The 56,585-nt window shown below is 69.6% G+C and carries 50 protein-coding genes (2 of these 50 running past the window's edge); 23 read left to right on the forward strand and 27 right to left on the reverse strand.

Annotation, left to right across the window (positions count from 1 at the left end; genetic code table 11):
- Positions 1–186, reverse strand: partial view of a hypothetical protein gene (locus FHT37_RS00505; protein WP_221210937.1) — the start only. 1,242 nt of this gene lie to the left of the window's left edge; the window shows 186 of its 1,428 coding nt (coding positions 1–186); its start codon is at positions 184–186; its stop codon lies off the left edge, out of view.
- A 447-nt stretch (positions 187–633) separates the two neighbouring features.
- Between FHT37_RS00505 and FHT37_RS00510 the strand changes: the two genes are divergently transcribed.
- Both FHT37_RS00510 and FHT37_RS00515 read left to right on the forward strand, forming a co-directional pair.
- Complete coding sequence (locus FHT37_RS00510; protein WP_183478481.1) at positions 634–3,168, forward strand: hypothetical protein; 2,535 nt, start codon at positions 634–636, stop codon at positions 3,166–3,168.
- 121 nt (positions 3,169–3,289) lie between these two features.
- On the forward strand, positions 3,290–3,805 hold the full coding sequence (locus tag FHT37_RS00515; protein ID WP_091722456.1) for a DUF1697 domain-containing protein: 516 nt from the start codon (positions 3,290–3,292) through the stop codon (positions 3,803–3,805).
- A 90-nt stretch (positions 3,806–3,895) separates the two neighbouring features.
- On the opposite strand, the gene FHT37_RS00520 is transcribed toward FHT37_RS00515, so the two are convergent.
- The 4 genes from FHT37_RS00520 to FHT37_RS00535 form a co-directional block, all read right to left on the reverse strand.
- On the reverse strand, positions 3,896–4,486 hold the full coding sequence (locus tag FHT37_RS00520) for a hypothetical protein (RefSeq protein ID WP_183478482.1): 591 nt from the start codon (positions 4,484–4,486) through the stop codon (positions 3,896–3,898).
- Positions 4,487–4,578: 92 nt separating this feature from the next.
- Positions 4,579–6,552 (reverse strand): diguanylate cyclase, encoded by a 1,974-nt coding sequence (locus tag FHT37_RS25220; RefSeq protein WP_255489458.1) that lies wholly within the window; start codon positions 6,550–6,552, stop codon positions 4,579–4,581.
- Between the two features lie 57 nt (positions 6,553–6,609).
- Entirely contained in the window at positions 6,610–8,817 is a 2,208-nt protein-coding gene (locus FHT37_RS00530) for a bifunctional diguanylate cyclase/phosphodiesterase (RefSeq protein WP_091722460.1), read from the reverse strand.
- Entirely contained in the window at positions 8,814–9,197 is a 384-nt protein-coding gene (locus FHT37_RS00535; protein ID WP_254783199.1) for an Hpt domain-containing protein, read from the reverse strand. The genes FHT37_RS00530 and FHT37_RS00535 overlap by 4 nt, the downstream gene beginning before the upstream one ends.
- Before the next feature lie 246 nt (positions 9,198–9,443).
- Between FHT37_RS00535 and FHT37_RS00540 the strand changes: the two genes are divergently transcribed.
- On the forward strand, positions 9,444–11,117 hold the full coding sequence (locus tag FHT37_RS00540; RefSeq protein WP_183478483.1) for an ATP-binding protein: 1,674 nt from the start codon (positions 9,444–9,446) through the stop codon (positions 11,115–11,117).
- 49 nt (positions 11,118–11,166) lie between these two features.
- Here FHT37_RS00540 and FHT37_RS00545 read toward each other — a convergent pair whose 3' ends face one another.
- The 14 genes from FHT37_RS00545 to flgB all read right to left on the reverse strand — a co-directional run bounded on the left by FHT37_RS00545 (position 11,167) and on the right by flgB (position 26,400).
- Positions 11,167–11,784: a response regulator gene (locus FHT37_RS00545; protein ID WP_254783200.1), complete on the reverse strand. Its 618-nt coding sequence runs from the start codon at positions 11,782–11,784 to the stop codon at positions 11,167–11,169.
- A 98-nt stretch (positions 11,785–11,882) separates the two neighbouring features.
- Complete coding sequence (locus FHT37_RS25595) at positions 11,883–14,405, reverse strand: sensor histidine kinase (protein WP_183478484.1); 2,523 nt, start codon at positions 14,403–14,405, stop codon at positions 11,883–11,885.
- 37 nt (positions 14,406–14,442) lie between these two features.
- Positions 14,443–15,588: an EAL and HDOD domain-containing protein gene (locus FHT37_RS00555; protein WP_183478485.1), complete on the reverse strand. Its 1,146-nt coding sequence runs from the start codon at positions 15,586–15,588 to the stop codon at positions 14,443–14,445.
- 13 nt (positions 15,589–15,601) lie between these two features.
- Positions 15,602–16,849, reverse strand: coding sequence for a flagellar hook-associated protein FlgL (gene flgL, locus FHT37_RS00560; protein ID WP_183478486.1), 1,248 nt, complete (start codon positions 16,847–16,849; stop codon positions 15,602–15,604).
- A 35-nt stretch (positions 16,850–16,884) separates the two neighbouring features.
- Positions 16,885–18,861 carry a flagellar hook-associated protein FlgK gene (flgK, locus tag FHT37_RS00565; protein WP_183478487.1) on the reverse strand — a complete coding sequence of 659 codons (1,977 nt, stop codon included), beginning with the start codon at positions 18,859–18,861 and terminating at the stop codon, positions 16,885–16,887.
- A 38-nt stretch (positions 18,862–18,899) separates the two neighbouring features.
- Positions 18,900–19,799, reverse strand: a complete 900-nt coding sequence (gene flgJ, locus FHT37_RS00570) for a flagellar assembly peptidoglycan hydrolase FlgJ (RefSeq protein WP_091722488.1) — start codon at positions 19,797–19,799, stop codon at positions 18,900–18,902.
- Between the two features lies 1 nt (position 19,800).
- A complete protein-coding gene (locus FHT37_RS00575; protein ID WP_091722491.1) occupies positions 19,801–20,949 on the reverse strand; it encodes a flagellar basal body P-ring protein FlgI in 1,149 nt (382 codons plus the stop codon).
- A gap of 46 nt (positions 20,950–20,995) precedes the next feature.
- A complete protein-coding gene (locus FHT37_RS00580; RefSeq protein ID WP_091722496.1) occupies positions 20,996–21,691 on the reverse strand; it encodes a flagellar basal body L-ring protein FlgH in 696 nt (231 codons plus the stop codon).
- 94 nt (positions 21,692–21,785) lie between these two features.
- Positions 21,786–22,568 (reverse strand): flagellar basal-body rod protein FlgG, encoded by a 783-nt coding sequence (gene flgG / locus FHT37_RS00585; protein ID WP_091722501.1) that lies wholly within the window; start codon positions 22,566–22,568, stop codon positions 21,786–21,788.
- A gap of 51 nt (positions 22,569–22,619) precedes the next feature.
- Complete coding sequence (gene flgF / locus FHT37_RS00590) at positions 22,620–23,348, reverse strand: flagellar basal-body rod protein FlgF (RefSeq protein WP_099861114.1); 729 nt, start codon at positions 23,346–23,348, stop codon at positions 22,620–22,622.
- Between the two features lie 43 nt (positions 23,349–23,391).
- A complete protein-coding gene (flgE, locus tag FHT37_RS00595) occupies positions 23,392–24,795 on the reverse strand; it encodes a flagellar hook protein FlgE (protein WP_091722507.1) in 1,404 nt (467 codons plus the stop codon).
- Between the two features lie 70 nt (positions 24,796–24,865).
- Positions 24,866–25,525: a flagellar hook assembly protein FlgD gene (locus tag FHT37_RS00600; RefSeq protein WP_091722510.1), complete on the reverse strand. Its 660-nt coding sequence runs from the start codon at positions 25,523–25,525 to the stop codon at positions 24,866–24,868.
- A 49-nt stretch (positions 25,526–25,574) separates the two neighbouring features.
- Entirely contained in the window at positions 25,575–25,991 is a 417-nt protein-coding gene (flgC, locus tag FHT37_RS00605) for a flagellar basal body rod protein FlgC (RefSeq protein WP_091722515.1), read from the reverse strand.
- 22 nt (positions 25,992–26,013) lie between these two features.
- Positions 26,014–26,400, reverse strand: coding sequence for a flagellar basal body rod protein FlgB (flgB, locus tag FHT37_RS00610; RefSeq protein ID WP_183478488.1), 387 nt, complete (start codon positions 26,398–26,400; stop codon positions 26,014–26,016).
- A 164-nt stretch (positions 26,401–26,564) separates the two neighbouring features.
- On the opposite strand from flgB, the gene flgA reads away from it, so the two are divergent.
- The 3 genes from flgA to FHT37_RS00625 all read left to right on the forward strand — a co-directional run bounded on the left by flgA (position 26,565) and on the right by FHT37_RS00625 (position 28,305).
- Positions 26,565–27,413: a flagellar basal body P-ring formation chaperone FlgA gene (flgA, locus tag FHT37_RS00615; RefSeq protein ID WP_183478489.1), complete on the forward strand. Its 849-nt coding sequence runs from the start codon at positions 26,565–26,567 to the stop codon at positions 27,411–27,413.
- Between the two features lie 120 nt (positions 27,414–27,533).
- The gene (flgM, locus tag FHT37_RS00620) at positions 27,534–27,854 is read left to right on the forward strand and encodes a flagellar biosynthesis anti-sigma factor FlgM (protein ID WP_183478490.1); all 321 of its coding nucleotides are present in this window, start codon (positions 27,534–27,536) and stop codon (positions 27,852–27,854) included.
- 61 nt (positions 27,855–27,915) lie between these two features.
- A complete protein-coding gene (locus FHT37_RS00625) occupies positions 27,916–28,305 on the forward strand; it encodes a hypothetical protein (RefSeq protein ID WP_091722530.1) in 390 nt (129 codons plus the stop codon).
- A 280-nt stretch (positions 28,306–28,585) separates the two neighbouring features.
- Here FHT37_RS00625 and FHT37_RS00630 read toward each other — a convergent pair whose 3' ends face one another.
- Genes FHT37_RS00630 through FHT37_RS00640 form a run of 3 tightly spaced genes read right to left on the reverse strand, consistent with a single transcriptional unit; the run spans position 28,586 to position 31,654 of the window.
- Positions 28,586–29,026 (reverse strand): DUF1841 family protein, encoded by a 441-nt coding sequence (locus FHT37_RS00630; protein ID WP_091722534.1) that lies wholly within the window; start codon positions 29,024–29,026, stop codon positions 28,586–28,588.
- 25 nt (positions 29,027–29,051) lie between these two features.
- The gene (gene kefC / locus FHT37_RS00635) at positions 29,052–31,034 is read right to left on the reverse strand and encodes a glutathione-regulated potassium-efflux system protein KefC (protein ID WP_255489459.1); all 1,983 of its coding nucleotides are present in this window, start codon (positions 31,032–31,034) and stop codon (positions 29,052–29,054) included.
- Complete coding sequence (locus FHT37_RS00640) at positions 31,034–31,654, reverse strand: NAD(P)H-dependent oxidoreductase (protein WP_255489460.1); 621 nt, start codon at positions 31,652–31,654, stop codon at positions 31,034–31,036. Before FHT37_RS00640 ends, kefC begins: the two co-directional genes overlap by 1 nt.
- A gap of 61 nt (positions 31,655–31,715) precedes the next feature.
- On the opposite strand from FHT37_RS00640, the gene FHT37_RS00645 reads away from it, so the two are divergent.
- From FHT37_RS00645 to FHT37_RS00655, 3 genes are all read left to right on the forward strand, one after another.
- On the forward strand, positions 31,716–32,378 hold the full coding sequence (locus tag FHT37_RS00645) for a ParA family protein (protein WP_183478491.1): 663 nt from the start codon (positions 31,716–31,718) through the stop codon (positions 32,376–32,378).
- Between the two features lie 69 nt (positions 32,379–32,447).
- Positions 32,448–32,900: a MaoC family dehydratase gene (locus tag FHT37_RS00650; RefSeq protein WP_091722545.1), complete on the forward strand. Its 453-nt coding sequence runs from the start codon at positions 32,448–32,450 to the stop codon at positions 32,898–32,900.
- Positions 32,901–33,203: 303 nt separating this feature from the next.
- Complete coding sequence (locus tag FHT37_RS00655) at positions 33,204–33,947, forward strand: response regulator transcription factor (protein WP_091722549.1); 744 nt, start codon at positions 33,204–33,206, stop codon at positions 33,945–33,947.
- Between the two features lie 156 nt (positions 33,948–34,103).
- On the opposite strand, the gene FHT37_RS00660 is transcribed toward FHT37_RS00655, so the two are convergent.
- The 4 genes from FHT37_RS00660 to FHT37_RS00675 form a co-directional block, all read right to left on the reverse strand.
- The gene (locus tag FHT37_RS00660) at positions 34,104–34,946 is read right to left on the reverse strand and encodes a ScpA family protein (RefSeq protein WP_091725015.1); all 843 of its coding nucleotides are present in this window, start codon (positions 34,944–34,946) and stop codon (positions 34,104–34,106) included.
- A gap of 74 nt (positions 34,947–35,020) precedes the next feature.
- Positions 35,021–35,224: a DUF3460 family protein gene (locus tag FHT37_RS00665; RefSeq protein ID WP_091722552.1), complete on the reverse strand. Its 204-nt coding sequence runs from the start codon at positions 35,222–35,224 to the stop codon at positions 35,021–35,023.
- 70 nt (positions 35,225–35,294) lie between these two features.
- On the reverse strand, positions 35,295–37,340 hold the full coding sequence (gene metG, locus FHT37_RS00670; RefSeq protein ID WP_183478492.1) for a methionine--tRNA ligase: 2,046 nt from the start codon (positions 37,338–37,340) through the stop codon (positions 35,295–35,297).
- A 79-nt stretch (positions 37,341–37,419) separates the two neighbouring features.
- A complete protein-coding gene (locus FHT37_RS00675; RefSeq protein WP_183478493.1) occupies positions 37,420–38,403 on the reverse strand; it encodes a bile acid:sodium symporter family protein in 984 nt (327 codons plus the stop codon).
- A 924-nt stretch (positions 38,404–39,327) separates the two neighbouring features.
- Between FHT37_RS00675 and minC the strand changes: the two genes are divergently transcribed.
- From minC to minE, 3 genes are all read left to right on the forward strand, one after another.
- Positions 39,328–40,296, forward strand: a complete 969-nt coding sequence (minC, locus tag FHT37_RS00680) for a septum site-determining protein MinC (protein WP_091722561.1) — start codon at positions 39,328–39,330, stop codon at positions 40,294–40,296.
- A 131-nt stretch (positions 40,297–40,427) separates the two neighbouring features.
- Positions 40,428–41,240: a septum site-determining protein MinD gene (minD, locus tag FHT37_RS00685; protein WP_091722564.1), complete on the forward strand. Its 813-nt coding sequence runs from the start codon at positions 40,428–40,430 to the stop codon at positions 41,238–41,240.
- An 18-nt stretch (positions 41,241–41,258) separates the two neighbouring features.
- On the forward strand, positions 41,259–41,522 hold the full coding sequence (minE, locus tag FHT37_RS00690) for a cell division topological specificity factor MinE (protein WP_091722568.1): 264 nt from the start codon (positions 41,259–41,261) through the stop codon (positions 41,520–41,522).
- Positions 41,523–41,539: 17 nt separating this feature from the next.
- On the opposite strand, the gene FHT37_RS25600 is transcribed toward minE, so the two are convergent.
- Complete coding sequence (locus FHT37_RS25600; protein ID WP_221210938.1) at positions 41,540–43,081, reverse strand: methyl-accepting chemotaxis protein; 1,542 nt, start codon at positions 43,079–43,081, stop codon at positions 41,540–41,542.
- Positions 43,082–43,362: 281 nt separating this feature from the next.
- On the opposite strand from FHT37_RS25600, the gene FHT37_RS00700 reads away from it, so the two are divergent.
- The 11 genes from FHT37_RS00700 to FHT37_RS00750 all read left to right on the forward strand — a co-directional run.
- Positions 43,363–45,033, forward strand: coding sequence for a 3-(methylthio)propionyl-CoA ligase (locus tag FHT37_RS00700; protein WP_147239708.1), 1,671 nt, complete (start codon positions 43,363–43,365; stop codon positions 45,031–45,033).
- A gap of 218 nt (positions 45,034–45,251) precedes the next feature.
- Positions 45,252–46,511 carry a branched-chain amino acid ABC transporter substrate-binding protein gene (locus FHT37_RS00705; RefSeq protein WP_091722577.1) on the forward strand — a complete coding sequence of 420 codons (1,260 nt, stop codon included), beginning with the start codon at positions 45,252–45,254 and terminating at the stop codon, positions 46,509–46,511.
- Positions 46,512–46,727: 216 nt separating this feature from the next.
- Complete coding sequence (locus FHT37_RS00710; RefSeq protein WP_221211005.1) at positions 46,728–47,672, forward strand: branched-chain amino acid ABC transporter permease; 945 nt, start codon at positions 46,728–46,730, stop codon at positions 47,670–47,672.
- Between the two features lie 15 nt (positions 47,673–47,687).
- Positions 47,688–49,070, forward strand: coding sequence for a branched-chain amino acid ABC transporter permease (locus FHT37_RS00715; RefSeq protein ID WP_091722583.1), 1,383 nt, complete (start codon positions 47,688–47,690; stop codon positions 49,068–49,070).
- On the forward strand, positions 49,067–49,858 hold the full coding sequence (locus FHT37_RS00720; RefSeq protein WP_255511594.1) for an ABC transporter ATP-binding protein: 792 nt from the start codon (positions 49,067–49,069) through the stop codon (positions 49,856–49,858). The genes FHT37_RS00715 and FHT37_RS00720 overlap by 4 nt, the downstream gene beginning before the upstream one ends.
- Positions 49,859–49,890: 32 nt before the next feature.
- Entirely contained in the window at positions 49,891–50,631 is a 741-nt protein-coding gene (locus FHT37_RS00725; protein WP_091725019.1) for an ABC transporter ATP-binding protein, read from the forward strand.
- A 169-nt stretch (positions 50,632–50,800) separates the two neighbouring features.
- Complete coding sequence (locus FHT37_RS00730) at positions 50,801–51,379, forward strand: hypothetical protein (protein WP_183478494.1); 579 nt, start codon at positions 50,801–50,803, stop codon at positions 51,377–51,379.
- A 138-nt stretch (positions 51,380–51,517) separates the two neighbouring features.
- Entirely contained in the window at positions 51,518–52,045 is a 528-nt protein-coding gene (locus FHT37_RS00735; protein ID WP_091722589.1) for a hypothetical protein, read from the forward strand.
- Between the two features lie 255 nt (positions 52,046–52,300).
- The gene (locus FHT37_RS00740) at positions 52,301–54,397 is read left to right on the forward strand and encodes a 3-hydroxyacyl-CoA dehydrogenase NAD-binding domain-containing protein (RefSeq protein ID WP_183478495.1); all 2,097 of its coding nucleotides are present in this window, start codon (positions 52,301–52,303) and stop codon (positions 54,395–54,397) included.
- A 28-nt stretch (positions 54,398–54,425) separates the two neighbouring features.
- Positions 54,426–55,601: an acetyl-CoA C-acyltransferase gene (locus tag FHT37_RS00745; RefSeq protein WP_183478496.1), complete on the forward strand. Its 1,176-nt coding sequence runs from the start codon at positions 54,426–54,428 to the stop codon at positions 55,599–55,601.
- Between the two features lie 129 nt (positions 55,602–55,730).
- A protein-coding gene (locus tag FHT37_RS00750; protein ID WP_183478497.1) for an acyl-CoA dehydrogenase crosses the window boundary here: on the forward strand, positions 55,731–56,585 show its 5' portion. The gene runs 963 nt beyond the window's last position; only the first 855 of its 1,818 coding nucleotides appear in the window; it begins with the start codon at positions 55,731–55,733; its stop codon lies beyond the right edge, outside the window.

Raw genomic sequence — 56,585 nt, forward strand, 5'->3', positions numbered from 1 at the left:
GGCGCTCATGCGCTTGACGACGCTGTCGAAATCCTCGGTGATGACGACCGGCATGTAGCTGGTCGGCGGGGCGGCGGTTTCGCCCATCGCGGTGTTCGTGGCCAGGGGCACGGAGGCCACCGCGGCGGCGGTGCCGAGCAGGGCCGGCCAATGCCAGCCCCCGCGGCGGGGTGCGCGTGAAGTCATGTCTTCTCCCTTTCCGGTGGACGGGGCGCCCGCGCCGGTCCCGCACGCGGCGGCAAGCGGGGTTCCCGGCCGCGACAGGAACCGCGCGATGGTGCGCCACCGCACACATGGGCAAGGACTGACCCCAAGGAATGTGATCGCGGCCTCTTCGGGCCTTCGCGACACAGCCAGACAAGACCGTAGTCCATCGTGTCGCCCGATCCAAATAGAACCTCGTGATGCGTTCGATAGCCGCCGCCTCGCTGCTGATTGATGTGTGAGCCTCCTCTGTTGGAGCAGCAGGCTCCGCGGGAATTGGCCTTTCTCGACCATCGAACTGGAGGTCCGGGTTCGGGAGACTGACCGCCTCCTCATTCCGATGGTCAGCCAATTCACGTCATGTCTCATCACTTTGTTCCCACGCCTGCCGTCCGACCGCTGGAACGGGCGGCTCCGACTCCCGACCCGGTGACCCGCGCCGCGCCAGGCCGCCGTCGGGACGACGAAGAGGCCGAAGCCACCGCGGAGTCTTCCGCACCGCCGGCCGAGACTGCCGAGACTGGTGCAGCGCCCGCCGACGCGGCCCCGGCCCCGAGCGCAGAGCTTGCAGCGCCAGTCGATGCGCCTGCCACCGCCGACACAGGCACTCCCGCTGACGAGAACGACCCGCTGCGAAGCAGCCGCTCCAGTGCGATGCTCGCGGCGGGCCTGGGCCTGCTGGGCGTTGCCGGCGCGGCAGCGGCGGGCGGGTCGGGCGGCGGGTCCAGCGCGACGACGCCGATCACCATTGATCCGCCGAAGCCGGAGCAGCCGAAGCCGGAAGAAAAACCGGATCCGAAGCCCGAGCCTCAACCCGATCCGAAGCCGGACCCGAAGCCTGAGCCTCAGCCAGACCCGAAGCCGGACCCGAAGCCTGAGCCTCAGCCAGACCCGAAGCCGGATCCGAAGCCTGAGCCTCAGCCAGACCCGAAGCCGGATCCGAAGCCTGAGCCTCAACCCGATCCGAAACCGGACCCGAAACCCGAGCCTCAGCCAGACCCGAAGCCTGACCCGAAGCCCGAGCCCGAGCCCGAGCCCGATCCGAAGCCGGATCCAAAGCCCGAGCCCGAGCCCGATCCGAAGCCGGACCCGAAGCCCGAGCCCGAGCCCGATCCGAAGCCGGACCCGAAGCCCGAGCCCGAGCCCGATCCGAAGCCTGACCCGAAGCCCGAGCCGGACACCGAGCCGCCTGCCGCGCCAGTCCTGGCCCTGATGAACGACACCGGCACCAGCGGATTCGATCGCGTCACCCGCGACGCGACCGTGCTGGTATCCGGCCTGGAGCCGAACGCGAGCTGGCGTTATTCCTTGGACAACGGGCAGACCTGGCGGGACGGCAAGGACGGCGCGATCCCCGCATCGGCGTTCACGCACGACGGCGACTGGAAGGTGCTGGTGCGCCAGGCCGATGCCGCCGGCAATCACAGCGAGGTGCGATCGCTCGAATTCAAGCTGCTGACCTCGGCGGCCACGCCGACGCTGCGGCTCAGCGAGGACACCGGCGCGACCGTCTTCGCGGATCCGGCCGGCATCTCCCTGCATGACGGGGTCACCCGCGACGCCACCGTGCTGGTGGGCAATCTGGACCCCAACGCGAAGTGGCAGTACAGCATGGACGGCCTGTCCTGGTTCGAAGGCAGAGACGGCCGCGTCGAGCCGGGATTCTTCGGCGACCACGACGGCGCCAAGATCGTTCATGTGCGTCAGCTCGACACGGCCGGCAACATCAGCCAGGTCGAGACGCTGCAGTTCGTCCTCGACACGAAGGCGGACGGTCCGACCGAGGTCCGCCTCGTCAACGACAGCGGCGTGAGCAGCACCGACTGGCTGACCAACGACGGGCGGCTCGAGCTGGTCCTGGCCCCGGGCAAGACCTTCAGCTACACCTTCGACACTGGCCACTGGGGCTCCGGTGGCGGCGCGGCCGGCAACACCGTGGCGATGCCCGCCGACCTCCCCGACGGGGCCCGCTGGGTGGAGCTTCGCGTGTACGACGGCGCCGGCAACGGGACGCTGCAGCGCGTCAACTTCCAGCTCGATCGCACGCCGCCGCCCAAGCTCGGCGCGACGCTGATCAATGACACCGGCGCCAGCGCCACCGACGGCATCACGCAGGACGCGACGATCCAGGTCACCGGGCTCACCGCGGGCAACCGCTGGCAGTACCGCATCGCGACCCGGGGCGATCAATGGTTCGATGGCGACGATTCGATGCGGATCGAGAACTCGGCCTATGGCGGCGACGGCTACAACTGGGTCGACATCGCGCAGGTCGACGCCGCCGGCAACCGCAGCGAGCTCACCCGCGTGCACTTCGAGCTCGACCGCGTCGTCCAGGCGCCGACGCTGTGGTTAAAGAACGATAGCGGCGCCAGCGCCTCCGACTTCATCACCGCCGACGGCACGGTGGTCATCGGCGGCCTGGAGAACGGCGCGACCTGGTTGGCGAGCTTCAATGGCCAGCAATACACCGGCACGGCCGTCGGCGGCATCCATCCCACCGTGACGCCGCCGTCCAGCGATCACTTCATCTTCCGCGCCCGTCAGACGGACCTGGCCGGCAACGAGAGCGCGCTGTCGACGCCGCTGCGCGCTTTCGTGACCACGAAGGAGGACGCCGACGCGCGTCAGCCGGCGCTGCGATCGGGTGAGGGAGCGCTGCTGAGCGGCACCGATCGCCAGGACGATTTCCTGGTCGAGATCGGCGCCAACATCCGGCTGCTCACCGTCACCAACTTCTCGAGCGAGCAGCACGATGTCCTCGACCTGAGCCAGATCCTGACGCTGGGCGCCGGCGAGAAGATCGGGGACGCCGTGAGCAAGTGGAACCGGGGCGACGGGTGGCTGGGCGTCGAGCTGGCCATCACGGCCAACGGTGGCGAGCGGTACATGGTCGACCTGTGGAACCTTCCCGCCGCAGATCGCATCTTCATCCGCACCGGCGACGGGCTGCACGTCCTCTGAGCCCGGGACGGGCATGACCCCCGCGGCGAGCGCCGGCGTCCTCTAGACTCCGGCGCTCGTTCCGTTCCGGTCCGTTCCCTCGGTCCGGTTGGCCGCGTCCCCCGTCCTCGTGGAGTCCCTCATGCCCCGATACGTTGCCTTCCTCCGTGGCGTCAGCCCGATGAACGCGAAGATGCCGGACCTGATCCGCGCCTTCGAGGCCGCCGGCTTCACGCGCGTGAAGACGGTGATCTCCAGCGGCAACGTGGTGTTCGACCACGACGGCGCGCCGGTCGACGAGCTCGAGCGCCGTGCCGAGCAGGCGATGACGGACACGCTGGGCAAGACCTTCGGCACGACGGTCCGCCCGGTCGAGCACTTGCGCCGGATCGTCGACGCCGACCACCATGCACCGTTCCAGCCGCCGTCCGCGGCCAAGCAGCTGATCACCTTCCTGAAGCGCCCGCACGAGTTGCCCGTCTCGCTGCCGCTCGAAGGCGAGGGCGCCGCGATCTGCAAGCTCGAGGGCGTCGAGGTCTACAGCCACTACCTGCCCAATGACAAGGGCCCGCTGTTCATGACCATGCTGGAGAAGACCTTCGGCAAGCAGATCACGACCCGCACCGTCGACACGGTGCGCAAGTGCATCAAGGCCTGAGCGCGAAGGCCTGAGCGCCCGCTCGACTGCCGACGCCCGGTCCGGACGTGACCTGAGCGCAGGTCACGGCGGCGGCAGCGGCCGCCCGCTTCAGCCGAGCACGTTGTAGAGCCGCAGGATCCACCACTGCTGGACCGCCAGCGCGACCAGCACCAGCGCCCACTGGAAGCGCTGGTTCGCCACCAGCGCCGCGATGCCGCACAGCACGACGGACGCGGCCGTCTTCACGCCGTACTCGGCGCCCAGCCCCTGCAGGTAGGCCGGCCCCTTGAGCCAGCTGTCCGCCACGTCCAGCAGCAGCGAGGCCGCCAGGATCCCGAAAAACCAGCGCCGCCGCGACAGGAAGTAGTCGCGATAGCCGCCGTATTCGGCGATGTCGTCGGGGAACAGGATCGCGCACAGCAGGTACAGCACCGCGCTGTAGCCGACGACGAACACGAACTGCTCGAAGTGCCAGGGCGCGACGCGGCTCAGCGCGAACTCCCACCACCAGAAGTGGATCAGCGTCACCAGCATGTAGAGCGCCCACAGCAGGTGCACGCCGTAGATCCTCAGCCGGCCGGGGTGCTGCACGAACTTCGCCAGCCCCGACAGCAGCCGCGCGATGGACAGGCTGACCACCATGCTCAGCACCATCCGGATGTGGATGAACTGGGTGGGATCGATCGTGGCGTGGTCCATCGCTTCAACTCCTCGCGGACGGTGGTCCGGGGTGGCGCCGAGGGTGGGTCACCGCGCGAGGGCGCGGATCGTGGGGCCGATGAGGGCGCCGCTCAGGCCACGCAGGCCCGATTCTTCCCGGTGCGCTTGGCCTCGTAGAGCGCCTCGTCGGCGCGGTCCAGGGCCTGCTCCATCGTCTCGCCCGCCCGGAACAGCGTCACGCCGGCCGAGAAGGTGACGAACACATCGCGGCCTTCGTGCATGAAGAGGCTGGCCGACAGCGAGCGCTGCAGCCGCAGCAGCACCGCCTGCGCTTCCTCGAGCGGCGCCTCCGGCAGGATCAGCACGAACTCCTCGCCGCCCCAGCGCCCGACCTTGTCGCCGGGCCGCAGCAGCCCCGACACGCGCGCTGCCAGCGACTTCAGCGCCTCGTCGCCGGCCGCGTGGCCCAGGTTGTCGTTGAGCTTCTTGAAGTTGTCGATGTCCAGCAGCGCCAGCGCCAGCGGCTTGGGATCGCGCTCGAGCTTGGCGCGTTCGGTCTCGAAGGTGGCGATCAGGCCGCGCCGGTTGGCGATCTGCGTCAGCTGGTCGGTCTGGACCTCGCTGGAGAGCTTGCGCAGCTCGCCCTCGAGCTGCTCGACGCGCTCGGCCAGCTGCGCGGCGCGGTCGTGCTCCTCGCGCAGCCGGCCCTGTGTGGTCTGCACCAGCGACTGCACGCTGCGGCTCTCTTCGACCATCTCGCGCACCACGCCGGCCAGGCTTTCCAGCGAATCCGCCTGCTCGATCACGGTGGCGTACTTGCCGACGCTGTCGCTGAAGCGGTCGGTGTGCTGGCCGAGCTCGCCCAGCTCCTGCAGCATCCGGTTGATCAGGCCCTTGAGCGCGTCGCGGGCGCGGCTGCGCTCCTCGCGCAGGCTGTGCTGGCGCTCGCGGGTGCTGTGCAGCAGCTCGCTGACCGAGCGCACGCTGCGCGCCGTCAGCCCCTGCGCCAGCGTCTGGCCCATGGCCTCGCACTGGCCCCGCGCCCAGGAGTCGTCCTCGGCCAGGTCGGCCAGGCTGCCTGTCAACTCACCGCAGAGCTTGCCCAGCTCGTTGAAGGCGTGGTTGCGATGGTCCAGCCAGCGCCGCGCGCGGATGCACAGCGCGTCCATCTGCGCAGCGCGCTCGGGCGTCGCGCCGTCGCGGACCAGCTCGGCATGGGCCACGCCCAGCGCATCGATCAGTTCCTGCGCGCGCACGTCGTCCGCGGCGAGGGCATGCCGCACGGTGCCGTTCAGGTGGGTGCCGACCTCGGGCCACGACTGCAGGCCCGGGCCGGTGCCGGCGGACGCCGCCGCGCCCATCAGCGTGTCCAGCGAGCCGTAGCGGCCGCCCTCGGCCGACGCGGGCCGGCCGTCGTCGGCCGCATGCGGGTCCGCGGGCGGTTGCGCGCTTTCCTCGTCGGTGAAGAACTGCGTCGGCGTGCCCGCGCGGTCGTCGTCGTCGAGCGCGTCCTCGTTGGCCTCGTTGGCCGACGCCGCGCCGCCGGTCGCGGCCCCCAGGCCGACGGTCGACGGCAACTCATCCAGCGGTGCGGGCTGCGTCTCGACGCGCGCGTCGCTGACATCCGAATCCCAGCTCGCCACCAACTGCCGCAGTCGCAGCGTCAGCCGCTGCGGGTCGCTGCGATTGCTCTGCAGCACGCGCAGCACGCCGTCCTTCTTGCGCGCGAGCGTCCACTGCCGCCCGCCGCGTTCCAGGCCGCGCATCAGCCGCTCGATCAGCTGCGCCAGCTGCTCCGCCTGCGCGCCGGGACCGTGCGTCTGCTGCAGCGCTTCCAGCGCGCGCTGCAGTTCGTCCCAGCGGCCTTCCTTGAGCTGCGTCGCGAAACCCTGGCGCTGCTGCGGATCGGGCACCGCCAGGCCCAGCAGCCGCGCCATCGAGGCCTGCGCGCGCTCGGGCATCTGCGTCGACGCGGCGCCGCGCACCGGCTCGCCGGCCTCCTGCGCGTAGGCGCGGGCGTAGTTCTCGGGTGTCGGCTCCAGCTTGTCCAGCGCCAGCCGGCGCAGGGCCGCTTTTGCCAGGAGAGCGGGGGGCTGCTGCGGCATCGGTCGGGGCTCGGTGAAACGGGGGAGGGCGCTGGCGGCTCGCGGCACGCGACCGGATCAGCGCATCGGGCTTTCGTCGCCGACCTCGGTGGTCGGCAGGATCCAGGGCGCCTTGCGCGGCAGCACCGTCTGCGCCAGCCAGCGCTCGAGCTCGTCGGGCGGCAGCGGCTTGCTGAACAGGAAACCCTGCATCAGGCTGCAATCGAGCCGGCGCAGCACTTCCATCTGGCGCAGCGTCTCGACGCCCTCGGCGATCACCTGCAGGCCCAGCGAGCGCGCCAGCGCGATGATCGCGGTCACCACGGCGGAACTCTGCGGCGTGATGCCCAGGTCGCGCACGAAGCTGCGGTCGATCTTCACTTCCGAGATCGGCAGCGTCGTCAGGTAGGCCAGCGAGGAGTAGCCGGTGCCGAAGTCGTCGATCGAGATCTCGACGCCGACCTCGTTGAGCCGGTGCAGCGACGGGATGACGCTCTGCAGGTCCTTCATCAGGCCGGTCTCGGTGATCTCGAGCTGGATCGCGCGGTGCGGCACGCCCCACTGGCTGACGAATTGATGGATGTGCTCGACCAGGTCCGAGCGCTCGAACAGCCGGTTGGGCAGGTTCACCGCGATCGATTCGCTGAAGCCGAAATTCAGCTGCCAGACCTTGGCCTGGCGCGCGGCCTCGCGCAGCGCCCATTCGGACAGCGGCACGATCAGGCCGGTTTCCTCGGCCAGGGGGATGAACTCGCCGGGCGGCACCAGTTGGTTGCCGCGGCGCCAGCGCATCAGCGCCTCGGCGCCGACCATGCGGGCGGTGCGCACGTCGATCTTGGGCTGGTAATGCAGCACCAGCTCGTCGCGCTCGATCGCCTTGTGCAGCGCGGATTCGAGCTCCAGCTTCTCGCGCCCGCGGCCCGCCAGCATCGGCGAATAGAGCGCCGACGCATTGCGGCCCTGGTTCTTGACCGCGTACATGGCCACGTCGGCGTTGCGCAGCAGGTCGGCCATGGTCAGGCCGTCGCGCGGGTAGAGCGCGATGCCGACCGACGCGGTCACGAAGCACTCCTGGCCGGCGATGAAGATCGGCTCGCGCAGCGCGTCCAGCACCCGGTCGGCGACGCGCTCGGCATCGCCCTCGTCGCCGACCTCGGGCAGCAGCGCCACGAACTCGTCGCCGCCCAGGCGACCGACCGCCTCCAGCGTGCGGTGCGAGCGGGTGCCGACCGACTCCAGCATGCCTTCCATGACCTGGTCGCTGTGGCGCACGCAGGAGCGCAGGCGGCGGCCGACTTCCATCAGCAGATCGTCGCCGGCGGCGTGGCCCAGCGTGTCGTTGATGACCTTGAAGCGGTCCAGGTCGATCAGCAGCAGGCCGACCTCATGGCCCATGCGTCGGCCGGCCTCGATGGCGCGCTCGGCGCGCCACATCAGCTGGCGGCGGTTGGGCAGGCCGGTGAGCGCGTCGAAGTTGGCCAGCTCGCGGATGCGGTCCTCCGCCATGCGGCGGTCGGTCACGTCCTGGATGACGCCGGTGTAGCCGCAGGCGTTGCCGTGCTCGTTGAACTCGGGCTCGGCCTCGATGTGGATGACGCGCTTGCGGCCGTCCAGCAGCGTGAAGGGCAGGTCGGTCACCAGCACCGAGTTGTGGGCCACGACGTCGCGCAGCAGCCGCATGAACAGCAGCCGCTCCTCGCGCGGCACCATGCGCATCACGCCGATGAAGTCCAGCGGATCGGCCGGCCCGCGGCCGAAGACGCGCAGCGCCTCGTTGGCCAGCTTGAAGCCGTGGCCGGTCTGCCACTCGAAGCTGCCCATGCGGGCCAGGTCCTGCGCGCGCGCCAGCTTGGACTTGCTGCGCTCCAGTTCCTGGCGGGTGCGCGAGCTGCGCAGCATGTAGCGCAGCCGGCCGGCCAGCAGCCGCCACTGCGTGGACTTGACGAAGAAGTCGGTCGCGCCGGCCTGGTAGGCGCGGTTGATCGAGGCCTCGTCGTCCAGGCCGGTCAGCATCAGGATGGGGGCGTTCTCGAAGCCGGGCAGGGCGCGCAGGCGCTCGCAGGTCTCGAAGCCGTCCAGGTCGGGCATCAGCGCGTCCAGCACGATGAGCTCGGGCGTCCACTGGGTGACCAGCTGCAGCGCCTGCTGGCCGCCGGTCAGCGCGGTGACCTCGAAGCCGTGCTCCTGCAGCGCGGCCTCGATCAGCATCAGGTTGACCGGGTCGTCGTCGACCAGCAGGACGCGTGGCCGTTCGATCAGTTCGCCTTCCTTCACGACGCGGCTCATCGCTGGGCTTGCACCAGTTGCTGCATCGCCAGCCGGGCGGCGGCGATGTCGTCCAGGGCGATGCCGATCAGGTCGGCCAGGCCGTCCTCGTGCCCGGCGCGGGCCAGGCCTTCGATCTCGGCGCAGCGCTGGGACAGCACCGCGGCGCCCAGGCTGGCCGCGGCGGATTTCAGCGTGTGCGCCACGTGGCGCAGGCCGTTGAGGTCGCGCGGCGCGTCGCGGCCCTGCGCGAGCACCTGCTCCTGCTGGTCCAGCGATTTCAGGAAGGCGGCCACGACACGCTCCAGCAGATGGTTCACGCCCTCCGGGTCCAACTCGCGCAGACGGGCGAGGGCCTGGTCGTCCAGCACGGCGGGTTCGGGCTGAGTCCGGGAGGGCATGGTCGTGGCGTGGTCCGGTGACATCTTCTGATCATGGCGCCGCATGGACGTTCCACGCGGAGTTGCGGGCCATTGTCGTTCACCAGGAGGATGGAGTCGTGGGAAAAAGCCGTCAATTCTGGTGTTCTTGGGGCTGTCGCTCGGGGTAAGTCCCGGGTCCGGTGTGGCGCCGGCGCCTCCGCGCCGGGATGGTGCGCTGGTGAATCCTCGGTGAGTGGCTGGTGAGGCCTACATACAATGGCCCGCATGAACAGGTTGGGGGACGCCGCCGCTCGTCGTCGGCCATGGAAGGGTGCCGCGCTGGCCTTGGGGCTGGCGGTCGTGGCCCTGCTCCTGCTGCTGGCGTTGAACCTCGAGCCGTCGGGACCCGGCCTGGTGCTGACCGCCGTGATGGCGGGCGCGGCGCTGATGATCTTCGTCGCCGCGCTGACCTGGCACCTCGCGGTGCGCTTGGCGCGCGCCCAGTTCGGCGAGCTGCTGCGCGAGAGCCGCCAGCAGGCCCAGGCGCTGACGCAGCTGCAGCCCGACTGGCTCTGGCAGACCGACGCGCAGCATCACCTGGTGCGCTGGCAGGCGTCGACCGGCGCGCCAGCGTCGAGCTGGGCCGGCACGGCGGTGAACGGCGCGGTGACGCAGCGGCTGTGGGAGCGCTTCGAGCCGCTGGCCGGCGCGGACGGCGCGGACGGCCCGGACAGCGTGCCGCAGGACGTGCGCGCCCGGGTCGAGCCGGGTCACTCCTTTGAACGGCTGCGCGTCGTCGACGCCCAGGGCCGGCGCTGGGAACTCCGCGCGCAGGCGACGACCGATGCCGCCGGCCGCTTCGCCGGCTTCCTGGGCGCGGCCCGGGCGCTGGACGAGTCGCCACTGGCCACCGACACCGACACCGCCGCGGCCACCGCGCCCGCTCCGGGCGCCACCGACTGGCTCCAGGCCTTGCCCGGGCCCGCCTGGCTGCTCAGCGGCGACGATGGCGCCTCGACCCGCCTGATCGATGTCAACGACGCGGCCCTGCAGATGATGGGCGGCTCGGAGGCGCGGGGCCAGCTGTGGCGCGCCTGCGAGGAACGCCTGCCCGAGGAACTGCGCCAGGCGCTGGCGCAGCCGGACCTGCAGTCGGGCAGCGCCTGCGGCGCCTGGTGGCTGTGCCTGACGGCGCTGCCGCATGGCGGCGGCACGCTGCTGAGCCTGTGGCCGCAGGGCGCGGCGGAGACGGTGCCCGCGGCGCTGGCGATGCAGGCCGCGGAGCAGGCGCGCGCGGACCAGGCCTCGTTCAGCTACACCGTGTCGCACGACCTGCGCGCGCCGCTGCGCGTGGTCGAGGGCTTCACCCGCATCCTCAAGGAAGACTACGGCCGGCTGCTGGACCGCGCCGGCAACGACCACCTCGATCGCGTGCTGGGCGCCTCGGCGCGCATGCAGAGCATGATCGACTCGCTGCTGGCCCTGTCCCACCTGTCCTCGCAGGCGCTGCGGCATGAGACGGTGGACCTGTCGCTGCTGGCCGGGCAGGTGGTGGACGAACTGCGCCGCGCGTCGCCGGGGCGCGAGGTCGAGGTCGAGGTGCAGCCCGGCCTGCGGGTGCAGGGCGATCCGACGCTGCTGCGCATGGTGCTGGAGAACCTGCTGGGCAACGCCTGGAAGTACAGCGGCAAGCGCGAGCACGCAGTGATCCGCTTCGAGGCCGAGCAGCGCCAGGGCGAGCGCGTCTTCGCTGTCAGCGACAACGGCGCCGGCTTCGACATGCGTTTCGCGGACCGCCTGTTCGGCGTCTTCCAGCGCTTGCACAGCGCCAGCGACTTCCAGGGCACCGGCGTGGGCCTGGCCTCGGCGCGGCGCATCGTGCGCCGGCACGGCGGCGACATCTGGGCCGAATCCGAAGTCGGGCAGGGCGCCCGCTTCTACTTCACCTTGCCGAGCTGAGACCGGTCCGCGCGCTTGTGTCGCGGGCCGCGTGGCGGTCCGAAGGCCATCAACTGCCGAGCGCGAGCTGCTCGACCGCCTCGACGACGCGGCGCGCCTGCTCGCCGAGCTCGATGCGCTGCTCGGCGGCCATACGCTCCAGTCGCGCCAGCGCCTGCGCGCGGGTCAGCGAATAGCGGTGCATCAGCACGCCCAGCGCCATGGCCTCGACCACGGCCAACGCCGAGGCCGGCTCCAGTGCCGGTGCGGGCGGCGCCGCGTCGGCGCGGGCGGGCCGGTTGGCGAAGGCGGCCTCCACGGCGGGGACGATCTGGTGGATGTCCAGCGGCTTGACCAGGTAGGCCAGCGCGCCCAGTTCCTTGACCTTGGCGACGGTGGCCTCGTCGGCGAAGGCTGAGAGGAACATGAAGGGCAGCTGCAGGTAGTCGCGCAGGTAGCCGGCCACGTCGAAGCCGGTCATGCCTTCCATGCGGATGTCGAGCAGGGCGAGGTCGGGGCGGTGCTGTCTGGCGATGAGGATGGCGTCGTCGCCGTTGTCGGCGTCCAGGACCTCATAACCGGCCTGGGCCAGGCCATGCGTCAGGGTGGCGAGCACCAGCCGGTCGTCGTCCACGACCAGGATGCGGCCCTTGCCGCTCGCGCCCACGTCCTTGCTCACGCTGTCCACGCTGCTCCCGAATCCAAGGCATCCCCGAGGGGTGACCGCGGATTGTCACCGAAATGCCGTGCATGCCCCGCGCGGCGGGCTGGCCCGGTTGCGAGTCGTCACAAGGCCTCGAGCAACTGCACCCCCGGCGGCCACAGGCTGAGCTCGCACACCACCTGCTCGCCGTCCTGCGTCAGGCCCAGCAGCGCGCTGCGGCGCGGCAGCAGCGCGCGCACCAGGCCCAGGCCGGAGACGCCGCCCCGCACCTGCGCCAGGTCGAAGCCCGGCGGCAGCCGCCCGGTGTTGACGATGCGCAGCACCACCTGTTCCGGATCGAAGCGCAACTCGCAGCGCACCGGCGCGTCGCCGCCATGCTTGACCGCGTTGGTGAACAGCTCGTTGAGCGTCAGCGCGATCGGGATGGCCTCGGCCTCGGGCAGGCCCCAGCGGTGCGACTGCTCGGCCATCGCGCCGTCGACCTCGACCAGGATCTCCCGGCCCGACATCCGCTGCACCGAGCCCATCACCGCCTCGACCACCTTGCGCAGGCGCAGCGGACCCGACATGCCGACCTGCAGCCCGTAGACCTGCGCGATCGCCTGGACCTGGCCGACCGCCTCGTTGATCACCGCCTTGACCTCCGGGCGCCGCGCCGCGATCTGCTGTAGCAGCCCCGCCACGCCCTGGAGGTTGTTCTTGATGCGGTGGTGGACCTCGCGCACCAGCAGCTCGCGCTGCGCGATCGCCGCCTCCAGCCGGGCCGCCTCCTGCGCGCGCTGCTGCGTCACGTCGCTGGCGACCAGCAGCAGCTGCTCCGGTTCGAGCTCGCCGCTGGCGTCGTTGACGCCGGCCAGGTGCAGCAGCCGCGCATCCCAGATCCGCGCCTGCCCGCGCACCGTCAGCCGGTACTCGCGCTGCAGCACCTCGCTGCTCTGCAGCGCGAACTCCATGTCGGCGCGGATCGTCTCGGCCTCGTCGCCGCCGCCGAAGAGCGCCTCCAGGCTCGCGCCCAGCAGCTCCTCCTCGGGGCGGCCGGCCAGCGCCGCGGCCGCCTGGTTGATCTGGCGCACCTGCAGCGTGCGGGCGTCGTGCAGGCTGATGGCGATCGGCGCGGCCTCGATGATCCGGTGCAGCGAGGCCTGCGCCTGCAGGCTCTGCGCCTCGGCCTGGCGGCGGCGCTCGATGTCCAGCAGCGCATAGGTCAGCTGCCGCGAGCCGTCCGGCCCCATCGTCGCCACCGCGTTGCCGACCACCCAGAACTCGCGGCCGTCGCGCGCGACGACGCGGCATTCGAAGGTTTCGGCCTGGCCCTCGGGCAGGTCGTCGAGGTAATGCGTCTGGCGGAACGGATGGTCGGGCGCCTCGGTCGCGACGCTGCTGATCGGCTGGCCGGCGAATTCCGGCAGGTCACCGCCGAACATGCGCCGCGCCGAGCGGTTCATCCACTCGATCCCATGCCGGCCCACCGTCACGATGCCGACAAGCACCGAGTCCAGCACCGCGCGTTCGCGCTCGGTCTGCAACTGCAGGGAGTGCTGCAGCAGCTCGTTGCGTTCCTGTGCCTGCTGGTGGTCGGTGATGTCGACGGTCAGCACCGAGGTCGTTTTCTGGCCGGAAGCCAGCTGGCCGATCTCCACGCGGGTCATCAGCCAGCGCAGCCCGTGCTCAGGGTGCCGCACCGCGTAGCGCGCCACCGTCGGCGTGGCCTGCTTGAGCGCGAGCTGCAGCTTCTCGTACTCGGCGCGCGAGTCGGGCTCGACCATCTCGCGGTTGACGCCCTGCAGCGAGGGGGCCTGTTTCGGGGCGTCTTCGCCGGACGAGGACGGCGGCGGCGCGCCGGTGCCCGGCCGCGACCAGCCGGCTTCCGGCTGGAAGGTCGCCAGGCCGACGCCGGCCGTGTCCATCAGCGTCTGCAGCTGCTGCTGCGCGAGCTCCAGGTCCTGTTCGGCGCTGCGGTCCTCCAGCATCACCAGCGTGCGCGGGCGCGACCACGGGCCGCTCAAGCGCCGCGCGCGCACGCGGATCCAGCGCCGGCGATCGCCGGGCGGCGCCAGCAGGGCGTTGCGATGGGATTCCTGGCCCGACTCGGGCGCCTTGGCATGCAGCAGCTCGCGCCACTCGGGGGGCAGCTCGTGCAGGCTGATCGGCATCTGCGGGCTCAGGCGCCGGCACAGCGCGGTGAACGCGGCGTTGAAGCGCAGCAGCAGGCCCTGGTCGTCATGCATCAGCGCCGGCAGCGGGCACAGGTCCAGCCACTGGTCGATCTCCGACTGCATGCGCTCGGCGCGTTCGCGCGCGGCCAGTTCGGTGCTGTGGTCCTGGAGCAGCGCCAGGCCCAGGCCGCCCTCGAGCGGATGCACCCAGGCCTGCAGCAGGTGCTCGCGGCCCTGGTCGTCGACCAGGCGCAGCTCCTGCGCCATGCCGCTGGGCAGCAGGCGCTGGCCCTGGAGCGAGACCTCGCCCATCAGGCCCTGCAACTGCGCGTTGGTGAGCAGGACCTGGCCCTTGGCGTCGAGCACGAAGGCGGGCCAGGGGCCGTCCCAGAGCCCGGCGAGCAGGCCGGGCACGTCCTGCCCGCGCGCCGTGAGCAGCGCGCGCAGGGCGTCGAGGTCGGGGGAGGCGAGGGGGAGTTGGGGCGACACGGGGCGAGTTTAGAAGACCCTCACCCCGCAGCTGTCATCACTCGAGCTGCGCCGCCTTGTGCAGCGCGCGCAGCACGGCGTGGTTGACTTCGTCGGGACCCAGCATCAGCGTGTCGAGCGCGTCGCGCACGTCCAGCACCGACTCGTTCTCGATCGCCTGCACCAGCTGCAGGTAGCCGTGGTACGGCCCGGTCTGGTCGACCAGCGCCTGGCGCACCCGCTCCGGCACCGGGATGGACTGCAGCAGCTTCTCGAACGGCTGCTTCAGCATGTGGTCCAGCAGCGAGAACAGGCCGCAGATGAACATCTCGTCCCGCACCTCGGAGTCGGTCATGCTCTTGGCCAGCTCCTCCATCACCAGGCCGCGGCGCAGCGCGCCGAACATCACCGGGCGCATCGCGTGGTCCTTGCTGGCCGTGGCCAGCAGCAGCGCCAGCCAGCGGCGCAGCCGCGCATAACCCAGCAGCATGATCGCGTGGCGGAAGGAGGACACCTCGACCGACAGGCCGAAGGCCGCCGAATTCATGTAGCGCAGCAGCTTGAAGGCCAGGCTGGGATCGCGCTTGAGCGTCTGCTCCAGGCGCTCGACGTCCTCGCCCTGGTCGACCCGCGACATCAGCTCCACGATCACCTGCAGGTCGGCCTGGCCGTCGTTGCGGGTGGCCGGGACGGCCGGGGCCTCGAATTCGCCATGCACGGTCCAGCCCAGCACGCCGGCGGCGCCGCCGTCCAGCGCCTGCTTGAAATCGGCCGCGCTGCGCGCGCCCGAGACCAGCACCGACTTGCCGGCCGGCAGCGGACCGCCGCCCAGCTCCTGCAGGTCCAGCACCAGCTGCTTGAAGCCGGCCGCGTCCGAGCGACCCTTGAGCAGCGCGCCCCGCACCTGGGCCTGCGCGGCCAGGTCGGCATCGGACAGCAGGAAGGCCGGCACCTCGACCTTCATGTTGCCGGGCAGGGCCGCGGCCAGCAGGCCCTTGAGCAGCCCCTCGTGCGCCACGTTCAGCAGCACCGGCCTGGCCGGGAAGGCCTCGGCCAGTGCCGCCAGCAGGGCCGACGCGTCGGGCGTGGTCTCAGGGCGAAGCGCGAACACGGTGACGCGTGTGGCTTCGATGTCGAAGGACTTGGAAACCAGGGGCGCGTAGCCCAGGGCCACTTGGCCCAGCACGGCGTGTGTCGAGTTCATGCAGATCGGCGCATCAGGAGTTGATGTACTGGAACAGCGACATGCGCTGCACCATCGAGTAGGTTTTCAGCGCCGCATCGTAGCCCGTCTGCTGGTTCTGGAAGTCGGAAATGCCCTGGGTCATGTCCAGGTCCTCTGCGGCAGATTGCTCAGCCTGGTTGTAAACCTTGAGCGTCTGCAGCCGCGACTCGGAACCGTCCAGGTTGTTCATCTGCTCGCCGACCTGGCTGCGCACGTTGGCCAGGTTGCCCATGACCGCATCCACGTCGCGCAGGTTCATCAGGTTGCTCTGCGTGATCTCGGGCGCGGTGCGGCCGGTGGTCTTGAGCGACTCGATGGTGCGGTCCAGCACCTCGAAGAGCTTGAGGTCGGCCGTCGACGGCTTGACGCTGAAGCTGTCGCCGTCGGACGGCGTGCCGGCGACCGTCATCGCCATGCCGTCGAACTTGATGGTGTTGCCGCCGCTGTAGTTGTCGCTGGCCACCGGCACGTGACCCTGGCTCTCGTTGAAGACGGTGTAGGTCTGCGAGGGCGCGGTGCCGCTGATGACGATGCTGTAGCTGTCGCCGGTGACCAGCGCCGGGTCGGTGACGCGGCCCGAATCGATGTAGCCGGTGGAGGCCTTGCCGGTCAGCACGTTGGGCGCGGGGCCGGTCTCGAAGCTGCCGTTGCCGCTGCGCGCCTGCTCCCAGGCGGCGCGGCCGTCCACGCTCAGCGGATAGTTCTCGAGGTTGCCGGTGGTGACGCTGCCCGAGATGCCCTCGAAGCCGACGCCGCCGCCGATGCGCGCGCCGTTGGCGTCGCGCTGGACCGGGTTGTCCAGGAAGGGCGCGCCGGAGGTGCCCTGGCCCGAGAACAGGTAGCCGCCCGCGCCGTCGGTGCGGTTGGCGATGGCCAGCAGCTGGTCGCGCAGGCCCTGGATCTTGGTCGCCAGGCCCTTGCGCTCGGGGTCGCTGTAGCTGGCGTTGCCGGCGGCGACCAGCGTCTCGCGGATCTGCTGCATCAGCTCGTTGGCGTCGCCCAGCGCGCTCTCGGCCAGCGTCATGCTGTTGCGGCTGGCCTCCAGCGCGCGCTGGCTGGCGTCGACCTGCCCGATCGAGGTGCGCGCGCGCTCGGCCCGCGCCGCGCCGGTGGGGTCATCGCTGGCCTTCTCGACGCGCTTGCCGCTGGTCAGGCGCTGCTGCGCCTCCTGCATCTCCTGCTGGCGGCGCTGCAGCGTCGCGATGCTGGCGTCGAACATGTTGTTGGTGGCGAGTCGCATGGCGGCGTCCTTCTGGAAACGGGTCGTGCGCCGCGTCAGCGGCCGACGACGCTCAGCAATTGGTCGAACAGGCTCTGCGCGGCCTGCAGCATCTTGGCGGCGGCCTGGTAGCCCTGCTGGAACTGCATCAGCTTGGCGGCTTCCTCGTCGAGGTTGACGCCGGCCTGGCTGGAACGGGTCTGCTCCGCCGCGGAGGCCACCGTGGTGGAGACCTGCGCCAGGTAGTCCGCGCCCTGCACCCGCGACCCGATGTCGGCGATCGCGGACGCATAGGCCTCGTTGACGGTCTGGCCGCGCGAGAGCTTGCCGTCGGCCTGCAGCTGCTTGCCCAGGAAGGGCTCGCTCTGCATCGCGACGAAGGCCTTGGCGTTGCCGTTGTTGGTCGAGACCACCTGGTCGGAGACCTGCAGCGCGATCTTGTCGCCCTCGCGCGGCACGCCGTTCAGGCTCAGCTCGAAGCCCAGGTCGACGCCCGCCGCCGGATCGTTGCCGATCTTGCCGCCGGCCTTCCAGGTGCCGCTGACCGAGGTGTTGTCCGACAGCGTGATCGTGTAGTTGATGCTGTTGTCGGCGTTGACGCTGCCGAACTGGACGGTCGCCGGCTGCTTGCTCTTGTCGAACTTGTCGTTGACCGCATAGAGCGCGTCGACGGTGGCCGTGCCCCTGTTGTTGACGTCGGTGGTGGCGATGATCGGCGAGGCTGCGGCCAGGCCCGACGGATCGTCGAGCGAGCGCTTGAAGCTGGCCGCCGCGTTGGCCACCGGCTCCAGCAGGAAGCTGTCGCCCGGCTGCATCGTGCCGCTGGTCGACAGGCTGATGCCGTAGGCCGCCTTGATCTGGTCGTTGCTCATGATCGTGGGCTGGCCGCCGGGGCGCACCGCGATCTGGTAGCTGTCGGGCGTGCCGGTCGGGTCCGGCGTGACGGTGAACGACAGCGCCGGCACCAGCGCGCCGTCGGTGACGGTGGCGCTGACGGTGGCGTCGCCGCGGTTGGTCGACGCCGGCCGCACCGCCGGATCGGCGATGGTGAACAGCGGTCCGCCGGCCTGCGCCTTCAGGTCCAGGCCCAGGCTCTGCTGCTCGTTGACGCGGGTGGCGACCGCGGTCGCCATCTGGCCCAGCAGGTTGCGGGCGTCCTGCAGGTGGGTGTTCTGGTAACGCAGCAGCGCCGTCAGCGAGCCGCCGGTCAGCGTGCTGTCGTCCAGCGCGCGGGTGCCGCTGGTGTCGCTGATGGACAGCTGCGCGCGCGCGCCGTCGTAGGGGTCGGGCGTGACCGAGAGCTGCTGCGCCTGGCCGCCCAGCACCAGCACCTGGCCGCCACCGATGAACACGCCCATCGTGCCGTCGCGGGCGTTGGGCACGGTGCTGACCTGCACGTACTGGCTGAGCTGCGAGATCAGCTGGTCGCGCTTGTCCAGCAGGTCGTTGGGCGTGTGGCTGTTGCCGGAGGCGCGCGCGATCTGGTCGTTGGCTGCGGCGATCTGCTTGGCCAGCTCGTTGACCTGCTTGACGTCGGCGTTCATGTCGCTGACGACGCCGGCCTGCAGGTCGGCCAGCTGCTGGCCGGCGCTCTGGAAACGGGAGGCCAGCGCCTGCGCCTTGCCCAGCACGACCTGGCGGGCCGAGGGGTCGGACGGGCGGCTGGCCACGTCGACCAGCGCGTTCAGGAAATCATTGGCCGACTGCCCCAGGCCGTCCGCGCCGGTGGGGAAGAGCTTCTCCAGCTGCCCGAGCTGGGACTGCATGGTCGTGTCGGCGAAGGCCTGCGACTTGGCGGCCGCGGCCTCGCGGGTCAGGAACTCGTTGTGCGAGCGGGTGACCGTCTGCACGTTCACGCCCTTGCCGAAGTAGCCTGCGCCGGTGAACTGGCCTTCGGGCGTGGTCAGCACCACTTCCTGGCGCGAGTAGCCGGCGGTGTTCGCGTTGGCGATGTTCTGGCCGATGGTCTGCAACGCCGCCTGGTTGGCGAACATCGCGCGCATGCCCAGCGACAGCAGCGGGGAGGTACTCATCTCGGGCTCCTCGTTCCTTGGTCCTCAGCGGCGCGCGATCAGGCCAGCGCGCGCTGCACGCGCATCGTGGTGTTGATGGTGCGCGCCAGCTTGGTCGCGTAGTCGGGGTCGGTGGCGTAGCCGGCCTTCTGCAGGCCCTTGGCGAAACCCTCGGCGCTGCCGGTGTTGGCCTTGGCCACGACATCGCGGTAGCGGTCGTTGTTGCCGATCAGGCGGGCATAGTCCTTGAAGGCCTCTTCATAGCTGCCGTAGGCGCGGAACTTGGCCGTCACCTTCATCGGCTTGCCGTCGACGTACTCGGTGGTCTGCACCTCGGCGACCTTGCCGGTCCAGTTGGCGCCGGCCTTGATGCCGAAGACGTTGAAGCTGCTCGAGCCGTCCTTGTTCAGGATCTCGCGCTTGCCCCAGCCGGACTCGTGCGCCGCCTGGGCGATCATGAAGCTCGCCGGGATGCCGGTGGACGCCTGCGCGGCCTTGGCGGCGCCGTCGTGCTTGAGGATGAAGTCCTGCACATGCGGCTGCACGTTCTTGACCGCCAGCTGCGGCAGCTGCTGGACCTTGGTCGCGCCCTTGGCCGTGGGCAACTCGCCGTCCTTGACGCCGAGCTGGCGCTGCAGGTGGCGCTCGATCGCCTGCGACAGGCCGCCGGGCAGGCCGGTCATCTTGGCGGCGTACTGCTGGTCCAGCATCTCGCCGCCCATCTGGGTCGCCGAGTTGTCCATCATGCCGCTGCTCATCGTGGCCTGGCGCATGCTCTTCATGACCTCCTGCATGAAGAGGGCCTCGAACTGGCGCGCGGTCTCCTTGACCGCGGCCTTGGGGTCGCGCGACGCGGTGGACTTGAGCTGCTCGACGGAGCGGGTGTCCGAGGACAGCCCGTTGGTGGCGAAGTTCGCGCCCATGCCCAGGGCGTTGCTCAGCGGGGTGGAGAGCGCCATGTCAGATCACCTCCAGCTCGGCGTTCAGCGCGCCGGCCGTCTTCATCGCCTGGAGGATCGCCAGCAGGTCCTGCGGGGTGGCGCCCAGCGTGTTCAGCGCCTTGACGACGTCGTTCAGCCGCGCGCCCGCGGGCAGCTGGATCAGCGAGCCGGGGTCCTGCTTGATGGAGATGTCGGTCTTTTGCGTGACCGTGGTCTGGCCGCCCGAGAGCGCATTGGGCTGGCTGACCTGCGGCGTGCTGGAGATGGTCACCGCCAGGTTGCCGTGCGCGACCGCGCAGGGCTGCAGCGTGACCGCCTGGTTCATGACGACCGAGCCGGTGCGGGCGTTGATCACGATGCGCGCGGCCGGGGTCTCCTGGTCGAAGCTCAGGTTCTCCATGTCGGCCAGGAAGGCGACGCGGGCGTCCGGCGTCAGCGGCGCGCGCACCTTGACGACGCGGCCGTCCAGCGCCATCGCCGTGCCTTCGCCCTTGGCCTTGTTGATGGCCTTGGCGACGGCGCGCGCGGTGCCGAAGTCGGAGCTGTTCAGGTCCAACTGCAGCCACTCGTTCTGCTGCAGCGGCGTGGGCACGCTGCGCTCGACCAGCGCGCCGCCGGGGATGCGGCCGGCGCTCAGGTGGTTGATCTGGACCTTGGAGCCGCCCGCCGAGGCGCCGGCGCCGCCCACGATCAGGTTGCCCTGGGCGATCGCGTAGACCTGGCCGTCGGCGCCGCGCAGCGGCGTGGCGATCAGCGTGCCGCCGCGCAGGCTCTTGGCATTGCCCATGGACGACACGACGACGTCCAGCGGCTGGCCGGGCTGCGCGAACGGGGGAAGCTGGGTGGTGATCATCACCGCCGCGACGTTGCGCGGCTGCATGGTCACGCCGGGCGGCAGCAGCACGCCGAACTGCTGCAGCATCGCCGTCATGCTCTGGCCGGTGAAGGGGGCCTGGGTGGTCTGGTCGCCGGTGCCGTCCAGGCCCACCACCAGGCCGTAGCCGGTCAGCGGGTTGGAGCGAACGCCCTGGACCGCGGCGACCTCCTTGATGCGCGTCGCCTCGGCGGGCGTCGCGATCGCGAGCAGCGCCATCAGCGCGAGCAGGCCGGAAGCCAGCAGGCGGGGGGAGCGGGACAGGAAGCGGGGGAAGGCGGTGGTGGGGTACATCTCGGTCACACGGTAGCCAGACTCGTGTGACCGATTGTGGGGAAACTTAAATGGGCGAAAGGTTCAAGAAGAAGCGGGATAGCCAGCCAATTCCATGCGCGTCGGCGACGGCGCCGCGACCGCGCTGCTCGACCCGGACATTGGCGATCGCGGTCGAGGCGACCGTGTTGCCCTGGCGGATCGACTGCGGGTCGACCTGGCCGTAGAAGCGCAGCACGTCCACGTTGCTGTTGACACCGACCTGCTTTTCGCCCGAGATCAGCAGGTGCCCATTGGGCAGCACGCCGGTGACGACGGCGGTGATGGTGCCGGAGAAGTCGTTGGTGTTCTCGTTCGTGCCCTTGCCGGTGCTCTTGTTGGACGAGGAGCCGGTCAGCTCCGCCCGGCCGCCGCCGAAGGAATTGGCCGCGATGCCGGGGATGGCGCTGACGCTGGCGCCGATGGCGCCGTTCTTGTCCAGTTCGCTGCTCGACTTCTGCGTGGCGCTGACGCGCTCGACGATCTGCACGGTGACGATGTCGCCGACCAGGCGGGCGCGGTGATCCTCGAACAGCGGGCGGTAGTTGGCGTTCTGGTAGATCGCGCCGTTGTTGGCCGAAGCCGGGATCGGCTCGGGCATCTTCACCACCGGCGCGGGCTGCATGTCCACGCGCGGCTGCGGGTACATCGTGGAGCAGGCGGTGAGGGCGAGCGCCGCGGCGGCCACCAGGCTCAATCGGATCGAGGACAGGAACGAAGGCATGACAACTCCTTGAATCGCGCACGGGAAGGCGGACCTTCGCATCGTCGCCCGGGCGCTCACCGCCCGGTCCGCCGAAGAAGGGCCCCGCGACCGGTCAGATCTGCGACAGCTTCTGGAGCATCTGGTCGGTGGTCTGGATCGCCTTGGAATTCATCTCGTAGGCGCGCTGGGTCTGGATCATCTGCACCAGTTCCTCGACCACGTTCACGTTCGAGGTTTCGACGAAGCCCTGCTGCACCGTGCCCAGGCTGTTCTGGCCGGGGGCGCCGGTCTGCGGCGTGCCCGAGGCGACGCTCTCGGCGTACAGGTTGCCGCCCAGCGATTCCAGCCCCGGCGGGTTGATGAAGTTGGCCAGCTGCAGCTGCCCCAGCGTCGTCGGCGTGGCGCTGGCCGCGGTGGTGACGCTGACCGTGCCGTCGGCGCCGATCGAGATCGACTTGGCGTCGGCCGGCACGATGATGCCGGGCAGCACCGTGTTGCCGTTGTTGGTGACGATCTGGCCGTTGGGATCGAGCTGGAAGCTGCCGTCCCGGGTGTAGGCGGTGGTGCCGTCGGGCATCTGCACCTGGAAGAAGCCGTTGCCCTTGACCGCCACGTCCAGCGAGTTGGACGTCTGCGTCAGGCTGCCCTGCGAGTGGCTGCGCGAGGTCGCCACCGCGCGGGCGCCCAGGCCGACCTGCATGCCGGTGGGCAGCGTGGTCTGCTCGGTGTTGTTGGCACCGGGCTGGCGCAGCGTCTGGTACATCAGGTCCTCGAAGACGGCGTGCGACTTCTTGTAGCCATTGGTCGAGACGTTGGCCAGGTTGTGGGAAATGACGTCCAGCTGGGTCTGCTGGGCTTCCATGCCGGTCTTGGCGGTCCAGAGCGAACGAAGCATCGGGGACTCCTGATTCCTGTGCGGTGCGGGCGGATCCGTTCAGCGAACGGGTCAGCTGTCGGACAGCAGCTTGGACGCTGCCTGGCCGTGGGTCTGGGCGATCGAGAGCATCTTCATCTGCTGCTCGAACTGGCGGGCGGCGGCGATCATGCCGACCATGGTCTCGACCGGGCTCACGTTGGAGCCCTCGAGGGCGCCCGACTGCAGCCGGGCATTGGGATCGGCGGGCAGCGGGTCGCCGCCGTCGGCGATGAACAGGCCGTCGTCGCGGCGGGTGAAGCGCCCGTCCTCGGTGACCAGCTTGATGCGGCCGATGTTGACCGGCCGCTGGCCGTCGGACTTGGCCACGACGGTGCCGTCGTCGCCGATGGAGATCGTCGAATTGGGCGGGACGGTGATCGGGCCGCCGTCGCCGAGCACCTGCAGGCCGTTGCGCATGCGCAGCACGCCGTCCTGGTCCACGTCCATCGAGCCGGCGCGGGTGTAGGCCTCGGTGCCGTCCAGCGCCTGCACCGCCATCCAGGAGCGGCCCTTCATCGCGACGTCCAGGTTGCGGTCGGTCGTGGTGATGGGGCCGGCGCTCAGGTCGTGGCCGGTGGTGGTCTCCAGCGCGAAGGCGCGGGTGGAGGCGCCGTCGCCGCGGATGGGCACCGCGCGGAACGCCTGCAGCTCGGCCCGGAAGCCGTTGCTGTTGGCGTTGGCGAGGTTGTTGGAGAGCACGTCCTGGCGCGACATCGCCGCCTGGGCGCCGCTCATCGACAGGTAGATCATGCGGTCCATCGGAACTCCTCAGCGATCGGCGGTGGGGTCGGGCGCGCCGGGATCAGCGCAGGTTGACCAGCGTCTGCAGGACCTGGTCCTGCGTCTTGATGGTCTGCGAGTTGGCCTGGTAGACCCGCTGCGCGGTCATCATGTTCACCAGCTCGGAGGTCAGGTCGACGTTGGATTCCTCCAGCGCGCCGGGGGTCAGCGAGCCCAGGTTGCCGTCGCCGGGCACGCCCACGACCGGGTCGCCCGACGAGTTGGTGCGCGCCCAGACGTTGCCGCCCAGCGGCTGCAGGCCCTGCGGGTTGCGGAAGTTGGCCAGTTCGACCTGGCCGGCCGGCTTGGATTCACCGTTCGAGTAGCGGGCGGTGACGATGCCGTTGTCTTCCAGCTTGATGCCGACCAACTGGCCCGGCGCGTAGCCGTCCTGGGTCAGGTCGGTGACCGCGAAGTTGGAGCCGTTCTCGGTGGCCGAGCGCAGGTCGAAGCTGATGCCCTGCACCGACGGGTCGGACGGGTCGGCCGGCGGCGCCGGGATCGGCAGCGTCGGGGCGCCCTGGGCGTTCACGCCGGCGGGGATCTTCAGGTTGAGGAACTCGCTCGGGCCGGGCGAGACCGGCTTGCCGCCGGTGGGCAGGAAGGTCATCTGCGTGAACGGCGTCAGCGGATTGCCGCCGGGCTGGCCGTTGTCGGTGTCGATCGGGTTGCCCTGGGCGTCGTACTGGATCGCGCTGCCGTTGGCGGTCAGGTAGACGTTCCAGACGGTGTTGCCGTTGGCGTCGGCGTTGTTGGCGCGCTGGAAGTACATCGTCAGCGCGGTCGGCTGGCCCTTGGCGTCGTACACCGTCATCGACGTGGCGTTGTTGTACGTCGTCGGGTCGTTCAGCGTGATGCCGGTCTTGTCGATCTTGGGCGAGTTGGGGTCGGCCGGGTCGGTCAGGTCGTAGGCGGCGGTCGGGCCGGCGCGGGAGTCCAGGTTGAACTCCATCTTGATGTCGCTGGTCACCTTGGGGTCGATGCCGCCGGTGGGCAGCTTCAGGCCCTGCGCCAGGCCCGGCTGGATCACGCCGTTGGCGTCGGCGGGATAACCCATCAGCTTGAGCTGGTCGTTGTTGACGATGTTGCCTTCCTTGTCGACCTTGAACTGGCCGTTGCGGGTGTACACCGTCGGGCTTTTGCCGTCGGACACCTGGAAGAAGCCGGCGCCGTTGATCGCCAGGTCCATCGGGTTCTCGGTGATCGAGATGTTGCCCTGCGTGAACTGCTGGGCCACCGTCTGGAGCTGCACGCCGATGCCCACGTCGCTGGTGCCGGCGCCGTTGAGGGAGGCGGCGTACATGTCGGCGAACTCGGCCCGCGACGACTTGGCGCCGTAGGTCTGCGAGTTGGCGATGTTGTTGCCGATGACTTCCAGGTTCTTGCTGGAAGCGTTCAGTCCGGAGAGGCCTTGTTGGAAGCTCATGGGGGTGTCCTTGGGCGATTCAGGCGGGTGATGCGGGTGTGCGGGAAGGGCGGGCCGGGGGATGCTGGGATCAGCCCAGCGCGCGGACCTTGTCGTAGTCGACCAGGCCGGAATTCTTCAGTTCGAGCTGCAGGGTGGAGCCGCTCGTGTTGACGGCGCGCACCGTGTCGCGCATCAGGGTGGTGGCGGTGACGGCGGTGCCGCCGCTGCTGGCGGTGACGCGGTAGCTCAGGCCGGTGGTCTCGGCGGCCTTGGACGCGTCCCAGGTGTAGGACTGCATGCCGCTCTTCATCTTGCCCAGGTCCTGGGTCGAGATCACCGCGCCGGCGCCGTTGAGCACCTCTAGCTTGACGCTGTCGGCGGCGCTGCCCAGGTCGAAGTTCAGCGTGGCCTTGCCGTCGGCGACGGTGACCTTGTCGCCGGGCACGGTGACCTCGCGGCCGACCAGGCTGACGCTCTGCAGCGCCTGCATCTGGCCGAACTGGCTGGCCAGGCCCTGGATGCTCGAGTTCAGCGTGCTGACGCCGGTGACGGTCTGGATCTGCGCCATCTGCGTGGTGACGGCGGCGTTGTCCATCGGGTTCATCGGATCCTGGTTCTGCAACTGGGCGACCAGCAGCTTCAGGAAGCGGTCCGAGGTTTCCTGCGCGCTGGTGCCGGTGGGGCTGCTGGCGCCCGTGTTCGACGCGGCGCCGGTCTTGGTGTTGGCGTTCAGGGCGGTGAAGTCCATGGGAGGCTTTCCGTGCGGGAGGTCAGGCGGGGCTCAGGCCGGCGGGCGCTCAGCCCTGGCCCATCTGCAGGGTCTTGAGCAGCAGCGACTTGGCGGTGCCCATGACCTCGAGGTTGTTCTGGTACGAGCGCGAGGCCGAGATCATGTTGACCATCTCCTCGACGCTGTTGACGTTGCTGTAGGTGACGTAGCCGTCGGCGTCGGCCAGTTGGTGGCTGGGATCGTGGACGCGGCGGCCGGGGGTCTGGTTCTCCTGGACGCCCACCACCTGCACGCCGACGTCGGTCTGGTCCATGCCGTTCTGGGCCAGCACGCTCTGGAAGACGACCTGGCGTGCCTTGTACGCCTGGCCGTCCGGACCGGCGACCGTGTCGGCATTGGCCATGTTGCTGGCCACCGCGTTCAGGCGCTGGCTCTGCGCGCTGACGGCGCTGCCGCTGATGTGGAAGATGTTGAACATCGACATGACGGTCTCCTGTCCTGCGCGATCAGGCGGCGTTCGGCGACTTCATCGCGTCCAGCATCGTGCGGATGCTGCCGTTGAGGAAGCGCAGCGACGCTTCGTACTTGACGGTGTTGTCGGCGAAACTGGCACGCTCCCGGTCCATGTCGACGGTGTTGCTGTCCATGCTGGTCATGGCGCTCAAACTGCTCTGCAGCGCGTTCTGGGTGCGCTGGGTCAAGGTCTGGTTGGAGTTCGCGGCGGTGGCGGGCGAGGTGGCCTCGCGCAGCGCCTTGGCGAAATCCATGTCCTTGGACTGGTAGCCCGGGGTGTCGGCGTTGGCGATGTTGCTGGCGAGCAGGCGCTGACGCTCCGCCCGCAGGGTCAGCGCCTGGGCCTGGAAGTTCATCGCATCGGACAGTCGGTTCAGCATGGTCATCTCCTTCGGGACGGGGCGGGTGGCGTCGGGACGCGGACCCGGTTTGTCACGTTCGGGCATTGTGGGCAGCGGGTCCGAAAACATGAGCGCGATAAGACGGGTGATCCCGGCCCATTTCGAAGCCACCGGCGCGCCCCGGATCCGTACAGTTCCGTCCCATGCCGCAACCCTGCACCTCCTCTCACGCCCGCCACGCGCAGGCGCTGCCCGCCCTGCTGGCGGGGGCGCTGATGTCCGTGTGGCTGATGTTCGGATTGGTGGACGAGGCGGACGCCCAGACGCCGGGCGCGCCGCGCCTGCAGCTGACGATGGCGCCGCAGGGCGGCGCCGCCGCGCAGGCCGGTACTTCCAATAGCGAACCTTCCGCGCTGGGCGCGCTCGACGCGACCCTGGAGGACCGCCTGCAGACGCTGGCCATGGCCGGCGCCCGCCAGGTCGCGCCCAACCAGGCCCGGGTCGAGGTGGAGCTCGGCCGGCTGGACCCGCGCCTGCGCCTGGCGCCCTGCGCGCAGATCCAGCCCTACCTGCCGCCGGGCACCCGGATGTGGGGGCGCACCCGCCTGGGCCTGCGCTGCCTGGCCGGGGTCACCAAGTGGAATGTGACGCTGCCGCTGACCATCAAGGTCTACGGGCAGGCCTTCGTCGCCGCCGCCGACCTGCCGGCCGGGACCCTGCTGACTCAAGAACAGCTGCGGCTGGCCGAAGTCGACATTGCCGGCGAAGCTGGCGCCATCTATACACAAGCGGAAGGCTGGCTCGGTCGCCAGCTGGCCCGGCCGGTCGCGGCCGGCGAGGCGCTGCGGTCGGCCGACCTCAAACTGCGCCAATGGGTGCAGCCGGGCGACCGGGTGCAGGTCATGGCGACTGGCAACGGCTACGCGGTCGCGGGCGAAGGCCAGGCGATGGGCGTGGGCCTGGAAGGCCAGGATGTCCGTGTACGCTTCGACAATGGCCGCATGGTCACCGCGCGTACCGTGGGTGAACGCAGGGTGGAGGTGGTACTGTGACGCCCTTCACCGAGCGATCTGTCGATTTTGTGAAGCTCGCCCCTCAAGTTCCGCCCAGACGGGTCGAAATACCCGGTACTGGAAGGGGTCCGGAAGTCCTCGGGCCCATGGAGATTTGCCATGAAGATCGGTAACAACGCTGACCTGAACGCCTACTCGAAAGTGGGCGGGACCACCACCGGGACCCCCGAGGCCGGTGCGGCCAAGGCTGGAAAGGCCGGCGCGGCCGCGTCCGGCGAGGGGTCCAAGGTCGAGCTGTCGAGCGCCGCGAGCAGCCTGATCGCGGGCGCCCCCGACGACGGCAGCTTCGACGCGGAAAAGGTCGCACGCATTGCCAGCGCGATCGAGAAGGGCGAGTTCAAAATCAACGCCGATGCGATCGCCGACAAGCTGATCGCCAACGCGGCCGAGATGCTGGGCCGCACGCAGCCTTCGCACTGATTCGCTCAATCGTAAAAAGCTGAGCTGAAGCGACCATAGACCAAGCTTTTCCGGTGACGCCATGACCGCCACGCCTTTGAACTCGACCCCCGTCGACCTGGAGCAGCCGCTGCAGGACGTCGAAAGCTGCCTCAACCTGCTGGGCGAGGCGCTGCATCGACGTGACTCCCAGGCGATCGAGCTGCACGCGGCGTCGCTGCATGCGGCCCTGGCTCGCGCCATCGAACAATTCAGCGCCGCCGCGCGCACCGGCACGGTGCCGGCAGGCCTGCGGACCCGCTTGATGCAGGCAGGCGGCCGCGTCGCCGCCCAGCGCGAGTCGCTGGCCCGCGCCACCGCCGCGCTGGACCGCGCCATCGACGTGCTGATGCCCGGGGAACCGAGCGGGCTGTACGGCGCGTCCGGGAAGAACGAGCGCAAGTCGGCCTTGGGTGGGGCGATCCAGGCCTGAATTTCAGAGCTTCGGATGAAGAAGGCCACGCGGATGCGTGGCCTTTTTGCGTTTGGAAGCGCCGGTGGCGTTTGGGGAGCGCCCGTGGTGTCCGGGCCACCGCTGGTGGCGTTCGGGCGACCGCCCACCTGCATCGACCGGGGCGTTGGCCGCCGAGGCATGGGGCCCCCGCGGCAAGCGCGGAAACCCCACGCCTCACCGTCCCCAACCATCACCGTCCTTCGACCGCCTGGGACGGTGGACTGCGGGGGATCTAGGGAGTGGGCGTGGGGGACTGGAGTCAGGTCGGCGTGCGGGTGGCCTTGCGGCGCAGGCAGTCCAGGTAGGCGTGGCCGTCCGGGGGAAGGCCGCTGCGCTGCGAACTCCAGATCATCTCGCCCAGGCATTCCATCGCTTCGTGATGGGCCTCGTGCAGGGACTGGCGGCGCGCCGCCAGCAGGTCCAGCGCCTGGCGCACCCCCGTCGGCTGGTCGATCTGGTGCTGCTCGATCAGGCTCAGGTGCATGGACAGGTGCAGGAAGGGATTCGTGCGGCCGTCCTCGACCGTGTAGACCGCCGCCAGCGCGGCATCCTCGTCCGCCAGTTCGTCGTGGTACTCGGGATGCTGGGCGATCCAGTCGGAGGCGATGGCCTCCATCGGCGTGAGCGGCAGGCCGTCGCGCTGCTTGCGGTAGGCCTGGCAGAAGAAGCGCCGGACCTCGAGTTGGGAAGGGGCAAACATAAGAGCGCGATTCTCGCCGCAGGCCTCAGGCCTTGCCCGGCTGGGGCTGATCGGGAGCGCCGGCCGGCACCGGCGCCGTGCCCGGCGCCAGGTGCGGCTCCTGCCACGGGTTGCGGCCCTTGCCCTCGGCCAGCGCCTTGCGCTCTGCCGCCAGGCGCTCCTCCAGCTGCTCGCGGCCGCGCTTGGACATCGCGATCAGCGTGTCCAGGTCGCCACGGTGGGGGCGCATCGCCTCGGTCTGCTCGACGGAGTGGCGCCGGAAGCGCCAGGCCATCTGCCGCGCCGCGTGCGGTTCCCAACCGAGCTGCTGCAGCACGCTGCGCCCGCTCATGAGCGCGGAGTCCAGCGTCTCGCGCTCGATGAGCTCGACGCCCAGTTCGCGCAGCGCGTAGTAGTGCTGGACGTTGCGCGCCCGCGCCACGATGGTCAGGTGCGGGAAGTGCTGCCGCGCGATCTCGGCGATCTTGACGCTGTGGTTGAAGTCGTCGACCGCCAGCACCAGCACGTGCGCGCGCTCGGCGCCGGCGATGCGCAGCAGCTCCAGCCGCGTGGCGTCGCCCCAGAAGACGCGCCAGCCGAAGCGCCGCAGCGATTCGACGGTGTCGGCATCATGGTCGAGCACGGTCGCCGAGATGCCGTTGGCGAAGAGCATCCGGCCCACGATCTGCCCGTAGCGGCCGAAGCCCGCGATGATGACCTGCGAGTCCTGCGGCTCGGTGAGCTCGTGCGGCGACTTGCGCTCGACCTGCCCGGCACGCCGCTGCGCCCAGGCCAGCAGCGCCGGGGTGAGCGCCAGCGAGAGCGCCACCGCCGCCACCAGCACCGAGCGCTGCGCCGCGTCCAGCAGCGTGGCCTGCTCGGCGAGCTGGAAGACGACGAAGCCGAATTCACCGCCCTGCGCCAGCAGGATGACGAAGACCGCGCGCTCCGGCTTGGGCAGGCCCATCGCCCGGCCCAGCACCGTGAGCACGAGGCCCTTGCACAGCCACAGCGCGGTCAGCAGGCCCAGCACCGCCAGCGGCTTGTGCCACAGCACCGTCAGGTCCAGGCCCATGCCGACCGCGATGAAGAACATGCCCAGCAGCAGGCCCTTGAAGGGCTCCAGGTCGGCCTCGAGGGCGCGGCGGTACTCGCTTTCGGCCAGCAGCACGCCGGCGGCGAAGGCGCCCAGCGCCATCGACAGCCCGGCCTTCTGCATCAGCATCGCCGCCGCCAGCACCAGCAGCAGCGAGGCGGCGGTGAAGATCTCCGGCGTGCCGCTGCGCGCGATCCAGCGCAGCAGCGGACGCAGCAGCAGGCGTCCGCCGAGCACGATGAGCACCAGCGCGCCCAGCGCCAGCCAGATCCTGCCGCCCGAGTGGCCGCCGGCGGGCCGGCCCTGGCTGGCCAGGATGGGCACCAGCGCCAGCACCGGGATCGCGGCGATGTCTTGCAGCAGCGCCACGCTGATGACGCTCTGCCCGGCGCGGGTGTTGCCCAGGTTCTTCTCGCTGAGCGTGGCCAGCGCCACCGCCGTCGACGACATCGCCAGGCCGAGCGCCGCGATCACGGCGGCATGCCAGTCGGCATCGAGGAAGAAGGAGGGGATCAGCAGCAGCGCCGCGCAGCCCAGCATCTGCGCCGAACCCCAGCCGAAGATCGGCCGGCGCATCGCCCACAGCCGCTTGGGCTCCAGTTCCAGGCCGACCAGGAACATCATCAGCACGACGCCGAACTCGCCGATCTCCAGGACCGTGGCGGGCTGGCTGATCAGCCCGAGCACCTGCGGCCCGAGCAGCACGCCGGCGACGAGGTAACCCAGGATCGAGCCCAGTTTCAGGCCGCGCGCCAGCGGCACCGCGAGCACCGCGGCGCTCAGCAGCACCAGCGGCGTGAGCAGCCAGTTGCCGTGCGCGCCGTGGGCCGCCGCGTCGGTGGTGCTCACGGCGGAGGTCACGGCAGCAGAAGCGGCGGCGGAAGCGGCGCCCATCGCGGCGGAGGCCGCGGCCATCGGGGAAGCGATGTCCATCAGACCGGCGCTCCTTCCTCGCGCACCGGGCGCTCGTCGTCGGGCACCGCCTCCTGGGCGGGCTCGGGCTGGCGCTCGCACCACTCGGGCAGCGCGCGCAGGCCGTCGACGAAGGCCTGGACATGAGCCTGGACCTGCTCCGCGCTGGCCTTCTGCGCACCGTGCAGCACCAGCGGCGGCAGGAAGCGCATGCCGCACAGCGCGGCCGTCTGGGCGTAGGGCAGCAGGAAGTCGCCGACCGGATGGCGGTTGTAGCCGTCGGCACTGTAGGAGTGCGCGCTGCCGCCGGCCGAGGTCACCAGCCACAGGTCCTTGCCGTGCAGCGCGTGGCCGGTCTGGCCATAGGCGAAACCGACGCTCAGCACCTCGTCCACCCACAGCTTCATCAGCGCCGGCATGCCGTACCAGTGCAGCGGGTGCAGCCAGACCAGCAGTTCGGCGTCGCGCAGCGCCTCCTGCTCGGCCGGGGTGTCGATCGCGTAATCGGGATAGAGCGCGTAGAGGTCGCGCACGTGGACGTTGGACAGGCCCTGGGCCGCGGACAGCATCGCCCGCGTGACGCGGGAATGGGCGAGGTCCGGGTGCGCGGCCAGGAGGAGGATGGACGGAGGGGCGCTCATGGCGGCGGATTTTGCGGTATCGCATAACATCCCGCGCACCTCATCGAGGAGAGGAGAGGCCATGCCGGTGATCCTGGTCGCCAACCCCAAGGGCGGCGTTGGCAAGAGCACGCTCGCGAGCAACCTCGCGGGCTTCCTGGCCCATCGCGGCCATGCGGTCATGCTGGGCGACATCGACCGGCAGCAATCCTCGGCCCGCTGGCTGGCGCAGCGACCCGCCGCGCTGCCGGCGATCCGCGGATGGGAACTGGCGTCCGCCGACCAGCTGCGCACCCCCAAGGGGGTGTCGCACGCGGTGCTCGACACCCCCGCCGGACTCCACGGGAAGAAGCTGGCTCAGGCGCTGAAGGTGTCCGACCGGGTGCTCGTGCCGCTGCAACCCAGCCTGTTTGACATCCAGGCGACATACGACTTCGTCCGCGAACTGCAAGATGCGGCCCGGGATCGCGACGGGCCGGCCGGCAGGCCCGACATCGCCCTGGTGGCGATGCGGGTGCGCGAGGGGACGCTGTCGCAGCAGCAACTGCACCAGTTCATCGAGCAGCTCCGGCTGCCGCTGCTGGCCGAGCTGCGCGACACCCAGAACTACGTGCAGCTGGCCGCCCGCGGCTTGACGCTCTGGGACATCGCCCCGGGCCGCGTCGCCCGCGATCTGGCGCAGTGGGAAGGCCTGTGCGCCTGGCTGGAGCGGCCGGTCAAGAACGGGAAGGACGGCAAGGACTGACGCCGGCGTCCGCCCGCTCCCGCCGGCGCCGACCCCATCGGAATCACGTCGGAACAAGAGGAGACCGGGATGCGGATGTTCGAGAAGCTGGAAGACCTGGCGCCCCTGGTGGGGCAGGAGATCGGCGTGTCCGACTGGATCGCGGTGGATCAGCCCCGCATCCAGGCCTTCGCCGATGCCACCGAGGACCAGCAGTGGATCCACACCGACCCGGCCCGCGCGGCCGCCGGCCCCTTCGGCACCACCATCGCGCACGGTTTCCTGACGCTCAGCCTGCTGCCGCGCTTCTATGAGACCGCCTTTCGGGTGAGGGAGGTCCGGATGGGCATCAACTACGGCCTGGACCGGGTGCGCTTCCCGGCGCCGGTGCCGGTCGACAGCCGGCTGCGCGGGCGTTTCGTGCTCAAGCGGCTGGAGCTCATCGAGGGCGGGGTGCAGATGATGGTCGAGGTCACCGTCGAGCGCGAGGCCGGCGGCAAGCCGGTCTGCATCGCCGAATCGTTGACCCGGCAGTACCGCTGACGCGCACAGCAGGCGCCCGACGACCGCGGGCGCCAATCGCCCCGGCGTGGCATTTCGATCATTTCCGAAGCGCGTTTTTTCGGCTGTCACACTCGATGCGGTGCTGTCACGGCCAGACACTCGGTGGGCGAATAAAGAATTTTTGGTTTGCCAATAGAACTTTCTATGGGTAGCGATGCCACCGTAAGGGGGAGTGCCGGTGGCTGAGGGCACGCCTATGATCGCGCCCTAGTTCAAAAGTCATTCGGGACGGCGGGCCAGGAAGCCTGTCGCCGCAGTCCGACCATCCAAGGAGACACGCCCGTGAGGGTTCTGCTGATCGACGATCACCCGCTGATCCTGGCCGCGCTCCAGACTGTGATTCAAGGTCTGGGCGAAGACGTTCAGGTGCTGGGCGCCGACAGCGCGGCTCAAGCCCGCGACACGCTCAAGGCGCGCCAGGACTTCGACCTGGTGCTGCTGGACCTGAACCTGGGCGATGCCAGCGGCTTCGACGTGCTGGAGGAGTTCCGCTCCCAGTACCCGGCGCTGCCCGTGGTGGTGATTTCCGCCTCCGACCGCGCCAGCGACGTGATCCGCGCGATCGACCAGGGCGCGATGGGCTTCATCCCCAAACGCACCGGCAACGACGTGCTGGCCCAGGCGCTGAAGCTGGTGATGTCGGGCGGCATCTACGTGCCGCCGATGTCGCTGGGCTCGGACAGCGCGCCGGAGCCGGAACCGGTGGCCGTCGCCGAGAGCGCGGCGCACGGCAACTCGAGGCTGCACCAGGTCCAGGCGCTGGCCAGCCAGGCCGGGTACCAGACCACCGCGGGCCTCGAAAGCCTGCAGCTGACGCCGCGCCAGACCGACGTGCTGGCGCTGCTGCTCCAGGGCAAACCGAACAAGATCATCGCGCGCGAATTGGGCGTGTCGGTGGAGACGATCAAGGACCACGTCGCGGCGGTGCTGAAGGCGCTGGGCGTCAGCTCCCGCACGCAGGCCGTGCTGGCGGTGGGCCAGATGGTGCAGCGCCAGCCCAACGCGGCGTTCACCACCTTCCGCTGAACGCGGCACGTGCGCCTCCCCTGCAACGCCGGGCTTGTCCCGGCGTTCTGCATTCTGGAGGCCGGCACTCGGCGCCAGCGGTGACGGCGATCCCGGCGATCCATCGCCTCGCACCGCGAGGCCCGCGCCGACACGGACGCCGCGATCCGGCGGCCCTCAGCTCGGCGAGTAGGCCAGCCGCACGTAGATCGGCGCGAAGGCCTCGGCCTGCGTGATCTCGACCAGGCGCTCCCGCGCCAGCTCGAGCATCGCGATGAAGGACACCACCAGCACCTGCGAGCCCTTGTCCAGCTCGAACAGGTCCTCGAATTCGACGAAGCGCTGCCCCTGCAGCTTGCGCAGCAGGTGCGACATGTACTCGCGCACCGACAGCTGCTCGCGGGAGATCTTGTGGTGCTGGCTCAGCTTGGCGCGGCGCATCAGCTCGGCCCAGGCCGCGCGCAGGTCGTCGACGTTGACGTCCGGCAGTCGCGGCGCCAGCGACTGCTCGATGTGGATTTGCGCCCGCAGGAAGTCCCGGCCCAGCACCGGCATCTGGTCCAGGCGCAGCGCGGCCTGCTTCATCTGCTCGTACTCGAGCAGGCGCCGCACCAGCTCGGCCCGCGGGTCCTCGGGCTCGGCGCCGTCATCGGTCTTCTTGGGCGGCAGCAGCATCCGCGACTTGATCTCGATCAGCATCGCGGCCATCAGCAGGTATTCGCTGGCCAGCTCGAGGTTGTGCTTGCGCAGCTGCTCGACGTAGCTCAGATACTGCTTCGTGACCTCGGCCAGCGGGATGTCGAGGATGTTGAAGTTCTGCTTGCGGATCAGGTACAGCAGCAGGTCCAGCGGCCCTTGGAAGGCCTCGAGGAACACCTCCAGCGCGTCCGGCGGGATGTAGAGGTCCTGCGGCAAGGCGAACAGCGGCTCGCCATACAGCCGCGCGACGGCGACGTGATCGACCGTCTCGGGCGTGGAAGCGTCACCGCCCTGATCCACCGGGGTGTCCGGCAGCGTCAGGGCGGTGTCCGAGGAATCGTCGGCGTGGCTCACGCGGGGAACGCGGCTCGGCGTGGCGACGGCGGGCCGGCGGCTTACTCGGACTTGGTCTGGTAGACGTAAGGCTGCTGGGACACGCGGGCCTGGTTGTAGCCGGCCTGGGCCTGGCGGTCCTGCTCCCGGTCCCACAGCAGCGCGCGGCCGGCGCGCTGTTCGGCTTCCAGCGTGGGCTTCTTGGCCTTCAGCTCATTGATGAACTGCGTGGCTTCGGATTCGTATTTCTTCCAGAACAGCGGCATGGTCGTCTCTTGATCGGGGATTCGAAAACTGGGGCGGATTCTAGGCGGTCGGTCGCGGCGCAGGCCGTGCTCAACGCACGCGCATGCCGGGCTGGGCGCCCGGGAAGGGCTCCAGCACGAAGATGCCGGGGTGGGCCTTTTCGTCGGCGTGGCTGGCGGCCAGCACCATGCCCTCGGAGACGCCGAACTTCATCTTGCGCGGCGCCAGGTTCGCGACCATGACGGTGAGCTTGCCCGCGAGCTGCTCCGGCTGGTAGGCGCTGCGGATCCCGCTGAAGACGTTGCGCAGCCGGCCCTCGCCGGCGTCCAGCGTCAGGCGCAGCAGTTTGTCCGACCCCTCGACCAGCTCGGCTTTGACGATCTTCGCGATGCGCAAGTCGACCTTCGCGAAGTCGTCGATCTTGATCTCGGGCGCGAGCGCCTCGCCACCGGGCACGACCTGGGGCGGCGCGGGCGGCTCGAACAGCGCCTCCAGCAGCTTCGGGTCGACACGCTGCATCAGGTGCTCGTAGCCGCCGATGCGGTGGCCGCCGAGCGTGCGGTCGGCATCGGCGAAGCTCATCGGCGCGACCTGCAGGAAGGTCTCCACCTTGGCCACCAGCGCCGGCAGCACCGGCTTCAGGTAGATGGAGAGCAGGCGGAAGGCCTCGATGCAGACGGTGCAGACGTCCTGCAGCACCTGATCCTTGCCCTCGAGCTTGGCCAGCTCCCAGGGCTTGTTCTGGTCCACGTACTCGTTGACGCGGTCGGCCAGCAGCATGATCTCGCGCAGCGCCTTGCCGAACTCGCGGGTCTCGTAGAGCTCGACGATCGTGCCCTTGTGCTCGCGCAGGGCGTCCAGCAGCGTCAGGCCCTCGACGCCGACGTCGGCCGACAACTGGCCGCCGAAGCGCTTGGACAGGAAACCCGCCGCGCGGCTGGCGATGTTGATGTACTTGCCGACCAGGTCCGAGTTGACGCGGGCGACGAAGTCGTCGGGATTGAAGTCGACGTCCTCGACCTTGCTGTTGAGCTTGGCGGCCAGGTAGTAGCGCAGCCACTCGGGGTTCATGCCCAGCGACAGGTACTTCAGCGGATCCAGGCCGGTGCCGCGGCTCTTGGACATCTTCTCGCCGCCGTTGACGGTCAGGAAGCCATGCACATACACATGGTTGGGCGTCTTGCGGCCGCTGAAATGCAGCATCGCCGGCCAGAACAGCGTGTGGAAATAGGTGATGTCCTTGCCGATGAAGTGGATCTGCTCGGTCGACTCGTCCTTCACGAACGCGTCGAAGTCGCGGCCCGTCTTGGCGAAGTAGTTCTTGAGCGAGGCCAGGTAGCCGATCGGCGCATCCAGCCAGACGTAGAAGTACTTGCCCGGCGCGTCGGGGATCTCGATGCCGAAGTAGGGCGCGTCACGGCTGATGTCCCAGTCGCCCAGGCCGCCGTTGCCGTCCTCGTCCTTGGCGAACCATTCCTTGATCTTGTTGAGCACTTCCGGCTGCAGCCGGCCCGGCGCCTGCGTCCACTGCTCGAGGAACTCGACGCAACGCGGGTCGGACAGCTTGAAGAAGTAGTGCTCCGAGCTCTTCATCACCGGCGTCGCGCCGGTCAGCACCGAGAACGGGTTCTTCAGCTCGGTCGGCGTGTAGACCGCGCCGCAGACCTCGCAGGAGTCGCCGTACTGGTCCTTGGCGCCGCACTTCGGGCACTCGCCCTTGATGAAGCGGTCGGGCAGGAACATCGACTTCTGCGGATCGAAGAACTGCTCGATCGTCTTCACCGAGATCAGCTCGTTGGCGCGCAGCGCCTTGTAGATCTCCTTGGACAGCTCGTGGTTCTCGGCGCCGTCGGTCGAGTGCCAGTTGTCGAAGCTGATGTGGAAGCCGTCCAGGTACTTCTGGCGGCCCGAGGCGATGTCGGCCACGAACTGCTGCGGGCTCTTGCCCGCCTTTTCCGCTGCGATCATGATCGGCGCGCCGTGCGCGTCGTCGGCGCAGACGAAGTGCACCTCGCTGCCCTGCATCCGCTGGAAGCGCACCCAGATGTCGGCCTGGGTGTATTCCATGATGTGGCCAATGTGGAAGTTCGCATTGGCGTAGGGAAGGGCGGTGGTGACGAAGAGCTTGCGTGTCATGGCGCGATGGGGGCGGTGGTCCCGCCGGGCGCAGTCGGGCGAAATGCCCAATCGGCGGCGTCCGGGGGAACCGGCGATTTTAGGCGTCGGAAGCGCGGGCCGCGTAACGCTGGGCGAGCCATGAGCACAAGATCAGCTGCAGCTGGTGATAGAACATGATCGGCAGGACGATCACGCCCACCGCCGGATGCGCGCCGAACAGCAGCTTGGCCATCGGCACGCCCGAGGCCAGCGTCTTCTTGGAACCGCAGAAGACCGCGGCGATCTCGTCCTCCACCGGCAGCCCCATCGCGCGCGCCGCCAGGCGGCTCAGCACGATCACCGCGCCGAGGAACAGCGCGGCGCCGAGCGCCGCCTTGACCAGCAGCTCCGCGCCATGGTCGCGCCACAGGCCCGAGGCGACCGAGTCGCTGAAGGCCGACAGCACCAGCAGGATGATCACCCAGCGGTCGACCAGCGAGATGCGGGACTTGTGGCGCGTGTGGAAACCCAGCAGCAGCGGCCGCAGCAACTGGCCGGCCACCAGCGGGAGCAGCAGCAGCTGGGTGAGCTTCCAGACCGCCTCGCCGAAGGGCAGCGTCGCGCCGCTGGTGCCCGCCATCACCGCCACCAGCAGCGGCGTGAGCACGATGCCCAGCAGGCTGGAGACGCTGGCGTTGAAGATCGCGGCCGGCACGTTGCCCTTGGCCAGCACCGTCATCGCGACCGAGGACGAGATCGTCGATGGCAGCGCGCACAGGTAGGCGAAGCCCAGCGCCAGGTCGGGCGGCAGCCAGCGGCCGAACAGGGCGGTGAAGCCCCACCACAGCAGCGGGAAGAGCGCGTAGGTGCTCAGCTGCACCAGCACGTGGACGCGCCACTTGAGCGCGCCGTCGCGCAGCGCGGCGGTGGACAGTCCGAGGCCGGTCAGGAAGAACACCAGCGCCACGCCCCAGTTGCTGACGACTTCCAGCCGCAACCAGCCGCCGCTGCGGCCCAGGTCCGGCCAGGCGCTGGCGAGCGCCACCGCGCCGACCAGCGCCAGCAGGAACCATTCCTTTCGGACCCAGGACCGGATGCCCATTCCCAACCTTTCACCGGCGCGGCCGGCCTGTCGTCCCCAATGGGGAAAACAGGGACTCTAGCGGGACCGCAGCTTGCCCACCTGTCTTCAGGCTGGCTCGGTGGCCGATTTCACCGCCCGCCCGAACGCTGGGCGCCCCGGATGTCGGATTCGTGACGCATGCCGGTGCCTCCATGACGGCAATCGCACGACACGATCGGTCGGCGGCGCGAACTGGACCGACCGACTTGTAACGGCGCCACGCCCATTTGCGGTCCGGTCCGCCCCGCAGGTCCCTCGCCGGTGGGGTGTCGGACCTCGTCCGCCGGTTCAAGGATTCCCGCTAAGGCGTTGATTTGAAAGACCCCCGGAAACTATCCACCGGCGCTGTGGATAACTTTGTGGGAAACCCATCCGCGAGCGCTCTAAACCCTTGATCGACGGTCGCCTGAGGTTCCGTGCCTCTTTTCTGGGCAGGCGAAAACGCGTCATATGAATCAATGACTTAGCGACGACTGGCAGGTCACGCCTGCTGCGCCGCAGCAGGGCGGTTCGACGAATCGCGAGAGCGCCTCAATGGGGATAAGTCAAGCCCCGCATCCACGATTTTTGGGTTGACAACACGTCGGTGACGCTGGAAGAGGCGACCCGTCAGTCGCCATCGGCCTCCGCCGGAGGAGGGATCTATCCCCGCCTCCTGTGGACAAGCATGTGTGTCTCCTGGCGACGGCGCTTGCAAGTGCTTGTCACACGTGGTGTTCCAGTGGTCTGCTCGAAATCGAGGCAGCGTCGGCCCGATGTGACAGCGCGCGCGGCGCCGGATGACAGCGGCTGAAGCCCGCATGACGGCTCGCGGGCCGATGCAGCCTGGGCAGGCCCCTAAAAGGAGGGCCTCGGCGCACCGCTAAAATCCGCGACTTTGCAAACGCATCCCCCAAATTTTTCATGACGCAGGCAGTGGCGGGCAATCTGTCGGGGCGGTCGGCCGCCGGCAAGACTCCGGAACTTTTTGAACTGAAGAGCGCCTCGCTGAGCCTGCTCGCCCTCGTCCTGAAGACGGCCGATCCGGCCGCGCTCGACCAGGAGCTGACCGCGAAGCTGGGCGAAACGCCCGACGCCTTCCATCACGACCCCTTGCTGCTGGACCTGAGCCAGCTGCCGGCGATCGACGCGGCCGAGACCCGATCCGCGCCCGTGGCTGACAGCGTGGCCGACGCCGTGGTCGGCGCCGAGGAGGCCAGCACCGCCGCGAGCGAGGCCCAAGGCCAGTTGAGCCTGGACGACGCCCCGACCGAGTCGCCCGCCGACGCCCCGTCGACCACCCCGTCGACCACCCCGGTTGCGCGCGTGGACCTCGCCGCGCTGCTGCCGCTACTGCGCCGCCACCGGTTGCAGCCGGTCGGCGTGGTCGGCGCCAACGCGGCGGAACTGGCGCAGGCGGCTGGGCTGGGCCTGGCCGAGGCGCCCGACGAGCCGGTGCGCGCCGAACGCGAGCCGCGGGTGCAGAAGGTCGTGCAGCAGGTCGTCAAGGAAGTGGTGGTCGAGCGCCAGGTCGAGGTGGCGGTGCCCGCGCAGGCCGCGCCGACCGTCTACGTCGACAAACCGCTGCGCTCGGGCCAGCAGGTCTACGCCAAGGGCGCCGACCTGGTCGTGCTGGCGGCGGTGAACCACGGCGCCGAGGTCATCGCCGACGGCAGCATCCACGTCTACGCGCCGCTGCGCGGCAAGGCGATCGCGGGCGCGCGCGGCAACGCGCAGGCTCGGATCTTCGCGCAGCAGCTCGAGGCCGAGCTGATCGCCATCGCCGGCATCTACCGCACCAGCGAGAACCCGCTGCCCGACAACGTGCGCGGCAAGGCGGCGCAGGTCCGGCTCGACGGCGAGAAGCTCCTGATGGAGCCGCTGGGCGCATGAACCATCCCGGGCGCCAGCCGCTTGCGGCCCCCTTGATTTCCCCCGACATGGGCGGCGGTCCCCGCGACCGCCGCACCGATGACGCTTGAGCTGCGACGACAGCGACCGACACATTGAAAGGACCTCGACCCATGACCAAGATCGTTGTGGTGACCTCCGGCAAGGGCGGCGTGGGCAAGACCACGACCAGCGCCAGCTTCGCCACCGGCCTCGCGATGCGCGGCTACAAGACCGCGGTGATCGACTTCGACGTCGGCCTGCGCAACCTCGACCTGATCATGGGTTGCGAGCGCCGCGTGGTCTACGACCTGATCAACGTGATCAACGAGGAGGTCAAGCTCGGCCAGGCGCTGATCAAGGACAAGCAGCTGGACAAGCTGTTCATCCTCGCGGCCTCGCAGACGCGCGACAAGGACGCGCTCAAGCAGGAAGGCGTCGAGCGCGTGCTCGAGGAGCTCAAGGCGATGGAGTTCGACTACATCGTCTGCGACTCGCCGGCCGGCATCGAGACCGGCGCGCTGATGGCCATGCACTACGCCGACGAGGCGCTGGTGGTGACCAACCCCGAGGTCTCCTCGGTGCGCGACAGCGATCGCATCCTGGGCATGCTCAACAGCAAGACCAAGCGCGCGATCGAGGGCAAGGAGCCCGTCAAGGAACACCTGTTGATCACCCGCTACAACCCCAACCGGGTCGAGGGCGGGCAGATGCTGTCGCTGGAGGACATCCACGAGATCCTGCGCACGCCGCTGATCGGCGTGATCCCGGAGAGCGAGGTCGTGCTGCAGGCGTCCAACCAGGGCCTGCCGGCGATCCACATGAAGGGCACCGATGTGGCCGAGGCCTACTCGGACGTCATCGCGCGCTTCCTCGGCGAGGACAAGCCGATGCGCTTCGTCGAGGCCGTCAAGCCGGGCTTCTTCAAGCGCCTGTTCAGCCGCTGACATCCACCGGGAGAAACCATGGGATTCATGTCCTTCTTCCTGGGCGAGAAGAAAAGCACCGCCAGCGTCGCCAAGGAGCGCCTGCAGTTGATCCTCGCCCATGAACGCAATGGTCGCGGCGCGAGCCCCGACTACCTGCCGCAGCTGCAGCGCGAGCTGCTGGCGGTGATCTCGAAGTACGTCTCCATCAATCCGGACGACATCAAGGTCCACATGGAGCGGCAGGACGACCTCGAGGTGCTCGAGGTCAAGATCGAGCTGCCGGAGATCCGCAAGGCCTGAGCGCCTGGCCCCGCCCGCTAGAGCCTGAAGACGGCGACGGCCTGGTTCAGGTGCGTGGCCTGCTGCTTCAGGCTCTCGGCGGCGGCGGCCGATTGCTCGACGAGCGCGGCGTTCTGCTGCGTCACCTGGTCCAGCTGCGCGATCGCGTCGCCGATCTGGTCGATGCCCTGGCTCTGCTCGGCGCTCGCCGCGCTGATCTCGGCGATGAGGTCGGAAACCCGCTTCACCTGCTCGACGATCTGACCCATCGTCTCGCCCGCCGAGCCTGCGAGCCGCGAGCCCGCATCGACCCGCGCGCCGCTGTCGCCGATCAGCCCCTTGATCTCCTTGGCCGCCGCCGCGCTGCGCTGCGCCAGCGCGCGCACCTCGCTGGCCACCACCGCGAAACCGCGCCCCTGCTCGCCGGCGCGCGCCGCCTCCACCGCCGCATTCAGGGCCAGGATGTTGGTCTGGAAGGCGATGCCGTCGATGGTGCCGATGATGTCGGTGATGCGGCGCGAGCTCTCGTCGATCTGCCGCATCACCGCGACCACCTCCTGCACCGCCTGGCCGCCCTCGGCCGCCACCGTCGAGGCCGTCTGCGCCAGCTGCGTCGCCGTGCGCGCGGTCTCGGCGTTCTGCTTCACCGTCGCGGTGAGCTGCTCCATCGACGCCGCCGTCTGCTCGAGGTTGGCCGCCTGCTCCTCGGTGCGCTGCGACAGGTCGGCGTTGCCGCTGGCGATCTCGCCGGTGCCGGTGGCGATGGAGTCGCTGCTCAGGCGCACTTGGCCGACGATGCCGGTGAGGCTCTGGTTCATGCGCTGCAGCGCGCCCAGCAACTGGCCGGTCTCGTCGCGGCTGTCGGCCCGGATGTCGGAGCGCAGGTCGCCGCCGGCCACCGCCTCTGCGATCTTCACCGCCTGCGCCATCGGCTGGACGATCGCGCGGATCAGCAGCCATGCGGTGAACAGGCCCACCGCCGCGATGACGAGCGCGCCGATGGCCGCCTGCCATCGCAGCGATGCGCGTGCCTGCGCCGCCGTCTGCCGCGCCTGCGCCGCACGCGCCTCCTGCATCGCGACGAACTGCCCGATCGCGTCCAGGTAAAGCTTCACCGCCGGCGCGTACTCGTTCTGCACGATGCGGCTGGTGGCGCTCCAGTCGCCGGCGGCGCCGGCCTCGCGCGCCTTCTTGCTGGCCGCCAGCAGCGCCTGACCCAGGCCGACGATCTCCTTGAGCTTGGCCTGGTCCTCCGGCCGCTGCGCCTGCGCGGCGATCTGCTCACGCAGCTTGGCCACCGCGGGCGCGTCGTTGGCGATGTTGGCCTTGAAGAGCTCGCCCACCGCCGGGTCGGAGCTGATCGCGCTGGCCATGCTGCGGGCCACCGCCGTCTGCGTCATGCCTTGCCACTGCACCGACTTGCGGATGAGGTCCTGCGCGTCGTCGGTCGCCGCCGTCGCCTCGCTCGCGATCCGGTCGTTGCGCCAGAGCGTGAGCGAGCCCACCACGAGCATCGCCAGGATCAGCAGCACGATCGCGCCGTTGATCTTGCTGGCCAGGGGGAGGTCGTTGAGCCGCATCGATGTCTCCTTGTCGTGAGCTTCCGGTTTTTCGATGTGAGGGCCTGGACGCACCGATTCTCGGCACGGCGCCGCGACCGTGCCAAGGCCCCTGGGCCGCGCGGTGTCCCGTGTAATCCCCTATGCCGGAATCGCCGCCGCGTCACTAGGGTGACGCGAGGCGTCCGGGGCCGTCGATAGACTGACTCGAACAGCCGAAATCAAGGCGCCCGCGCGCCGTCGGAGCGCTTCGCGCGCGACCGGCGGCCCCAGAGGCACCGGAACAATATCCAGGAGACGACATGGCACTGATGGGCCAGATGATGTCGATGCCGCTGCTGATCTCGTCGGTGATCCAGCACGCGGCGCGGCATTCCGGGGATACCGAGATCGTCAGCAAGCGGGTCGAGGGCGACCTGCACCGCACCACCTGGGCGGCGGTCGAGTTCCGGGCCCGCCAGCTCGCGCAGGCCTTCGCGCGGCTGGGCCTGGCGCCCGGCGACCGCGTCGGCACGCTGGCCTGGAACGGCCACCGCCACCTCGAGCTCTACTACGGCACCTCCGGCTCGGGCCTGGTCTGCCACACCATCAATCCGCGCCTGTTCCCCGAGCAGATCGCCTGGATCGCCAACGACGCCGCCGACCGCGCGCTGTGCTTCGACCTGAGCTTCCTGCCGCTGGTCGAGAAGCTCGCGCCGCAGCTCGGCCAGGTCCGCCACTTCATCCTGATGACGGACCGCGCCCACATGCCGGTGGAGTCGTCCATCCCCGACCTGCGCTGCTACGAGGACCTGGTCGAGGCCGAGGACGGCCGCTACGTCTGGCCCGAGTTCGACGAGAACACCGCGTCCAGCATCTGCTACACGAGCGGCACGACCGGCCATCCCAAGGGCGCCGTCTACAGCCACCGCAGTTCGGTCCTGCATGCCTATGGCGCGGCGCTGCCCGACGCGATGGCCTGCTCGCGCCGCGACGTGATCCTGCCGGTGGTGCCCATGTTCCACGTCAACGCCTGGGGCCTGCCCTACAGCACCGCGCTCGTGGGCTGCAAGCTGGTGCTGCCGGGGCCGCACCTGGACGGCAAGTCGCTCTACGAGCTCTTCGAGTCCGAGCAGGTGAGCTTCAGCGCCGGCGTGCCGACGGTGTGGCTGGGGCTGCTGAACTACGTCGGCGCGAACGGGCTGAAGTTCTCGAGCTTCAAGCGCACCGTGATCGGCGGCTCGGCCTGCCCGCCGGCGATGCTGCGCACGCTGATGGACGACTACGGCGTGGAGGTGATCCACGCCTGGGGCATGACCGAGATGTCGCCGCTGGGCACGCTGTCGCGGCTCGGCAGCCAGCAGTTGAAGCTGCCCCAGGAGCAGCAGCGCCACCTGCTGGAGAAGCAGGGCAAGGCGATCTACGGCGTGGACATGGCGGTCGTCGACGACGCCGGCAAGGCCTTGCCCTGGGACGGCAAGACCTCGGGCAACCTGGTCGTGCGCGGGCCCTGGGTCATCGACAGCTACTTCGGCCACGCGGACTCGCCGCTGCTCCGCGTCACCGGCGAGGACGGCCGCGACGCCGGCCTGTGGTTCCCGACCGGCGACGTCGCCGCCATCGATGCCGACGGCTTCATGCAGATCACCGACCGCAGCAAGGACGTGATCAAGTCCGGCGGCGAATGGATCAGCTCGATCGACGTCGAGAACATCGCGATGGCGCATCCGGCGATCCACGAGGCCGCCGTCATCGCCGTGCCGCATCCCAAGTGGGACGAGCGACCGCTGCTGGTGGTGGTGCGCAAACCCGGCGACGCCGGCGCGGCGCTGACGCGTGAGTCGGTGCTGGGCTTCTACGAGGGCCGGATCGCCAAGTGGCAGGTGCCCGACGACGTCGTCTTCGTCGACGAGATCCCGCACACGGCCACCGGCAAGATGCTCAAGCTCAAGTTGCGCGAGCAGTTCAAGGGCCACAAGCTGCCGGGCGGCTGAGGCCGCCGCGACGGTCCACCGCCTGGCGATCCCATCCCGAGGGCTCGCGCTTCCAAAGCCCCGACGCGCATCGATCCGCTGACGCAGGAGTTCCGCCGCCCCGATTTCCCTTCACCGCAGTCCCCAGCAGTCCGCCGCTTCCCGCTGTACCAGGCCGTACCACGCCGTACCCCGTGGCTTCCGATCGCCTTGCATCACAACCACATCAGGAGACAAGCATGAGCAAGCACAGCACGCGTCCGATTTCCTCGCTGGCACGGCCCCTGGCCCTCGCCGCATTCGCCCTGACGGCCGCCGCCGGCGCCTACGCGCAGAAGGGCGAGACGGTGAAGATCGCCTGGATCGACCCGCTGTCCGGCCTGATGGCGCCGGTGGGCCAGAACCAGGTGAAGTCCTTCCAGTTCTTCGCCGAGAAGTTCAACGCCAACAACCCCGCCGGCGTGAAGTTCGAGATCATCCCGATCGACAACAAGCTCAGCCCCGCCGAGTCGCTCAACGCGCTGAAGTCCGCGATCGACCAGGGCGTGCGCTACGTGACGCAGGGCAACGGCTCGGGCGCGGCGCTGGCGATCATCGACGCGGTCAACAAGCACAACGAGCGCAACCCCGGCAAGGAGGTCGTCTACCTCAACCACTCGGCGGTGGACCCGGACCTCACCAACAGCAAGTGCAGCTACTGGCACTTCCGCTTCGACGCCGACACCTCGATGAAGATGGAGGCGCTGACCACCTTCATGAAGGACCAGCCCGACATCAAGAAGGTCTACCTGCTCAACCAGAACTACGCGCACGGCCATCAGGTCGCCAAGTACGCGAAGGAAGGGCTGGCCAAGAAGCGCCCGGACGTGCAGATCGTCGGCGAGGACCTGCACCCGCTGGCCCAGGTGCGCGACTTCGCGCCCTATGTCGCCAAGATCAAGGCCAGCGGCGCGGATTCGGTGATCACCGGCAACTGGGGCTCGGACCTGGCGCTGCTGGTCAAGGCCGCCAACGAGGCCGGCTACACCGGCAAGTTCTACACCTACTACGCCGGCGTGACCGGCACGCCCACGGCGATGGGCGCGGCGGGCGCGGGGCGCGTGTTCCAGATCTCGTACAACCACAACAGCCTGGGCGGCGAGCCCGAGAAGTGGGCCAACGAGTACAAGGCCAAGTTCAACGACGACTTCTACACCGGCAGCGTCATCCACATCTACACCGCGTTGAGCACGGCGATGGCCAAGGCCAAGAGCACCGATCCGGTGAAGGTCGCGGCGGCGCTGGAAGGGCTGAAGTTCAAGTCCTTCAACGGCGACGTGGAGATGCGCAAGACCGACCACCAGCTGCAGCAGACCCTGTTCCTGACCGTCTGGCAGAAGGCTGACGCCAAGCGCTCCTACAGCGTCGAGAACACCGGCTACAACTTCGCCCCGGTCAAGACCTTCGACCCCTTCGTCAGCAGCACGCCTACAAGCTGCCAGATGAAGCGTCCGTCGTAAGGCGCTCCGCCGCCCGTCGCGAGCGGGCCAAGACCGGGCTGAAGCGCGCAGCCGTACGTGAACGTACGGCGAGCACTGCCGGCCCGGGATCGGTCCGCGCAGCTACCGCGCCCTCCGTCATCAGCGCGGCCAACGCATCGAAGTCCTGAGCACAACGACGTGGAACAGATCCTGATCAACCTCCTCAACGGCCTGTCCTCCGGACTGCTGCTGTTCATGCTGAGCTCCGGCCTGACGCTGATCTTCAGCATGATGGGCGTGCTCAACTTCGCGCATGCCAGCTTCTACATGCTGGGCGCCTACTTCGCGTACTCGATCGCCGGGTGGATCGGCTTCTGGCCCGCGCTGCTGATCGCGCCGCTGCTGGTCGGCGGCTGCGGCGCCCTGTTCGAACGCGGCGCGCTGCGGCGCGTCCACAAATTCGGCCACGTCCCCGAACTGCTGATCACCTTCGGCCTGTCCTACGTCGTGCTCGAGGTGGTGCAGCTGATCTGGGGCCGCACCGCCGTGCCGTTCTCGCCGCCGCCCTCGCTGCAGGGCGCCGCCTTCACCCTGATCCATGCCCCGGGCCAGGCCCTGGAACTCGCCTGGGGCGACGCGCCGGCCGCGCTGTGCGCCGCCGCCAGTTGCTCCAAGTTCCCGCTCACCCGCGCCTTCATGATGGTGGTGGCGCTGTTCATGCTGCTGTCGCTGTGGCTGCTGCTGACCCGCACCCGCATCGGGCTGGTCATCCAGGCGGCGCTCACCCATCCGGAGATGGTCGAGGCCCTGGGCCACAACGTGCCGCGCGTGTTCATGCTGGTGTTCGGCAGCGGCTGCGCGCTGGCCGCGCTGGCCGGCGTGATCGGCGGCATCACCTTCGTCACCGAACCCGCGATGGCGGTGATCGTCGGCTCCATCATCTTCGTGGTGGTCGTGGTCGGCGGCATCGGCTCGCTGGCCGGCGCCTTCGTCGCGTCCCTCGTCATCGGGCTGCTGCAGACGCTGCCGCTGACCGTCGACGTGTCGCTCGCCCAGGCCTTCCAGCTCGGCCCCGACACCTTCGGCTACCCGCTGCTCAAGCTCACGCTGGCCCAGGTCGCGCCCATCCTGCCCTACCTGCTGATGGTCCTGATCCTCATCTTCCGGCCCAAGGGCCTGCTCGGCACCCGGGAGGGCTGATCGATGTCCGCCGTCATGCCTTCTTCCTCCTCCTCCGCCTCGCCCGCCGTGCCGTCCGGCGCCGCCCCGGGCGACGCCCGCGCCCAGGGCCGCCCGCCGCGCGCCCGGCGCGGCGAGACCTACCACTTCAAGCCGCACAACGTCGGCCGCTGGCTGATCTGGGGCGCCTACGCGCTGGCACTGCTGGTGGCGCCGCTGCTGTGGACCAGCAGCCTGGCGCAGACCATGTTGTCGCAGATGGGCATCGCGATCATCGCGTGCCTGTCCTACAACCTGCTGCTGGGGCAGGGCGGCATGCTCAGCTTCGGCCACGCGGTCTACAGCGGGCTGGGCGCCTACCTGGCGATCCACACGCTCAACGTCGTCGGCGCGGGCCAGCTCGCGCTGCCGGTCAGCCTGGTGCCGCTGGTCGGCGGCCTCGCGGGGCTGTTCTTCGCGGCGCTGTTCGGCTACGTGTCGACGAAGAAGTCGGGCACGCCCTTCGCGATGATCACGCTGGGCCTGGGCGAGCTGATCTGGTCGATGTCGCTGATGCTGCCGGAGTTCTTCGGCGGCGAGGGCGGCGTCTCCTCCAACCGCGTCGTGGGCAAGGCGGTCTGGGGCATCAGCTTCGGGCCGCAGATCCAGGTGTACTACCTGATCGCGGTCTACGCCTTCGTCTGCACCGCGCTGCTGTACGCGCTCACCCGCACGCCGCTGGGCCGCATGCTCAACGCGGTGCGCGACAACCCCGAGCGCGTCGAGTTCATCGGCTACGACACGCAGTGGGTGCGCTTCCTGGCCTTCCTGATCGCGGGTTTCTTCGCCGGCGTGTCGGGTGGGCTGTCGGCGCTGAACTTCGAGATCGTCACCGCCGAGGTCGTCGGCGCCGCGCGCTCGGGTGCCTACCTGCTGTTCACCTTCCTGGGCGGGGCGACCTTCTTCTTCGGGCCCATCATCGGCGCGGTACTGATGGTGGTGGCGCTGGTGCTGCTGTCGGAGCTGACCAAGGCCTGGCTGCTGTACCTCGGCCTGGTGTTCCTGTTCATGGTGATGTACGCGCCGGGCGGCATCGCCTCGCTGATCATGATGAACCTGCGCCTGGCCGCCTTCGGCAAGCTGCGCGCGCTGTGGCCGTCCTACCTGGGCCTGGCCGGCGCCGCGGCGACGATGCTGCTGGGCGGCTCGGCGATGGTGGAGATGCTCTACCACCTGCAGCTCAACGAGGCGCTCGGCCCGCAGATGAAGTACCTGGGCCTGGCGCTCGATGCCAAGAGCGTCGAGTCCTGGTTCGGCGCCGGCTTCGTGCTGCTGACCGGGCTGGGGCTCTTCGAGCTGCTGCGCCGCCAGTTCCGCGCCGAGTGGGACCGGGCGCAGGAGGAGATCGAGAAAGAAATCAAGCGGAGGGAAAGCCTGTGAGCACCGCCAACATCCCCTACGCGCTGGAGCTGCAGGCCGTGCGCAAGAGCTTCGGCAAGAGCGAGATCATCCGCGGTGCCGACCTCGCGGTGAAACCCGGCGAGCGGGTCGCGATCATCGGGCCCAATGGCGCGGGCAAGTCCACGCTGTTCAACCTCATCAGCGGCCGCTTCGCGCCCACCAGCGGCGAGATCCGGCTCTTCGGCGAGCGCATCGACCAGCTGCCGCCCTACAAGATCAACCGCCGGGGGCTGTCGCGCAGCTTCCAGGTGTCCAACCTGTTCACGCGGCTGTCGGTGTTCGAGAACATCCGCTGCGCGCTGCTCTGGTCGATGGGCCACAAGTACGCATTCTGGAAGTTCCTGGCCGGCATGGACGACGTCAACGACCGCGTCGAGGAACTGCTGGAGATGCTGCACCTGGACAAGAAGCGCGACGTGCCCGCGATCAACCTGACCTATGCCGAGGCGCGCGCGCTGGAGATCGGCATCACCATCGCCGGCGGCGCGCAGGTGATCCTGCTGGACGAGCCCACCGCCGGCATGAGCAAGAGCGAGACCAAACGCTTCATCCAGCTGATCCGCCAGGTCACCGAGGGCCGCACGCTGCTGACGGTGGAGCACGACATGGGCGTGGTCTTCGGCCTGGCCGACAAGATCGCGGTGCTGGTCTACGGCGAAGTGATCGCCTTCGACACGCCCGACGCGGTGCGCGCCAACACGCGTGTCCAGGAGGCCTACCTGGGATCGGTGCTGGCCGAATCGCAGGCCGCGGGAGCCCATGCATGAGCGCCGCCCTTCATGACACCAACGTCGGCGCGATGCGCGCCGCGGGCGCCACGCCGGCCGCCGGCACGCGCGCGCTGCGGCTGGACAACGTCCATGCCTTCTACGGCAAGAGCCATGTGCTGCACGGCGTGACGATGGAGGTGCGTCCCGGCGAGATCGTCAGCCTGCTGGGGCGCAACGGCTCGGGGCGCTCGACGACGGTCAAGACCATCATGGGCCAGGTCGACGGCACCGGCGCGATCGCCTGGGGCGGCCAGGAGCTGCTGGGCCGCAAGGCCTACGAGATCGCGCATCGCGGCATCGGCTACGTGCCGGAGAACCGCGACATCTTCCCCAAGCTCACCGTGCACCAGAACCTGATGCTCGGCGAGAAGGGCCGGCGCAAGGGGGCCGCGCCGCGCTGGAGCTTCGACGACATGTACGCGATGTTCCCGCGCCTGAAGGAGCGCCAGCACACCGAGGCCGGTGTGCTGTCCGGCGGCGAGCAGCAGATGCTGACGCTGTGCCGCACGCTGATGGGCGACCCCGACCTGATCATGATCGACGAGCCGACCGAGGGCCTGGCGCCCAAGATCGTCGAGCTGGTGGCCGAGTACCTGAAGGAGCTCAAGCGGCGCGGCGTCTCGGTGCTGCTGGTCGAGCAGAAGCTGGCCATCGCGCTGGAGATCTCCGAGCGCTGCTACGTGATGGGCCATGGCCGCATCGTCTTCGAGGGCACGCCCGCCGACCTGCGCGCCAACGCCTACGTCCGCAAGGAGTGGCTGGAGGTCTGAGGCCGGTCGCCGGTTACATCCGTCACGACACCATGTCGACGGCGTGACGAGCCAGCCACCGGCGGGCGACGCGGCCCGCGATCCGGTGAAAAATGCCCGCTCCTGGTGAAGGCTTCGCGCGCCTGCCGCCCTACAGTGACGGCGCGAATCACACGAGCGGGGTCCCTCCATGAACTTGTTGCAGCCTTGGATGCTGGCGGCCGGCGCGCTGGCCGGCGCGGGAGCGGGGGCGGCGATCGCGAGCGCATGGTGGGGACGCAAGCTGCGGACGGCCCGGGCGCTGATCGATCAGCTGCAGGCCTCGCGCCGGCAGATCGAGGAGCAGGTCGGCCAGGCGCGCCGGCAGATCGAGAAGCTGCAGATGGAGATGCTGGAGCTTCGCCTCACGATGGAGCACATGCGGCGCAAGACGCAGTTCGCGGCGAGCCGTCCGTTGCCCATCGACAGCGGCGACTCGATGTTGGCGCCGATCAGCGCGCATGCGCCGCTGTCCATGGGCGCCGTGGCGCGCCCAAACGTGGTGGCGGACGTGGCGTCGGATGCGGCGGCGACTGCCTCGGCCACCCCGCTCACGCATGCCGAGCGCTTCGAGCGTGCCCGTGAGCGCGCCGCCGCCGGGGGCTTCAGTCCCACCGAGCCGATGGAGCGGCCGATGCAGCGGGCGACGCCGGTGACACCCACGCCCACCCCCACGCTGCCGCCGATCCCGTTCGGCTTCCTGCCGACGCAGCCCCATCCCGAACCCTGATCCCGACACCGTCCTCCCCCCGACGTAGGTGTGCCGTGCGGCGTTGCCGCGTCCCCTGATCCGGGTGGCTCCGGGCGCGACAGCGACCCCGGGGCCGCACTACATTGGCCGCCAGGAAACAAGAACGGGGAGCCGGCCATGAGCGCGGTGCAGCCTTGGATGGTCGTCGTCGGGACGCTGGCCGGAATGGCCGTCGGGGGCGCGCTCGCGAGCGCGTGGTGGTGGAGCAAGCTCAAGCGCGCGCGGCGCCTGATCGATCGCATCGAGTCCTCGCGGCTGCTGCTCAATGAACAGACCACGCAGGCGCGCCGCCAGATCGAGCGCCAGCAGATGGAGCTGGGTGAACTGCGCATGGTCGCCGAGCGCCTGCGCCGCAAGGCGGCCCAGGCCGCGGCGTCCGGCGAGTCGGTCGACGGCCCTGAATCGATCCTCCCGCTGGAGGCCGGCGTGCCGGTGAGCGGCCCCGCGCCGCTGGCGGGCTTCCGTCCGATCGAGAAGCCGCGTGCGCCCGTGCCGACGGTCGCCAGCGTCGACGCGGCGCTGGAGCGCCAGGAACGCGCCCGCGAGCGGGCCGCCGAGGGCGGCTTCGCCCGCACCGAGATCCAGGACGACGACGGCCCCCATTCGCGCGGCTTCATGCCGACGCAGCTCGACAAGCCGTTCTGAGCAAGCCGTTCTGAGCGGGCGGCCGCGCCGGCGCCATCCCCACGCGCGATCCACGCGATTCGCGCGATCCGCTCGATCCCCGCGCCACCTGCGCGACACCCCACCTCCGCACTTCTCCCGTAGCGCCCTGTCACAGCAGAGACAAGCGGCGCGCGTCGGCGCTGCCTAGAATCGAACGATCGTTCTTTTCGTCCCGGTGTCCGAGGAGACCCCCGACCGGCGGCGACGCGTTTCCCCCCACTGGAAGGAACACACATGGGTGCCAGCTACGAAGTCCGCGGCCAGGTCGCGGTGATCACGCTCAACAATCCGCCGGTCAACGGCCTGGGCCATGCCACGCGCCTGGCGGTCGCCGAGGGCGTCGAGCAGGCCGAGAACGATCCCGCCATCAAGGCCATCGTCATCACCGGTGCCGGCAAGGCCTTCTCCGGCGGCGCCGACATCCGCGAGTTCGGTTCGCCCAAGGCGCTGGCCGAGCCCAACCTGGGCTCGCTGATCACCCGTGTCGAGTCCTGCACCAAGCCGGTCGTCGCCGCGATCCACAGCGTCGCCATGGGCGGCGGCCTGGAGCTGGCGCTGGGCTGCCACTACCGCGTCACCGCGCCCGGCGCCAAGATCGCGCTGCCCGAGGTCAAGCTGGGCCTGCTGCCCGGCGCCGGCGGCACGCAGCGCCTGCCGCGCGCGCTGGGCGTCGAGCCCGCGCTCAACATGATCGTCAGCGGCGAGCCGGTGGTCAGCGAGCAGCTCGCGCAGGTGCCCGGCCAGGTGCTGTTCCAGAAGCTCATCGACGGCGACCTGATCGACAGCGCCGTCCAGTTCGCGATGGAGATCGCCGACAAGCGCCCGCTGCCGCGCGTGCGCGACATCAAGGCGCAGCATCCCGAGGCGCAGGCCTACTTCCAGTTCGCGCGCAATACCGTCGGCGCGATGTCCAAGAACTTCCCGGCGCCGCTGCAGTGCGTGGAGACCGTCGCCAACGCGGTCTCGATGAAGTTCGAGGACGGCATGCGCGCCGAGCGCGAGGCCTTCCAGCAGCTGATGCTGACGCCCGAGTCCAAGGCGCTGCGCCATGCCTTCTTCGCCGAGCGCGCCGCCTCCAAGATCCCCGACGTGCCCGAGGACACGCCGCTGCGCCGCGTCGACAAGGTCGCCATCATCGGCGCCGGCACGATGGGCGGCGGCATCGCGATGAACTTCCTCAACGCCGGCATCCCGGTGACGATCCTCGAGATGAAGCAGGAGGCGCTGGACCGCGGCATCGCCACCATCCGCAAGAACTACGAGGCGCAGGTCAAGAAGGGCAAGCTCAAGGAGGACCGCTACGCGCAGCGCATGGCCCTGCTGGACACCACGCTGAACTACGGCGACATCGGCTCGGCCGACCTGGTCATCGAGGCCGTCTTCGAGGACATCGGCGTCAAGGAGCAGGTCTTCCGCCAGCTCGACGAGGTGATGAAGCCCGGCGCGATCCTGGCCTCCAACACCTCGACGCTGGACGTCGACAAGATCGCCGCCTTCACCAAGCGGCCGCAGGACGTCATCGGCACCCACTTCTTCAGCCCGGCCAACGTGATGAAGCTGCTGGAGGTGGTGCGCGGCGCGGCCACCGCCAAGGACGTGCTCGCCACCGTGATGGCGCTGGGCAAGAAGATCCGCAAGACCTGCGTCGTGTCGGGCGTGTGCGACGGTTTCATCGGCAACCGCATGATCGAGCAGTACAGCCGCCAGGCCGGTTTCCTGCTCGAGGAAGGCTGCACGCCGCAGCAGGTCGACAAGGCGATGGAGCGCTTCGGCTTCGCGATGGGCCCGTTCCGCATGGGCGACCTGGCCGGCAACGACGTGGGCTGGTACATCCGCAAGCGCCGCTACCAGGAGAAGCCGGACCTGCGCTACTCCAGGACCGCCGACCTGCTGTGCGAGATGGGCCGCTTCGGCCAGAAGACCGGCGCCGGCTGGTACGACTACCTGCCGGGCAAGCGCGACGCGATCCCGTCGAAGACCGTGCTGGAGATGATCGACATGCACCGCTCGGCGCTGGGCATCACGCCGCGCAAGATCAGCGACGAGGAGATCGTGCACCGCCTGGTCTACGCGCTGGTCAACGAAGGCGCGCGCATCCTGGAGGAGGGCATCGCGCTGCGCGCCTCCGACATCGACATGGTCTACCTCACCGGCTACGGCTTCCCGCTGTGGCGCGGCGGTCCGATGTGCTACGCCGACACGGTCGGTCTTTACAACGTCGTGCAGGCGATGAAGCGTTTCGCGCGCAACCCGCATGACGACGCGAAGTTCTGGGAACCGGCTCCGCTGCTCAAGCGCCTGGCCGACCAGGGCAAGGGCTTCAACGACTGACCCCGCGGACGCGAACAGGAGCAACAGAATGAGCAAGGCATTGATCGTTTCCACGGCCCGCACCCCGCTCGCCAAGAGCTGGAAGGGGTCCTTCAACATGACCCACGGCGCGACCCTGGGCGGGCATGTGGTCCGCGCCGCGCTGGAACGCGCCGGCATCGAGGGCGGCGAGGTCGAGGATGTGCTGATGGGCTGCGCCACGCCCGAGGGCGCCACCGGCGGCAACATCGCGCGCCAGATCGCGCTGCGCGCCGGGCTGCCGGTGACCGTGTCCGGACAGACCATCAACCGGTTCTGCTCCAGCGGCCTGCAGACCATCGCGACCGCGTCGCAGCGCATCATCGCGGGCGAGGGCGAGGTGTTCGTGGCCGGCGGCGTGGAGAGCATCTCCTGCGTGCAGAACGAGGCCAACCGCCACATGGGCCATGAGAGCTGGCTGTCGGCGCACAAGCCCGAGATCTACTGGTCCATGCTGCAGACGGCCGAGAACGTCGCGCAGCGCTACAAGATCCCCAAGGAGCGCATGGACCGCTACGGCGCGGCCAGCCAGCAGAAGGCCTGCGCCGCGCAGGCCGAAGGCCTGTTCAACGCCGAGATCGTGCCGATCACCGTGATGGCCGGCGTCGCCGACAAGGTGCGCGGGATGATGACCCGCGAGGTCACCGTCTCCGTCGACGAGGGCCTGCGGGTGGGCACCACCTACGAGAGCATCAAGGACATCCGCACCGCGCTGCCCGGCGGCGTGGTCACCGCGGGCAATGCCAGCCAGTTCAGCGACGGCGCCGGCGCCTGCGCGATCGTCAGCGAGTCCTATGCGTCGAAGAAGGGCCTCACGCCGCTGGGCCGCTTCCTGGGCTTCGCGGTGGCAGGCTGCGAGCCCGACGAGATGGGCATCGGCCCCGTCTTCGCCGTGCCCAAGGTGCTGGCGCGCCTGGGCTTGAAGGTCTCCGACATCGACCTGTGGGAGCTCAACGAGGCCTTCGCCGTGCAGGTGCTGTACTGCGCGGACAAGCTGGGCATCCCGATGGACCGGCTCAACGTCAACGGCGGCGCGATCGCGATCGGCCATCCCTACGGCGTGTCGGGCCAGCGCCTGACCGGCCATGCGCTGATCGAGGGCAAGCGCCGCGGCGCCAAGCGCGTCTGCGTGACGATGTGCATCGGCGGCGGCATGGGCGCCGCGGGGGTCTTTGAAGTGCTCTGACGAGCACCCCCCTACCGGCTGACGCCGGCCCCCTCAGGGGGCGAGCCCGAGGGCCCGGCAGAGCCGGATCCCCGGGCTCCGCTTGAGATGTCGGCGGGCTGCGCCCCGCCTCCTTCGTGAGGTGCGCTCATGCGCCAGACCCTGGACTTCCTGCTGTACCGCTGGCTGAAGGTCGACCGACTGTCGGCTCGCGAGCGCTTCTCGGAGCACTCGCGGGAGACCTTCGATGCGGTGCTCGACACCTGCGAGAAGATCGCCCGCGAGAAGTTCGCACCGTTCAACCGCCTCGCCGACACCGAGGAGCCGCGCTTCGACGGCGAGCGCGTTCATCTGCCCGCGGCGACGCACGAAGCGCTCGCGGCCTATGTCGGGTCCGGCATGCTGGCCGCCGCGCAGGACTACGAGCACGGCGGCATGCAACTGCCCTGCGTCGTCGAGATGGCCGCCAACTGCTTCTTCAGCAAGGCCAGCGTGGCCATGGGCGGCTACGCAATGCTCACCAACGGCAACGCCAACCTGCTGATGGCGCACGGCACGCCGGCGCAGCGCGAGGTCTTCGCGATGAACGAGTTCAGCGGGCGCTGGTTCGGGACCATGTGCCTGTCGGAGCCGCAGGCGGGCTCGTCGCTGTCGGACGTCGCGACCCGCGCCGAGCCCGATGGCGACGGCTTCCAGGCCGATCCGCTGGGACCGCGCTACCGGCTGACCGGCAACAAGATGTGGATCTCCGGCGGCGAGCACGAGCTCACCGAGAACATCGTCCACCTGGTGCTCGCGAAGATCCCCGGCCCCGATGGCAAGCCGCTGCCCGGGACGAAGGGCATCTCGCTGTTCATCGTGCCCAAGCACCTCGTCGACACGGACGCCCGCCTGACCGGCGAGCGCAACGACGTGACGCTCGCGGGCCTGAACCACAAGCTCGGCTATCGCGGCACGACGAACTGCCTGCTCAACTTCGGCGAGGGCCGCCACACGCCGGGCGGT

This window comes from Mitsuaria sp. BK037, from assembly GCF_014193045.1.
Lineage (GTDB): Bacteria > Pseudomonadota > Gammaproteobacteria > Burkholderiales > Burkholderiaceae_C > Roseateles.

Excerpts from the sequence above, each read along its gene's own strand:
- FHT37_RS00515 (WP_091722456.1), top strand. The coding sequence starts at position 3,290 with ATGCCCCGATACGTTGCCTTCCTCCGTGGCGTCAGCCCGATGAACGCG.
- FHT37_RS00520 (WP_183478482.1), bottom strand. The coding sequence starts at position 4,486 with ATGGACCACGCCACGATCGATCCCACCCAGTTCATCCACATCCGGATG.
- FHT37_RS25220 (WP_255489458.1), bottom strand. The coding sequence starts at position 6,552 with ATGCCGCAGCAGCCCCCCGCTCTCCTGGCAAAAGCGGCCCTGCGCCGG.
- FHT37_RS00530 (WP_091722460.1), bottom strand. The coding sequence starts at position 8,817 with ATGAGCCGCGTCGTGAAGGAAGGCGAACTGATCGAACGGCCACGCGTC.
- FHT37_RS00535 (WP_254783199.1), bottom strand. The coding sequence starts at position 9,197 with ATGCCCTCCCGGACTCAGCCCGAACCCGCCGTGCTGGACGACCAGGCC.
- FHT37_RS00540 (WP_183478483.1), top strand. The coding sequence starts at position 9,444 with ATGAACAGGTTGGGGGACGCCGCCGCTCGTCGTCGGCCATGGAAGGGT.
- FHT37_RS00555 (WP_183478485.1), bottom strand. The coding sequence starts at position 15,588 with ATGAACTCGACACACGCCGTGCTGGGCCAAGTGGCCCTGGGCTACGCG.
- flgL (WP_183478486.1), bottom strand. The coding sequence starts at position 16,849 with ATGCGACTCGCCACCAACAACATGTTCGACGCCAGCATCGCGACGCTG.
- flgK (WP_183478487.1), bottom strand. The coding sequence starts at position 18,861 with ATGAGTACCTCCCCGCTGCTGTCGCTGGGCATGCGCGCGATGTTCGCC.
- flgJ (WP_091722488.1), bottom strand. The coding sequence starts at position 19,799 with ATGGCGCTCTCCACCCCGCTGAGCAACGCCCTGGGCATGGGCGCGAAC.
- FHT37_RS00575 (WP_091722491.1), bottom strand. The coding sequence starts at position 20,949 with ATGTACCCCACCACCGCCTTCCCCCGCTTCCTGTCCCGCTCCCCCCGC.
- FHT37_RS00580 (WP_091722496.1), bottom strand. The coding sequence starts at position 21,691 with ATGCCTTCGTTCCTGTCCTCGATCCGATTGAGCCTGGTGGCCGCCGCG.
- flgG (WP_091722501.1), bottom strand. The coding sequence starts at position 22,568 with ATGCTTCGTTCGCTCTGGACCGCCAAGACCGGCATGGAAGCCCAGCAG.
- flgF (WP_099861114.1), bottom strand. The coding sequence starts at position 23,348 with ATGGACCGCATGATCTACCTGTCGATGAGCGGCGCCCAGGCGGCGATG.
- flgE (WP_091722507.1), bottom strand. The coding sequence starts at position 24,795 with ATGAGCTTCCAACAAGGCCTCTCCGGACTGAACGCTTCCAGCAAGAAC.
- FHT37_RS00600 (WP_091722510.1), bottom strand. The coding sequence starts at position 25,525 with ATGGACTTCACCGCCCTGAACGCCAACACCAAGACCGGCGCCGCGTCG.
- flgC (WP_091722515.1), bottom strand. The coding sequence starts at position 25,991 with ATGTCGATGTTCAACATCTTCCACATCAGCGGCAGCGCCGTCAGCGCG.
- flgB (WP_183478488.1), bottom strand. The coding sequence starts at position 26,400 with ATGCTGAACCGACTGTCCGATGCGATGAACTTCCAGGCCCAGGCGCTG.
- flgA (WP_183478489.1), top strand. The coding sequence starts at position 26,565 with ATGCCGCAACCCTGCACCTCCTCTCACGCCCGCCACGCGCAGGCGCTG.
- flgM (WP_183478490.1), top strand. The coding sequence starts at position 27,534 with ATGAAGATCGGTAACAACGCTGACCTGAACGCCTACTCGAAAGTGGGC.
- FHT37_RS00625 (WP_091722530.1), top strand. The coding sequence starts at position 27,916 with ATGACCGCCACGCCTTTGAACTCGACCCCCGTCGACCTGGAGCAGCCG.
- FHT37_RS00630 (WP_091722534.1), bottom strand. The coding sequence starts at position 29,026 with ATGTTTGCCCCTTCCCAACTCGAGGTCCGGCGCTTCTTCTGCCAGGCC.
- kefC (WP_255489459.1), bottom strand. The coding sequence starts at position 31,034 with ATGGACATCGCTTCCCCGATGGCCGCGGCCTCCGCCGCGATGGGCGCC.
- FHT37_RS00640 (WP_255489460.1), bottom strand. The coding sequence starts at position 31,654 with ATGAGCGCCCCTCCGTCCATCCTCCTCCTGGCCGCGCACCCGGACCTC.
- FHT37_RS00645 (WP_183478491.1), top strand. The coding sequence starts at position 31,716 with ATGCCGGTGATCCTGGTCGCCAACCCCAAGGGCGGCGTTGGCAAGAGC.
- FHT37_RS00650 (WP_091722545.1), top strand. The coding sequence starts at position 32,448 with ATGCGGATGTTCGAGAAGCTGGAAGACCTGGCGCCCCTGGTGGGGCAG.
- FHT37_RS00665 (WP_091722552.1), bottom strand. The coding sequence starts at position 35,224 with ATGCCGCTGTTCTGGAAGAAATACGAATCCGAAGCCACGCAGTTCATC.
- metG (WP_183478492.1), bottom strand. The coding sequence starts at position 37,340 with ATGACACGCAAGCTCTTCGTCACCACCGCCCTTCCCTACGCCAATGCG.
- FHT37_RS00675 (WP_183478493.1), bottom strand. The coding sequence starts at position 38,403 with ATGGGCATCCGGTCCTGGGTCCGAAAGGAATGGTTCCTGCTGGCGCTG.
- minC (WP_091722561.1), top strand. The coding sequence starts at position 39,328 with ATGACGCAGGCAGTGGCGGGCAATCTGTCGGGGCGGTCGGCCGCCGGC.
- minD (WP_091722564.1), top strand. The coding sequence starts at position 40,428 with ATGACCAAGATCGTTGTGGTGACCTCCGGCAAGGGCGGCGTGGGCAAG.
- minE (WP_091722568.1), top strand. The coding sequence starts at position 41,259 with ATGGGATTCATGTCCTTCTTCCTGGGCGAGAAGAAAAGCACCGCCAGC.
- FHT37_RS25600 (WP_221210938.1), bottom strand. The coding sequence starts at position 43,081 with ATGCGGCTCAACGACCTCCCCCTGGCCAGCAAGATCAACGGCGCGATC.
- FHT37_RS00700 (WP_147239708.1), top strand. The coding sequence starts at position 43,363 with ATGGCACTGATGGGCCAGATGATGTCGATGCCGCTGCTGATCTCGTCG.
- FHT37_RS00705 (WP_091722577.1), top strand. The coding sequence starts at position 45,252 with ATGAGCAAGCACAGCACGCGTCCGATTTCCTCGCTGGCACGGCCCCTG.
- FHT37_RS00710 (WP_221211005.1), top strand. The coding sequence starts at position 46,728 with ATGCTGAGCTCCGGCCTGACGCTGATCTTCAGCATGATGGGCGTGCTC.
- FHT37_RS00715 (WP_091722583.1), top strand. The coding sequence starts at position 47,688 with ATGCCTTCTTCCTCCTCCTCCGCCTCGCCCGCCGTGCCGTCCGGCGCC.
- FHT37_RS00725 (WP_091725019.1), top strand. The coding sequence starts at position 49,891 with ATGCGCGCCGCGGGCGCCACGCCGGCCGCCGGCACGCGCGCGCTGCGG.
- FHT37_RS00730 (WP_183478494.1), top strand. The coding sequence starts at position 50,801 with ATGAACTTGTTGCAGCCTTGGATGCTGGCGGCCGGCGCGCTGGCCGGC.
- FHT37_RS00735 (WP_091722589.1), top strand. The coding sequence starts at position 51,518 with ATGAGCGCGGTGCAGCCTTGGATGGTCGTCGTCGGGACGCTGGCCGGA.
- FHT37_RS00740 (WP_183478495.1), top strand. The coding sequence starts at position 52,301 with ATGGGTGCCAGCTACGAAGTCCGCGGCCAGGTCGCGGTGATCACGCTC.
- FHT37_RS00745 (WP_183478496.1), top strand. The coding sequence starts at position 54,426 with ATGAGCAAGGCATTGATCGTTTCCACGGCCCGCACCCCGCTCGCCAAG.